Annotated in this window: 53 protein-coding genes and 1 pseudogene (2 of these 54 cut by a window edge); 29 read left to right on the top strand and 25 right to left on the bottom strand. The window is 59.8% G+C overall.

The features are described from left to right. Together PH558_RS23460 and PH558_RS23455 are read right to left on the bottom strand one after the other, a co-directional pair. A protein-coding gene (locus PH558_RS23460) for an aldehyde dehydrogenase (protein WP_285206889.1) crosses the window boundary here: on the bottom strand, positions 1-281 show its beginning. Its footprint begins 1,198 nt before the window's first position; 281 of the gene's 1,479 nt are visible here — the first part of the coding sequence; the start codon lies at positions 279-281; its stop codon lies beyond the left edge, outside the window. A gap of 55 nt (positions 282-336) precedes the next feature. Beyond that, a complete protein-coding gene (locus PH558_RS23455) occupies positions 337-1,791 on the bottom strand; it encodes an APC family permease (RefSeq protein WP_285206884.1) in 1,455 nt (484 codons plus the stop codon). 318 nt (positions 1,792-2,109) lie between these two features. Between PH558_RS23455 and PH558_RS23450 the strand changes: the two genes are divergently transcribed. From PH558_RS23450 to hpaI, 13 genes are all read left to right on the top strand, one after another. Continuing rightward, positions 2,110-2,895 (top strand): IclR family transcriptional regulator, encoded by a 786-nt coding sequence (locus PH558_RS23450; RefSeq protein ID WP_285206882.1) that lies wholly within the window; start codon positions 2,110-2,112, stop codon positions 2,893-2,895. Beyond that, the gene (locus PH558_RS23445; RefSeq protein ID WP_285206876.1) at positions 2,895-4,148 is read left to right on the top strand and encodes a Tm-1-like ATP-binding domain-containing protein; all 1,254 of its coding nucleotides are present in this window, start codon (positions 2,895-2,897) and stop codon (positions 4,146-4,148) included. Before PH558_RS23450 ends, PH558_RS23445 begins: the two co-directional genes overlap by 1 nt. Then, the gene (locus tag PH558_RS23440) at positions 4,145-4,795 is read left to right on the top strand and encodes an HAD family hydrolase (RefSeq protein WP_285206875.1); all 651 of its coding nucleotides are present in this window, start codon (positions 4,145-4,147) and stop codon (positions 4,793-4,795) included. Before PH558_RS23445 ends, PH558_RS23440 begins: the two co-directional genes overlap by 4 nt. A 16-nt stretch (positions 4,796-4,811) precedes the next feature. Beyond that, entirely contained in the window at positions 4,812-6,167 is a 1,356-nt protein-coding gene (locus PH558_RS23435; protein ID WP_285206873.1) for an aspartate aminotransferase family protein, read from the top strand. Positions 6,168-6,169: 2 nt separating this feature from the next. Beyond that, on the top strand, positions 6,170-7,453 hold the full coding sequence (locus PH558_RS23430; protein ID WP_285206868.1) for an aspartate aminotransferase family protein: 1,284 nt from the start codon (positions 6,170-6,172) through the stop codon (positions 7,451-7,453). A 6-nt stretch (positions 7,454-7,459) separates the two neighbouring features. Continuing rightward, on the top strand, positions 7,460-8,479 hold the full coding sequence (locus PH558_RS23425; protein ID WP_285206863.1) for a homoserine kinase: 1,020 nt from the start codon (positions 7,460-7,462) through the stop codon (positions 8,477-8,479). Between the two features lie 54 nt (positions 8,480-8,533). After that, entirely contained in the window at positions 8,534-8,920 is a 387-nt protein-coding gene (locus PH558_RS23420; RefSeq protein ID WP_285206859.1) for a 5-carboxymethyl-2-hydroxymuconate Delta-isomerase, read from the top strand. A 41-nt stretch (positions 8,921-8,961) separates the two neighbouring features. After that, a complete protein-coding gene (hpaE, locus tag PH558_RS23415; protein ID WP_285206857.1) occupies positions 8,962-10,479 on the top strand; it encodes a 5-carboxymethyl-2-hydroxymuconate semialdehyde dehydrogenase in 1,518 nt (505 codons plus the stop codon). 39 nt (positions 10,480-10,518) lie between these two features. Next, entirely contained in the window at positions 10,519-11,499 is a 981-nt protein-coding gene (hpaD, locus tag PH558_RS23410) for a 3,4-dihydroxyphenylacetate 2,3-dioxygenase (RefSeq protein ID WP_285206856.1), read from the top strand. A gap of 68 nt (positions 11,500-11,567) precedes the next feature. Beyond that, entirely contained in the window at positions 11,568-13,022 is a 1,455-nt protein-coding gene (gene gabD, locus PH558_RS23405) for an NADP-dependent succinate-semialdehyde dehydrogenase (protein ID WP_095437408.1), read from the top strand. A gap of 23 nt (positions 13,023-13,045) precedes the next feature. Continuing rightward, on the top strand, positions 13,046-13,918 hold the full coding sequence (locus tag PH558_RS23400; protein WP_285206851.1) for a fumarylacetoacetate hydrolase family protein: 873 nt from the start codon (positions 13,046-13,048) through the stop codon (positions 13,916-13,918). Continuing rightward, positions 13,918-14,721 (top strand): 2-oxo-hept-4-ene-1,7-dioate hydratase, encoded by an 804-nt coding sequence (gene hpaH, locus PH558_RS23395; protein ID WP_285206847.1) that lies wholly within the window; start codon positions 13,918-13,920, stop codon positions 14,719-14,721. The genes PH558_RS23400 and hpaH overlap by 1 nt, the downstream gene beginning before the upstream one ends. Before the next feature lie 11 nt (positions 14,722-14,732). Then, positions 14,733-15,539: a 4-hydroxy-2-oxoheptanedioate aldolase gene (hpaI, locus tag PH558_RS23390; RefSeq protein WP_285206844.1), complete on the top strand. Its 807-nt coding sequence runs from the start codon at positions 14,733-14,735 to the stop codon at positions 15,537-15,539. Positions 15,540-15,602: 63 nt separating this feature from the next. Here hpaI and hpaR read toward each other — a convergent pair whose 3' ends face one another. The 4 genes from hpaR to PH558_RS23370 form a co-directional block, all read right to left on the bottom strand. Next, the gene (gene hpaR / locus PH558_RS23385) at positions 15,603-16,124 is read right to left on the bottom strand and encodes a homoprotocatechuate degradation operon regulator HpaR (RefSeq protein ID WP_285206927.1); all 522 of its coding nucleotides are present in this window, start codon (positions 16,122-16,124) and stop codon (positions 15,603-15,605) included. Positions 16,125-16,256: 132 nt separating this feature from the next. Then, positions 16,257-16,964 carry a GIN domain-containing protein gene (locus tag PH558_RS23380; RefSeq protein WP_285206843.1) on the bottom strand — a complete coding sequence of 236 codons (708 nt, stop codon included), beginning with the start codon at positions 16,962-16,964 and terminating at the stop codon, positions 16,257-16,259. Between the two features lie 34 nt (positions 16,965-16,998). Beyond that, entirely contained in the window at positions 16,999-17,571 is a 573-nt protein-coding gene (locus tag PH558_RS23375) for a DUF1700 domain-containing protein (protein WP_285206832.1), read from the bottom strand. After that, positions 17,568-17,894 carry a PadR family transcriptional regulator gene (locus PH558_RS23370; protein ID WP_092707768.1) on the bottom strand — a complete coding sequence of 109 codons (327 nt, stop codon included), beginning with the start codon at positions 17,892-17,894 and terminating at the stop codon, positions 17,568-17,570. The genes PH558_RS23375 and PH558_RS23370 overlap by 4 nt, the downstream gene beginning before the upstream one ends. 177 nt (positions 17,895-18,071) lie before the next feature. On the opposite strand from PH558_RS23370, the gene PH558_RS23365 reads away from it, so the two are divergent. From PH558_RS23365 to PH558_RS23355, 3 genes are all read left to right on the top strand, one after another. Then, the gene (locus tag PH558_RS23365) at positions 18,072-19,052 is read left to right on the top strand and encodes an alpha/beta hydrolase family protein (RefSeq protein WP_285206830.1); all 981 of its coding nucleotides are present in this window, start codon (positions 18,072-18,074) and stop codon (positions 19,050-19,052) included. Positions 19,053-19,152: 100 nt separating this feature from the next. After that, positions 19,153-19,569, top strand: coding sequence for an NUDIX hydrolase (locus PH558_RS23360; RefSeq protein ID WP_285206827.1), 417 nt, complete (start codon positions 19,153-19,155; stop codon positions 19,567-19,569). A gap of 266 nt (positions 19,570-19,835) precedes the next feature. Beyond that, entirely contained in the window at positions 19,836-20,309 is a 474-nt protein-coding gene (locus tag PH558_RS23355) for a Ros/MucR family transcriptional regulator (RefSeq protein ID WP_285206822.1), read from the top strand. Positions 20,310-20,500: 191 nt separating this feature from the next. Here the strand turns inward: PH558_RS23355 and PH558_RS23350 are convergent, their stop codons facing one another. The 4 genes from PH558_RS23350 to PH558_RS23335 form a co-directional block, all read right to left on the bottom strand. Continuing rightward, the gene (locus tag PH558_RS23350; protein WP_285206819.1) at positions 20,501-21,772 is read right to left on the bottom strand and encodes a CynX/NimT family MFS transporter; all 1,272 of its coding nucleotides are present in this window, start codon (positions 21,770-21,772) and stop codon (positions 20,501-20,503) included. Further along, positions 21,769-22,446, bottom strand: a complete 678-nt coding sequence (locus PH558_RS23345) for a FadR/GntR family transcriptional regulator (RefSeq protein ID WP_095437701.1) — start codon at positions 22,444-22,446, stop codon at positions 21,769-21,771. The genes PH558_RS23350 and PH558_RS23345 overlap by 4 nt, the downstream gene beginning before the upstream one ends. Positions 22,447-22,708: 262 nt before the next feature. Further along, positions 22,709-23,932 (bottom strand): MFS transporter, encoded by a 1,224-nt coding sequence (locus PH558_RS23340; RefSeq protein ID WP_285206816.1) that lies wholly within the window; start codon positions 23,930-23,932, stop codon positions 22,709-22,711. Between the two features lie 236 nt (positions 23,933-24,168). Beyond that, complete coding sequence (locus tag PH558_RS23335; protein WP_285206814.1) at positions 24,169-24,861, bottom strand: GntR family transcriptional regulator; 693 nt, start codon at positions 24,859-24,861, stop codon at positions 24,169-24,171. A gap of 434 nt (positions 24,862-25,295) precedes the next feature. On the opposite strand from PH558_RS23335, the gene PH558_RS23330 reads away from it, so the two are divergent. The 5 genes from PH558_RS23330 to PH558_RS23310 all read left to right on the top strand — a co-directional run bounded on the left by PH558_RS23330 (position 25,296) and on the right by PH558_RS23310 (position 32,280). Beyond that, positions 25,296-27,122 carry an ABC transporter ATP-binding protein gene (locus PH558_RS23330; protein ID WP_285206812.1) on the top strand — a complete coding sequence of 609 codons (1,827 nt, stop codon included), beginning with the start codon at positions 25,296-25,298 and terminating at the stop codon, positions 27,120-27,122. A gap of 44 nt (positions 27,123-27,166) precedes the next feature. Then, complete coding sequence (locus tag PH558_RS23325; RefSeq protein ID WP_285206806.1) at positions 27,167-28,702, top strand: ABC transporter substrate-binding protein; 1,536 nt, start codon at positions 27,167-27,169, stop codon at positions 28,700-28,702. Positions 28,703-28,765: 63 nt separating this feature from the next. Beyond that, a complete protein-coding gene (locus tag PH558_RS23320) occupies positions 28,766-29,689 on the top strand; it encodes an ABC transporter permease (protein ID WP_285206804.1) in 924 nt (307 codons plus the stop codon). A 5-nt stretch (positions 29,690-29,694) separates the two neighbouring features. After that, the gene (locus PH558_RS23315) at positions 29,695-30,543 is read left to right on the top strand and encodes an ABC transporter permease (protein ID WP_285206802.1); all 849 of its coding nucleotides are present in this window, start codon (positions 29,695-29,697) and stop codon (positions 30,541-30,543) included. Positions 30,544-30,549: 6 nt separating this feature from the next. Then, positions 30,550-32,280 (top strand): M14 family metallopeptidase, encoded by a 1,731-nt coding sequence (locus tag PH558_RS23310; protein WP_285206801.1) that lies wholly within the window; start codon positions 30,550-30,552, stop codon positions 32,278-32,280. Here PH558_RS23310 and PH558_RS23305 read toward each other — a convergent pair. After that, positions 32,277-33,149: a LysR family transcriptional regulator gene (locus PH558_RS23305; protein ID WP_285206800.1), complete on the bottom strand. Its 873-nt coding sequence runs from the start codon at positions 33,147-33,149 to the stop codon at positions 32,277-32,279. The genes PH558_RS23310 and PH558_RS23305 overlap by 4 nt on opposite strands. 101 nt (positions 33,150-33,250) lie before the next feature. On the opposite strand from PH558_RS23305, the gene PH558_RS23300 reads away from it, so the two are divergent. The 3 genes from PH558_RS23300 (at position 33,251) to PH558_RS23290 (ending at position 36,331) form a co-directional block, all read left to right on the top strand. Further along, a complete protein-coding gene (locus tag PH558_RS23300; RefSeq protein WP_285206798.1) occupies positions 33,251-34,489 on the top strand; it encodes a YbfB/YjiJ family MFS transporter in 1,239 nt (412 codons plus the stop codon). A 17-nt stretch (positions 34,490-34,506) separates the two neighbouring features. Beyond that, positions 34,507-34,989 carry a YybH family protein gene (locus PH558_RS23295; RefSeq protein WP_285206796.1) on the top strand — a complete coding sequence of 161 codons (483 nt, stop codon included), beginning with the start codon at positions 34,507-34,509 and terminating at the stop codon, positions 34,987-34,989. A 76-nt stretch (positions 34,990-35,065) separates the two neighbouring features. Then, complete coding sequence (locus tag PH558_RS23290; RefSeq protein ID WP_113407170.1) at positions 35,066-36,331, top strand: glycoside hydrolase family 5 protein; 1,266 nt, start codon at positions 35,066-35,068, stop codon at positions 36,329-36,331. 48 nt (positions 36,332-36,379) lie between these two features. On the opposite strand, the gene PH558_RS23285 is transcribed toward PH558_RS23290, so the two are convergent. Both PH558_RS23285 and PH558_RS23280 read right to left on the bottom strand, forming a co-directional pair. After that, complete coding sequence (locus PH558_RS23285; protein WP_285206793.1) at positions 36,380-37,444, bottom strand: glycosyltransferase family 2 protein; 1,065 nt, start codon at positions 37,442-37,444, stop codon at positions 36,380-36,382. A gap of 238 nt (positions 37,445-37,682) precedes the next feature. Further along, the gene (locus tag PH558_RS23280; RefSeq protein WP_285206791.1) at positions 37,683-38,477 is read right to left on the bottom strand and encodes an SDR family NAD(P)-dependent oxidoreductase; all 795 of its coding nucleotides are present in this window, start codon (positions 38,475-38,477) and stop codon (positions 37,683-37,685) included. 193 nt (positions 38,478-38,670) lie between these two features. Between PH558_RS23280 and PH558_RS23275 the strand changes: the two genes are divergently transcribed. Next, complete coding sequence (locus PH558_RS23275) at positions 38,671-39,609, top strand: GlxA family transcriptional regulator (protein WP_095437387.1); 939 nt, start codon at positions 38,671-38,673, stop codon at positions 39,607-39,609. 511 nt (positions 39,610-40,120) lie between these two features. Here PH558_RS23275 and PH558_RS23270 read toward each other — a convergent pair. From PH558_RS23270 to aptA, 3 genes and pseudogenes are all read right to left on the bottom strand, one after another. Further along, a complete protein-coding gene (locus PH558_RS23270) occupies positions 40,121-40,726 on the bottom strand; it encodes a hypothetical protein (protein ID WP_285206789.1) in 606 nt (201 codons plus the stop codon). 474 nt (positions 40,727-41,200) lie between these two features. Then, positions 41,201-41,726, bottom strand: a pseudogene (locus PH558_RS23265) (MDR/zinc-dependent alcohol dehydrogenase-like family protein); the annotation flags it as partial. Positions 41,727-41,769: 43 nt separating this feature from the next. Next, a complete protein-coding gene (aptA, locus tag PH558_RS23260) occupies positions 41,770-43,104 on the bottom strand; it encodes an omega-aminotransferase AptA (RefSeq protein ID WP_095437700.1) in 1,335 nt (444 codons plus the stop codon). A 143-nt stretch (positions 43,105-43,247) separates the two neighbouring features. Here aptA and PH558_RS23255 point away from each other — a divergent pair, with 143 nt between their 5' ends. Next, entirely contained in the window at positions 43,248-43,796 is a 549-nt protein-coding gene (locus tag PH558_RS23255; RefSeq protein ID WP_075853051.1) for a cupin domain-containing protein, read from the top strand. A 100-nt stretch (positions 43,797-43,896) separates the two neighbouring features. On the opposite strand, the gene PH558_RS23250 is transcribed toward PH558_RS23255, so the two are convergent. From PH558_RS23250 to PH558_RS23235, 4 genes are all read right to left on the bottom strand, one after another. After that, positions 43,897-45,213, bottom strand: coding sequence for an LLM class flavin-dependent oxidoreductase (locus PH558_RS23250; protein ID WP_285206787.1), 1,317 nt, complete (start codon positions 45,211-45,213; stop codon positions 43,897-43,899). Positions 45,214-45,231: 18 nt separating this feature from the next. Next, positions 45,232-46,236, bottom strand: a complete 1,005-nt coding sequence (locus PH558_RS23245; protein WP_285206785.1) for an LLM class flavin-dependent oxidoreductase — start codon at positions 46,234-46,236, stop codon at positions 45,232-45,234. Positions 46,237-46,327: 91 nt separating this feature from the next. Continuing rightward, complete coding sequence (locus PH558_RS23240) at positions 46,328-46,954, bottom strand: GNAT family N-acetyltransferase (RefSeq protein ID WP_285206783.1); 627 nt, start codon at positions 46,952-46,954, stop codon at positions 46,328-46,330. A 442-nt stretch (positions 46,955-47,396) separates the two neighbouring features. Further along, entirely contained in the window at positions 47,397-49,118 is a 1,722-nt protein-coding gene (locus PH558_RS23235) for an IlvD/Edd family dehydratase (RefSeq protein WP_285206782.1), read from the bottom strand. A 125-nt stretch (positions 49,119-49,243) separates the two neighbouring features. On the opposite strand from PH558_RS23235, the gene PH558_RS23230 reads away from it, so the two are divergent. Continuing rightward, complete coding sequence (locus PH558_RS23230; RefSeq protein ID WP_285206781.1) at positions 49,244-49,990, top strand: FadR/GntR family transcriptional regulator; 747 nt, start codon at positions 49,244-49,246, stop codon at positions 49,988-49,990. A 13-nt stretch (positions 49,991-50,003) separates the two neighbouring features. Here PH558_RS23230 and PH558_RS23225 read toward each other — a convergent pair whose 3' ends face one another. After that, complete coding sequence (locus PH558_RS23225; RefSeq protein WP_285206780.1) at positions 50,004-50,900, bottom strand: dihydrodipicolinate synthase family protein; 897 nt, start codon at positions 50,898-50,900, stop codon at positions 50,004-50,006. Between the two features lie 11 nt (positions 50,901-50,911). Next, positions 50,912-52,207: an MFS transporter gene (locus PH558_RS23220; protein ID WP_285206779.1), complete on the bottom strand. Its 1,296-nt coding sequence runs from the start codon at positions 52,205-52,207 to the stop codon at positions 50,912-50,914. Between the two features lie 137 nt (positions 52,208-52,344). On the opposite strand from PH558_RS23220, the gene PH558_RS23215 reads away from it, so the two are divergent. Further along, positions 52,345-53,046 (top strand): FadR/GntR family transcriptional regulator, encoded by a 702-nt coding sequence (locus PH558_RS23215; protein WP_095437379.1) that lies wholly within the window; start codon positions 52,345-52,347, stop codon positions 53,044-53,046. 313 nt (positions 53,047-53,359) lie between these two features. Beyond that, positions 53,360-53,893: a GNAT family N-acetyltransferase gene (locus PH558_RS23210; protein WP_285206775.1), complete on the top strand. Its 534-nt coding sequence runs from the start codon at positions 53,360-53,362 to the stop codon at positions 53,891-53,893. Positions 53,894-53,933: 40 nt separating this feature from the next. Here PH558_RS23210 and PH558_RS23205 read toward each other — a convergent pair whose 3' ends face one another. The 3 genes from PH558_RS23205 to PH558_RS23195 all read right to left on the bottom strand — a co-directional run. Further along, complete coding sequence (locus tag PH558_RS23205) at positions 53,934-54,878, bottom strand: isoaspartyl peptidase/L-asparaginase family protein (RefSeq protein WP_095437377.1); 945 nt, start codon at positions 54,876-54,878, stop codon at positions 53,934-53,936. 88 nt (positions 54,879-54,966) lie between these two features. After that, the gene (locus tag PH558_RS23200) at positions 54,967-56,505 is read right to left on the bottom strand and encodes a hydantoinase/oxoprolinase family protein (RefSeq protein WP_285206771.1); all 1,539 of its coding nucleotides are present in this window, start codon (positions 56,503-56,505) and stop codon (positions 54,967-54,969) included. Continuing rightward, positions 56,502-56,986: the final stretch of an S-methyl thiohydantoin desulfurase family protein gene (locus PH558_RS23195; RefSeq protein WP_285206770.1), read on the bottom strand. The gene runs 592 nt beyond the window's last position; the window shows 485 of its 1,077 coding nt (coding positions 593-1,077); the start codon falls outside the window, past its right edge — the gene reads right to left on this strand; it ends in the stop codon at positions 56,502-56,504. The genes PH558_RS23200 and PH558_RS23195 overlap by 4 nt, the downstream gene beginning before the upstream one ends.

The following is a 56,986-nucleotide window of genomic DNA, read 5'->3' as shown; positions in this document are numbered from 1 at the left end:
GCATTCTTCTCGATCAGCTCGGCAATCTTCAGCAGCACCTTCTTGCGTTCGGCCGGTGCCGCCATCGACCAACTGCCCTTTTCAAAAGCCTGCCGCGCGGCCTTGACCGCGAGATCGACATCCTCCGTTCCGGCATCGGCAATCGTGGTCAGTTTTGTTCCGTCGATCGGCGAGACGACATCCATCGCAGCGCCGCTGATCGGCTGGCGCCAGGCGCCTGCAATGAACAACGCCTGCGGGGAAACGGATAATGTCCGGAGCTGATTGATCTTGTCCTGCATCTCATTTCTCACAAAGAGGGTGGCGGGTCTTCCCGCCACCGCGATTGGAACTGCTTCAGGCTTCCTGCCCGGCACCGAGGCGGGCATAGCCTGCCGCATCGGCCGACTTCAGGCGAGCCGCCGCGATGAACCCGATGATGCCGGCGATCAGTACGAGCCCTGGCAACAACACAGCCAGCACGCCGTTGGCGCCGGCAATCGCACCGAAATTCGCTGAGATATAATAGACGAGCGCCAAAAGGATGACCCCCGTGACGACTGGCAGCACCTTGATGGCAAGTGCATTGCGCTCAAGCCCCGGATTGCGGCTGAAGAACACCACGATCGAGAAGGCAGTGAAGGCCATCAGAAGGATGATCGCCAGCGTCGCGACATTGGTGAGCCAGGAGAAGAGCGCCAGCACCGGATCCTGATCCGTCACAGCAAAGAGCGCGACGACGAGCACGGCAATAACGGTCTGAATGATAGAGCCGACATGCGGGCTCTGGAAGACGGGATGCGTGACACCGACCGACTTCGGCAGCAGGCCTTCGCGACCGGCGACATACATGTAGCGCGCCACACCATTGTGGAAGGCAAGGATGCCGGCAAACAGGCTGGTGATGAAGAGTACGCTCATCACGACGGTAATCCAGTGGCCGACATAGCGCTCGGCAAGGCCGAAGAGAAAGGTCGTGGGATCGGCAAGGCCCTGCAACACCGGGACGAGCTTATCCACTCCAGCGCCGGTTACCATCAGCCAGGAGGTCAGCATATAGAAGAGGCCGATGATGAGAACGGAAATATAGGTCGCGCGCGGCACGGTCTTTTCCGGCTCGCGAGCTTCTTCACTGTAAATGGTCGTCGCTTCGAAGCCGATGAAGGCGGCAAAGCAGAACAGCAGACCGATAGCGGGGGTCCCGCTCCAGAAGGCGGTCGGCGTGAAAGGTACTGCGGAAAGGCCGGCATCGCCACCTTTGGCGAAGATCGCGGCGTCGATGACGAGCACGACGAGATATTCAAGAATGACGAGCACCGTCAGCACTTTGGCCGAAAGATCCACGCGGCGGTAGCCGAAAACGGCAACAAAGGCGATGCCGATGAAGCTCCAAACCCACCAGGGAAGATCGAGGCCGACCTGCTCGGCAAAGAAGCCCTTGGTTGCAGCCCCGAAAAGCCCGAGAACGCCGACCTGCATGGCATTATAGGCAAGGACCGCGATCAGTGCCGCGGCACCGCCCATGAGACCCCCAAGACCTTGGGCCGTATAGGCATAGAAGGCGCCCGCATTGCGGATATGACGGGCCATGGCGACGTAACCGACTGCAAACAGCAGCAGAATACCCGTCACCAGCAGGAAGGTGAGCGGAATGCCTGGTCCGTTGCCAAGCATCATCGAGAGCGGCACGCCGCCTGCAACGGCCGTCAGCGGCGCGGCAGCCGAAACGACGAGGAAGGTCACGGCACCGACGCCGAGACTGTTTTTGCGCAGCTGGTTTTCAGCGGCACCTTGCGAATTTTGCGTGTTCATCTGCGTTCGTTCCCCTTGTTTAAGAGCATCCGATCATCGCCGCGATTGCACGCGTGCGACCTCCACCAAAAACCGGACTGACGAGCGGGGCTTATGCTTTTGTTGATTTAGCCGCCGTCAGCGCTTATGATTCATTATTTGAACCACAGCTTCAAATATAGACTTGCAAACATTGCCGGCCTCTGTCAAGTTATTTCGCATGTTAAGTATCTTGGGTCGCTGCTATCGTGTCGCGGCGCAGGGTCAGCAAGCTGATTTGACGGGAAGCCGAGGCTGGACGCACGGAATCAGAACCTGACCAACCCAAGAGGAGGAATGATGAGCACGATCGGAAAGGCGCTGGCATTGCTGGATACCCTGTCACGGCTGGACAAGGAGGCGGGTCTGACCGATATCGCCCGCCTGTGCTCGCTGGACAAGGCGACGGCACGACGCTTTCTCGTGGAACTGGAAAAACACGGCTTCGTCGAGCAGGATCAGGACACGCGCCGTTACCGCATCGGTTCGGCGCCCGTTCGCCTCGCCCGTATCCGGGAAGCGCGCTTTCCTTTCCTCCGGATCGCAATTCCTTTCGTCAAGGCGCTTGCCGAATGCTCAACCGAGACTGTTCATCTCTCTGAGTTCTCAGGCGGACAGCTCTCGACCATTCACGTGGAGGATTCGCCACGCGCGCACCGCATCATCGTCGATGTCGGCAGCCTCCTTCCCTTCCATGCGACGGCATCAGGCCTAGCCTTTCTGGCCTTCTGTCCACCGGCAGAAATCGACGCAGCGCTTAAAAAGCCGATCGAGAAATTTACCGATCACACCGTCACCGATCCCCAATTGCTGCGTAAGATGCTCGCTGAAACCGCAGCAAGGGGTTTTTCCATCATTGACCAGGGATTGGAAGCCGGCGTCATCAGCACCGCCGCGCCGGTGCGCACGCCAGGCGGTCGACCGATTGGCTGTGTGGCGATCGCCGCTCCGCTCTCGCGCACCAACACGGCCGCCATTCACGAATTCGGCGCGCAGGCCGCCGCTGCAGCCAACGCGATCTCAGAAAAATATTACGGGTCGGAAAGACCCCCGGGAACCATTGCGAAACTCAGGAGGACGGATTGATGAGCCCGGAGGCTCCCTCACCACGGATACTCGTCATCGGAACCGGCGACACCAAATGCGACGAACTGCAATTCATGGCGTCCGTCATCTCTGAAGCCGGCGGCCAGCCGGTCATGATGGATGTGAGCATTCTCGGCGATCCACCTTACAGCCCTGATTATTCCAAGCATGACATTGCGAACGCTGCCGCAACAACAATCAAAGCCATCACCGAAAGCGGCGATGAAAATAGCGCGATGGCTGCTATGGCAAAGGGCGCATCGGCCCTGACCCTCCGCCTGTACGACGATGGACTGGTCGACGGCATCATCGTGCTCGGCGGCTCCATGGGCACGGATCTGGCGCTCGATGTCGCTGCCGTCCTGCCGCTCGGCGTCCCCAAATTCGTGGTTTCGACCATTGCCTACTCCCATCTCATTCCGCCCGAACGCATTGCGCCCGACCTGATGATGATCCTATGGGCCGGCGGTCTCTACGGCCTCAACAGCATCTGCCGCTCCGTGCTTTCACAGGCGTGCGGCGCGGTGGTCGGCGCTGCCAAGCACGGCAACAAGCCCGATCGGGAACGGCCCCTTATCGGCATGACTTCGCTCGGCTCGTCCTGTCTGAAATATATGAAGTATCTAAGGCCCGAATTGGAAAAGCGCGGCTATGATGTCGCAGTATTTCATTCCACCGGCATGGGCGGCCGCGCCTATGAAGCAATCGCCTCGAAGGGTGACTTTGCCGCCGTCTTCGACTTCTGCATCCAGGAAATCAGCAATCATCATTATAATAGCGTCGTCACCTCTGGACCCGATCGTTTGGAAAACGCAGGCCGCGCCGGCATTCCGCAGATCGTGGCGCCAGGTGCGATCGACATGGTCGATCTTCAGGCATGGCAAGTCGTGCCAGAGGTCTTCACGGATCGTCCCTACCACGCTCATAACCGGCTGATCGGATCGGTGACGACATCGCCGGACGGGCGGCGCTCAGTCGCCCGTGTGATCGGACAGAAATTGCAACGCGCTGAAGCAAAGGTCGCCTTCCTGCTGCCGACCGAAGGGCTGCAGGAATGGGACAAGCCGGAAGAGCCGCTGCATGATCCGGAAGGCCTCAATGCCTTCATCGATGAGATGCGCCGTGCCGTTCCGCCCTCTGTCGCTCTTCACGAGGTTGACGTTCATATCAATGCGCCGGCCTTCTCGGCCGCCGCCCTTGCCATCTTCGATCGATGGGTCGCCGAAGGCGTCATTCCGGAGGGACGGCCATGAAACGGGACCGCGCGCTTATCCTCGACTTCGGCGGTGTCGTTACCCGCACGCTGTTCGAAACGCATGATGTCACCGAGCGCACGCTTGGCCTTCCCAAGGGATCGCTGACCTGGCTCGGCCCGTTCGACACAGCGACGGATCCGCTTTGGGTCGCAATGCAGAATCGCGAGATCACCGAACGGGACTACTGGCTGACCCGAGCGGGCGAAGTCGGCAAGCTGGTTGGTGAAAACTGGACCGACATGCAGACCTTCGTGCGTCGGGCGCGCGGCGCCGAGCCGGAACTGGTTCTGCGTGCGGAAGCCCGCGACGCCATCCTGCGCGCCAAGGAGGCCGGTCTCAAATTGGCGATCCTGTCGAACGAACTCGACCTTTTCTATGGCGTCGAGTTCCGTCGGCGCTTTCCGCTGATCGAGCTTTTCGACGTCATCGTCGATGCGACCTACACGAAGATCCTGAAACCCGATCCCCGTGCCTATGAGCTCGTTCTTACCGAGCTCAACCTGCCGCGCGAGGCCTGCGTCTTCGTCGACGATCAGAAGAAGAACATCGAGGGCGCCAAAGCCGTGAACCTGCGTCACGTGCATTTCGACGTGACCCGCCCTGCCGAAAGCTATGCCCGCGCACTTGCGATGCTGGGGCTCTGAACAAGAGGAATTTGACATGCGTGAGACCAATTTCATCATCGAAAATAACGCACGCCACCTGTGGCATCCGATGGCCCATCCGGCCGAGATGCAGGCCAATCCCCCCCGCATCATCAATTCCGGCGAAGGCGTCGAAATCGTCGATATTCACGGCCAGAAGGTACTTGATGCCGTCGGCGGCCTCTGGAACGTCAATCTCGGCTATTCCTGCGAGCCGGTGAAGAAGGCCATCCGCGACCAGCTCGATGAGCTGCCCTATTATTCGACCTTCCGCGGCACGACGAACTCGCCGCTAATCGAGCTTTCCTACGAGCTTGCCGAATGGTTCAAGCCGGATGGGTTGAGCCGCTCCTTCTTCACCTCGGGTGGTTCGGATTCGGTCGAGACATGCCTGCGGCTGGCGCGCCAGTACCACAAGGTCAACGGCCAACCGGAGCGCACCAAGTTTGTCGCGCTGAAAAAGGGCTATCACGGCACGCATTTCGGCGGCGCCTCGGTCAACGGCAACCAGAATTTCCGCCGCAACTACGAGCCATTGCTACCGGGCGTCTTCCACCTGCCCGCTCCGTTCACCTACCGTAACCCATTCAACACCACCGATGGTGCCGAGATTGCGGCGGCGATCGGCAGGCTCTTCGAGGATGAAATCGCCTTCCAGGGCGCCGATACAATCGCCGCGCTGATCGTTGAGCCAGTGCTCGGCGCCGGCGGCGTCATCGTCCCGCACGAGACCTTCCTGCCGCTGATGCGCGAGATCTGCGAGCGGCACGGGATCCTGCTGATCGCCGATGAGGTGATCACCGCCTTCGGCCGCACGGGCGCTTGGACCGGATCGCGCCTCTGGGGCGTGCAGCCGGACATGATGTCGACGGCCAAGGCGATCACCAACGGCTATTTCCCCTTCGGCGCTGTCATGATCTCCGACAAGGTGGCGCAGGTCTTCGAAAGCAACAAGGGTTCGCTCGGCAGCATCGGCCACGGCTACACCTATTCCGGCCATCCCGTCGGTGCCGCAGCCGCCCTTGCCACCTTGAAGGAAACCAAGCGGCTCAATGTCGCCGACAATGCCGCGGCCCGTGGCGAAGAGCTGCTCGCCGGCCTGAAGAAATTGCAGGACAAGCATGAGCTGGTCGGCGACATCAGAGGCAAGGGCCTGATGTGCGCTCTAGAGCTCGTCAGCGACCGCGCAAAGAAGAGCGGCGCCGCCAAGGATGTCGTGCAAAAGGTACAGGACGCGACCTATGACGCCGGCGTTCTCGTCCGCACCTCTGGCACCAATGTCATCATGTCGCCGCCGCTGGTCGTGACGGCCGAGAATGTGCAGACCATGTTGACGGCGCTCGACGCTGGTCTCACTGCCGCGAGGGGCTGATCATGTCCGACAACGCAACCCTTATCGCGCGCCGCGAACGGCTTTTGGGCCGGAACATGTCGCTCTTCTACGACGACCCCGTGCATCTCGTGCGCGGGGAAGGCGTCTGGCTCTGGGATGCCGACGGCCGCAAATATCTCGATTGTTACAACAATGTGCCACATGTCGGCCATTGCCATCCACGCGTGGTGGAAGCGATCGCGCGGCAGGCCTCGACGCTGAACACGCATACGCGCTATCTGCATGAAGGCATTCTCGACTATGTCGAGCGGCTGACAGCAACCTTCGACAAAAGCCTGAATGCGGCGATCCTGACCTGCACCGGCAGCGAAGCGAACGACGTAGCCCTGCGCATGGCACAAGCCATGACCGGCAAGACCGGCGTCATCGCCACGAACCACACCTATCACGGCAACACGGCGGCAGTGTCGCAGCTGTCGACCCGCATGCCGCCCGTCGGCGGTTTCGGCGGTCATGTTCGCCATGTGCCCGCGCCGGACAGCTATCGTCCGCTCGGCGGCGAAGGCGGCAATGCCTTTGCCATTGCTTTCGCGGCAGAAGTCGAGAAGGCGATCGCCTCGCTTCAGGACAGCCCGCATGGCTTTTCAGCCATCATCATCGACCCGTTCTTCGCCAATGAGGGCTTTCCGGATCTGCCGCCAGGTTTTCTCGACAAGACGGTTGCCGCCGTGCGCAAGGCCGGCGGTCTCGTGATTACCGATGAGGTACAGCCCGGTTTCGGCCGCACCGGCTCGCATATGTGGGGGCATCAGCTTGCCGGTATCGTTCCCGATATCGTGACGCTCGGCAAGCCGATGGCCAACGGCCATCCGGTTGGCGGCGTCATTGCCAATGTCGATACGATTAACGCCTTTCGCAAGGCATTCCGCTACTTCAATACCTTCGGCGGCAATCCGGTTTCCTGCGCGGCGGCCATGGCTGTGCTCGATGTCATCGGGGACGAGAAACTTATCGAGAACGCCCGCAATGTTGGCGAATATACGCGCGACGCGTTCAAGCGGCTGGCCGAGAAGCACTCAATCATCGGCGACGTGCGCGGCAGCGGCCTCTTCATGGGCACTGAGTTTATGTTGGATCGGCAAACGAAGGAGCCGGCCACTGCCGAGGCGACCCGGATCATCAATGCCATGCGCGACCGCGGCGTGCTGATGGGCAAGATCGGCATTCATCAATGCGCCACGAAGATCCGCCCGCCCATGCCATTCACCCGGGATAATGCCGACTTCATGTTGTCGATCTTCGACGATGTCTTAACTGGCCTGTGAGGCAATATGGCTGACCAGTTGCCTCAGGCCATCCGTGACGCCCTGCAGCGACGTGCGCTGGAGGCACTCGACCATTGGCCTGCGCAGGCCCATAAACCTGTCCTGATAAAATATCGGGAGAATGCCGTTTTCCGCATCACGCTGGAAGATGGTCAGTTCGCCGCACTGCGGCTCCATCGACCGGGCTATCATGATGAGACGAGCCTGCGCTCCGAGCTGCACTTCATGGCGGCGCTCAAGCTCGGCGGCCTCGACGTGCCGAGCCCTGTTCCCACAAGCAGAAGGCAAAGCCTCGTCCGACTGCCAGCCAACAGGCATTTTGCCGAACAGCATGCCGACGTGGTGAGCTGGATCGACGGCGTGCCGCTTGGCCAAAGTGGCGTGCCGCTGTCGCATTCGGCAGAGATACAGGTCGACATCTTCTTTCGCGTCGGACAGAGCATGGCGACCATGCACGAACTTGCCGACGCGTGGCAGTCGCCCGAGCGTTTTCGACGCCCGGCATGGAACGTCGAAGGTCTGGTCGGCGAAAAGCCGCTATGGGGTCGCTTCTGGGATTGTCGGGGCCTTTCGTCCGAGAGCACCACTGCGCTCTCGGCATTACGCGATGAGTTACGCCGCGCCCTTGCGGATGCAGAAGCTCAAGACCTCGATTACGGGCTGATCCATGCCGATCTGGTGCGGGAAAACATCTTTCTGAGGGGAGCCGACGGCAACGTCGCCTTTATCGATTTCGACGATGCAGGCCAGGGTTTCCGCCTCTTCGATCTCGCCACGACCCTGCTCAAGAACCGCAACGAACCCACCTATCCGGCGATCGAGCAGGCGTTGATATCAGGCTATCGTAGCCGGCGCGCCCTCCCCGACGCCGCTTTAGCGAGCCTGCCTCTATTCATGCTGCTGCGGAGCCTTACATATATCGGGTGGCTTGCCGAGCGTCCGGAGATTCCCGACGCCGCCGAGCGGCTGTCGCGTTACGTCAATGAAAGCCTGGAGATGGCGAGAAAGCTTGACACTGCCGCTTGACATCTTCCGCAAAATTGTTAACGTGTTAAGTAAATAAGAGATCGGGAGGATTCAATGCCACATCTCGCCATCGAATATTCGGCCAATCTGGAGGGCCGCGCCGATATCGATGCGCTCTGCGAGCGGCTGCTGAAGACAGTCCTGGAGACCGGGCTTTTCGAGGTTGGAGCCGTGCGGGTGCGCGCCTTTCGCGCCGAGCATTACGCCATCGCCGACAGACTGCCCGAAAACGCCTTCGTCGATCTGAACTTCCGCATCGGCCAGGGCCGCACGGAGGGCGAAAAGAAACGCACCGGCGAGGCGATCTTCGCCGCGGCGATCGATGTTCTCGGCCCGCTTTTCGAGACGCCGCATTTCGCCCTTTCGCTTGAGATCCGCGAGATCGATGCCGAACTCAGCTGGAAGAAGAACGCCATGCACCCGCGGCTTCGCGGCAAGTGATATTCCCTTCGTGGGACGACATAACACCAAAGGAATAGACGATGTCCAAATTGCAGGAAAACATCGCAAAGGCTGAAGGCTTTCTCGCCCGTTTCAAGGATCGCGGCGTTCTCAACCGTATCAATGGAGAGGATGTTCCAGCCGATGACAGTTCGACCTTCGAGACCATCTCGCCTGTCGACCTGAAACCGCTTGCCACCATTGCCCGCGGCAAGGCAGCCGACATCGATCGTGCTGCGAAGGCTGCGAAAGCCGCCTTTGCCGAATGGGCCGCGATGCCTGGTGAAGCCCGCAAGAAGCTCCTGCATAAGATCGCCGACGCGATCGTCGCGCGCGCCGAAGAAATCGCCTTCGTCGAGTGCATGGATACCGGACAATCACTGAAATTCATGGCAAAGGCCGCTCTGCGCGGTGCGGAAAACTTCCGCTTCTTCGCCGATCGCGCCCCAGAAGCCCGCGACGGCAAGACATTGCGTGCCGAAGGCCAGGTGAACCTGACGACACGCGTGCCGATCGGCCCGGTCGGCATCATCACGCCCTGGAACACGCCCTTCATGCTGTCGACCTGGAAGATCGCGCCGGCTCTCGCTGCGGGCTGCACGATCGTCCACAAGCCGGCCGAATTCTCGCCGCTGACGGCGCGTTTGCTTGTCGAAATCGCCGAGGAAGCCGGCCTGCCGAAAGGTGTTTGGAACCTCGTCAACGGTCTCGGCGAGGACGCCGGCCGCGCGCTTACGGAACATCCCCTGATCAAGGCGATCGGCTTCGTCGGCGAAAGCCGCACTGGCTCGATGATCATGAAGCAGGGCGCCGATACGCTGAAGCGTGTGCATTTCGAGCTCGGCGGCAAGAACCCGGTCATCGTCTTTGCCGATGCCGATCTGGAACGCGCAGCCGATGCCGCCGTCTTCATGATCTACTCGCTGAATGGCGAACGCTGCACCTCGTCCTCGCGCCTGCTGGTCGAAGAAAGCGTCTACGACAAGTTCACCGCGATCGTCGCCGAGAAAGCCAAGCGCATCAAGGTCGGACATCCCCTTGATCCGGACACGGTCGTCGGTCCGCTCGTCCATCCCGTGCATGAAAAGAAGGTGCTGGAATATATTCAGATCGGCTGTTCGGAAGGTGCGACGCTTGCAGCCGGCGGCGAGAAGGTCAACGGCCCTGGCGGCGGTTGCTATGTCTCGCCCACCCTCTTCACTGGCGCCAACAACCAGATGCGCATTGCTCAGGAAGAAATCTTCGGGCCGGTTCTGACCGCCATTTCCTTCAAGGACGAAGCCGATGCGCTGGCGCTGGCCAATGACGTCCAGTACGGCCTGACCGGCTATCTCTGGACCTCCGACGTCACACGCGCCTTCCGTTTCACGGATTACCTCGAAGCCGGCATGATCTGGGTGAACTCGGAAAATGTGCGCCACCTGCCGACCCCCTTCGGCGGGGTCAAGAGCTCCGGCATTGGCCGCGACGGCGGCGACTGGTCCTTCGATTTCTACATGGAAACCAAGAACGTCGCCTTCGCCACCAAGCCGCACGCCATCCAGAAACTCGGCGGCTGAGCCGCTAATATCTATGAGTACGCATAAGAGGAGGAACAAATGCCCCTGCCGAAACCCAATCTCTATCCGCCCTTCAACATCGTGCGGCTCAGCCATGTCGAATTCGGCGTTACCGATCTTGTCAAATCCCGCGCCTTCTATGTCGACACGCTCGGCCTGCAGGTGACGGATGAAACGGCTGATACGATTTACCTCCGGGCAATGGAGGAGCGCGGTCACCACTGCATCGTGTTGAAGAAATCCGACAAGGCCGAAGCCCGCGATCTCGGCTTCAAGGTCTTCAGCGACGACGACTTGGACAAAGCGGCACATTTCTTCAAGGGCAAGGACCTGCCGGTCGAATGGATCGAGCGCCCCTATCAAGCGCGCACCTTCCGTACCCGCGACCCGCACGGCATTCCGCTTGAATTCTATTCGAAGATGGACCGCCTGCCGCCGATCCATCAGAAATATGCGCTCTACAAGGGTGTGAAGCCGCTGCGTATCGACCACTTCAACTGCTTCTCGACCAATGTCGATGAAAGCGTCGCCTTCTATAACGAACTCGGCTTCCGCGTGACCGAATATACCGAGGATGCGGAAACAGGCCGCCTCTGGGCCGCCTGGACGCATCGCAAGGGCGGCGTCCACGACATCGCCTTCACCAACGGCCGCGGTCCACGCCTGCACCACACCGCCTTCTGGGTGCCGACGCCGCTCAACATCATCGACCTGCTCGACCTGATGGCGACGACAGGCTGGGTCGCCAATATCGAGCGCGGCCCGGGACGCCACGGCATCTCCAACGCCTTCTTCCTCTATATTCTCGATCCGGATGGCCACCGCATCGAGATCTATTGCTCGGACTATCAAACCGTCGATCCCGATCTGGAGCCGATCAAGTGGGATCTCAAGGATCCGCAGCGCCAGACATTGTGGGGCGCACCCGCTCCCAAATCCTGGTTCGAACGTGGTAGCCTGTTTGCCGGTGCGGAAGTGGCCGAGCCCGACTTGAAGGCACAGCCGATTATCGCGCCTTAAGCGTTACCCTTGAGAGTGGGTGAAAACGCCCACTCCTCATCAACGTTCGAAAGCGCGAGGAGTCCGTCATGAATTTGAAAGACGCAACATTGTTCCGGCAGGCCGCATTGGTCGGCGGCGAGTGGATCGAGGCCGATCCCTCCAACGCGATCAAGGTCGACAACCCCGCAACGGGCGAGATCATCGGCCTCGTTCCCAATCTGGGCGCGGCCGAGACCAAAAAGGCGATTGCCGCAGCCGAAGCCGCGCAGAAGGAATGGGCCGCCCGCACCGCCAAGGAGCGCTCCAGCATCCTCAGGCGCTGGTTCGAGCTGATGATGGAAAACCAAGATGATCTCGGACGCATCCTGACGGCCGAACAGGGCAAACCGCTGCCTGAAGCGAAGGGCGAAATCGCCTATGGCGCAAGCTTCATCGAATGGTTTGCCGAGGAAGCCCGCCGCGTCTATGGCGACATCATTCCCGGTCACCAGAAGGACAAGCGTATTCTGGTCATGAAGCAGCCGATCGGCGTGGTCGCGGCGATCACACCGTGGAACTTCCCGAATGCGATGATCACCCGCAAGGCCGGCCCGGCCTTTGCGGCCGGCTGCGCCATGGTGCTGAAACCGGCATCGCAGACGCCGTTTTCGGCGATCGCGATTGCGATCCTCGCCGAACGCGCCGGTCTGCCCAAGGGTCTCTTCAGCGTCCTGACCGGCTCGGCCCGTGCCATCGGCGGCGAGATGACCGCGAGTCCCGTCGTGCGTAAGCTCACCTTCACCGGCTCGACGGAAGTCGGCGCAGAACTCTACAAGCAGAGCGCGCCGACCATCAAGAAGCTCGGCCTGGAGCTCGGCGGCAATGCGCCCTTTATCGTGTTCGACGATGCCGATCTCGATGCCGCCGTCGAAGGCGCGCTGATCGCCAAGTTCCGCAACAATGGCCAGACCTGCGTCTGCGCCAATCGTCTCTACGTGCAGGATGGCGTCTATGATGCTTTTGCCGAGAAGCTTTCCAAGGCCGTCGGCTCGCTGAAAACAGGCAATGGCTTCGACGAGGGCATCAATCTCGGCCCGTTGATCGACGAGGCCGCCCTGGCCAAGGTCGAAGAACATGTTGCCGATGCCCTTTCCAAGGGCGGCCGAGTCGTCGCTGGCGGGCATCGCCATCAGCTCGGCGGCCGCTTCTACGAGGCGACGGTGCTTGCCGATGTGACCCCTGCCATGGCTGTTGCCAGAGAAGAGACGTTCGGGCCGGTCGCTCCCCTCTTCCGCTTCAAGGACGAGGCCGATGTCATCGCCCAGGCTAACGACACCGAGTTCGGCCTTGCCTCCTACTTCTATGCCAAGGATCTCGCCCGCGTCTTCCGCGTCGCCGAAGCGCTCGAGTATGGCATGGTCGGTGTCAATACTGGCTTGATCTCGACGGCCGAAGCGCCGTTCGGCGGCGTCAAGCTCTCTGGCCTCGGCCGTGAGGGTTCGCGCTACGGCATCGAGGAATTCACCGAAATCAAATATGTATGCCTCGGCGGCGTCGTCTGAGGTCAAGAGAAGGCCGTGAAAGCATGACCCATCCCAGATTCCTGTCCTTTTCGAGAAACGGCCGTCATGGCTACGGGCTTGCGGTCGACGGCGGTGTCGTCGACCTCTCTGCCCGCCATGGCGCGACATGGCCGACGCTGCGCGAAGTGATCGAGGCCGGTCGCCTCGTTCAACTCGCCGAGGAAGCCAAGACGTTGAAGCCGGATTTCGCGCTTAACGAGATCCGCTTCGAAATTCCCATTCCGTCACCGGAAAAGATCATTTGCGTCGGGGTCAATTTCCCCGATCGCAATGAGGAGTACAAGGATGGGCAGGCTGCTCCCCCCAATCCCTCGCTTTTCGTCCGCTTTCCGCGGTCGTTCACCGGGCACGATCAGCCCCTGATCCGTCCACCGGAAAGCCCGCAGCTCGATTATGAAGGCGAGGTCGTCATCGTCATCGGCAAGGTTGGCCGCCGGATCACCGAGGCCGACGCCTTCTCCCATATCGCGGCCTTGTCGCTTTGCAACGAAGGCACGATCCGCGACTGGGTGCGTCACGCGAAATTCAACGTCACCCAGGGCAAGAACTTCGATAATACTGGCTCGATCGGCCCGTGGCTGATCCCCTTCACGGATGCGGCCCAGCTTGAAGACATAGTGCTCACGACCCGCGTCAATGGCGAAGTGCGCCAGAACGACCGCACCAGCCGAATGATCTTCTCCTTCCGCAAGATCATCAACTACATCTCCACCTTCACTACGCTCGTTCCCGGCGACGTCATCGTCACGGGCACGCCGACGGGGGCCGGTGCCCGCTTCGATCCGCCGATCTGGCTAGAGCCGGGCGATGTCGTCGAGGTCGAAGCCGATGGCCTCGGCATCCTGAAAAATACCATTGCCGACGAGGTGCGCTGATGCTGTCGCAAGATGAAATCCAGGCTGCGGCCGAAAGCCTAGATCAAGCAGAGCGGACGCGCGTCCAGACCGGACTCCTCTCCCTCAAGCATCCCCAGATGACGATGGACGACTCCTATGCCGTTCAAGACGCCTGGGTCAAAAAGAAGATCGCGAGCGGCCGCAAGCCGATCGGCTGGAAGATCGGGCTGACATCGAAGGCAATGCAATATGCCCTCAACATCAACATCCCGGATTCCGGCGTGCTCTTCGACGACATGGTCTTCGAAGACGGCGCGACCGTGCCGGCCGACCGCTTCATTCAGCCGCGCATCGAGGCCGAGATCGCCTTCGTCATGAAGGCGCCGCTCAAGGGCCCGAACGTTTCGATCTTCGATGTGCTGAATGCCACCGACTATGTGACACCGGCCCTTGAAATCCTCGACACGCGCATCCTTCGCGTCGATCCCGACACGAAAAAGGCGCGCACCATCGTCGATACCATCTCCGATAATGCCGCCAATGCCGGCATCGTCACCGGCGGCCGCGCCGTGCGGCCCGGTGAGATCGACATGCGCTGGATGGGTGCGATCGTCAGCCGCAATGCCGAAGTGGAAGAAACCGGGCTTGGCGCCGGCGTGCTCAACCAGCCCGCACGCGGGATCGCTTGGCTTGCCAATCGGCTGTCGCAATATGGCGATGGCATCGAAGCCGGTCAGATTGTGCTTGCCGGCTCGTTCATCCGCCCGATCGAGGCGCGGCATGGCGATACGATCAACGCCGATTTCGGTCCCTACGGATCAGTCAGCCTGTTCTTCGCATGAAGGAGTGAACCATGCCTGCGCCCAAAAACCTCTTCAAACAGGCCCTTAAGGAAAGGCGGGCGCAGATCGGCCTCTGGCAGGCCCTCGCCAATGCCTACACGGTCGAAATCTGCGCCGGTGCCGGCTACGACTGGCTGCTGCTCGATGCCGAGCACGCGCCGAACGATGTCCCGCTTCTCGTTTCGCAATTGCAGGCGATGAAGGGCACGACAAGCCATGCAATCATCCGTCCGCCGGTCGGCGAGACCTGGATCATCAAGCAGATGCTCGATATCGGCGCCCAGACCCTGCTGATCCCGATGGTCGACAGCAGGGAGATGGCCGAAGCCATGGTCAGGGCTGTCAGATACCCGCCGCATGGCGTGCGCGGCGTCGGCGCAGCCCTTGCCCGCGCCTCCGCATTCAACCGCATCCCCGACTATCTGCCGACGGCCAATGACGAGATCTGCCTGCTGCTGCAGGTGGAAAGCCGCGGTGGGCTTGCAGCGCTCGACGACATCGCCTCGACAGAAGGCGTCGATGGCGTCTTCATTGGACCATCCGATCTTGCCGCCGACATGGGCTATCTGGGCAAGCCGGGCGCCCCTGAAGTGCAGGCGGAAGTCGAAAAGGCGCTCACGAAAATCCAGTCACATGGCAAGGCCGCCGGCATCCTGATCGGCGATCTCTCGCTGGCCAAGCGCTATCTCGAACTTGGCGCCACTTTCGTCGCGATCGGCAACGACGTCACCCTGCTTGCCAATGCCACAATCAAGCTCCTTGGCGATTTCAAGAAGGCGGATGCTGCCAAGCCTCCTCAAGACGTCAAGGTCTATTAGTCGCTAAGGCGGCTGCGGTCATAACTCGCCAATTCAATGGATCAATAAAACCGAAGGGTTCCCTCATTCCTCGCCGGCCGGGCCGTTCTCCAATTTCAGCGAGGCAAGCTCCTCCAGCATATCGAGGAGCTTCTCCACCCGCTCCTCGCCGAAGCGGGCATCGATATCGGCATAGACTTTCTGGCTCTCCGGCATCACGTCCTCGACGATTGCCTGCCCTGCCGGGGTGATCTGCAGCAATACTCTGCGTCCATCGGCATCATCCTTGTGCTTGGTGATGAAGCCGCGCTCCTCGAGCGCGCGGATCATGCGTGTGAGGCTTGGCGCCAGAATGGATGCTTTGTCGGCCAATTCGGTCGCGTCAAGCTGGCCGCCTTCATAGAGGACGCGAATGACGCGCCACTGCTGCTCGGTCACGTCATGCGCCGCAAGGATCGGCCGGAAATGGCTCATGACCGCTTCACGGGCGCGCAAAAGTCCAATTGCAAGGGAACGGCGCCGATCGCGCAGCGGCCGCTTCGTTTGTTTTTCTGCGGTTTCAGGTTCGGGGCGCGGCCTTACGCCACTATTTGTTCTGTTTTGCATCTTTTGCATGTTCGCTTCAATTACGGCCCTCACTGATTAACATGAGAATCATTCAAAGCAAGGCGATCGCATGATATCAATCAAACCCGGCGGCAAGGATCGTCGCCGCGTGGCGCGCTTTCTCGCGATGGACTATGGTACCTGTACCAGGCGACCGCTGCCTCTGATCTCGGAACGCCGCAGCACCGGATGTCCGTAGAGTTCGATATTGCCGCTTCCGCTGATCGAGATGTCTGCATCCGCCGCGGCGGCGACTTCCGCATCGCCGCTGCCGTGAATTCTGATCTTCACGGATTGAGCGGCTAGGTCCTTGAGACGTGCAGTGCCCGAACCGGATACCTCCAGATCGACCGAGCGCGCGCTTCCCGTGGCCGTGACACTGCCGCTTCCGGATATCCTCAGGCGCAGATCTGCCTGATCGAGCTGCGATAGAGCGAGATCGCCGCTGCCCCGCACCCTCCAATCAGTGACGAGCGGTCCTGACAGGCTGACATCGAATTTGGAGTCGGACCAACGCGGATTGCAATCCATGCTCAGCCTTCCGCCCTCGAGCCGCACATGATCGAGAAGCGCGGGATCGCCGGTGATGACGGCCTCCGCCTTTCCGCCCGGCTGATAGTGAACAGAGGCCGGGATATCGATCGTCAGGCTGCCATTGGAGCTGAAAGGCAGGATAACCTGCTGTCCGCCGGATACCGCAGATCCGCAGCTGGATTGCATGCCACCCCACCAATGCGCTGCGCTTGCCCAATCCGGCCCGGAAAGTCCGATGCCGAGCGCAAGAAAGACGAATGCACAAATCAGTCCGGTCGTCGCGACAGTCGCCAGTTTCCCGTTCATTGTCCATTTCCTCCAACGATGTGCAGTCCGGCGCTCAAGCTCGACCTTCGTCCACTTGCGCCAGGCGGAAATGCAGGCGGGCATATTGCCCAAGCATGCGGATGCCCAAACTCAACCCCATCAGCAGCAAAGCACCGCCACCCACGAAGCAGCTCACAAGCCCGGCACCGACAAGCAGGCGGGCCAGCATGCCGACGGAGGGCAAGCCGATATGGAACAGCACGGTCGTGACGATGATCTTCAGGCCAAGGGCGCCGACGGCCACCAATGCGATCGCAAGGCCGAGCGTGACGAACATCGCCACAAACAGCAAAGGCAGCAGGAAGAAGATATCGACGATGGCAAGGCCGGCCAGCGCCATCATGGCAGCTACCAGGTTCGGCACGCTCCAATGCGCCTCGAAGCGGCGCAGTCCGACATCCGCGCGCAGCTCTCGCGCAATCCTGGCGGGATCGCCGAGAGCGGCGGAAACCTCCTCCTCGCTTCGGCCAGAAGCCTCGGATTCGGAAAAATGGGCGGCATAGTCGGCCACGATATCGTCGACCTCGTGAGGAGGTAGGCCTGCAAGTCCCAATCTCAGCGTGCGCAAAAAGGCTTCCCTGGTCATGGCAAATCCTCGAGTAGCTTGTCGACGGAGCCTGCTAGCGAGCGCCAGTCGCGGCGATGCGCTTCAAAAATCGAGCGACCCAGCGGCGTGAGCCGATAATATTTACGCGGCGGCCCGTTGCTCGACTCGACGATGCGGGTCGCAACCAGTCCGTCATTCTGCATCCTGCGCATCAGCGGGTAGATCGTTCCTTCGCCCATGCCGACCGCCGCAACCAGCGTACTCGCAATTTCATAGCCGTAGCTTTCGCCCCGCGAGAGCACGGCCAGGACGCAAAGATCGAGCACGCCCTTCCGCAATTGAACTTGGATCGAGTCAGTCATGAACGCCTCAGCTTTACAGAACGAATATAACAAGCTATCTGTTTATGCAAGATAGCTCGATGGCTTTCACAACCGGCATAAGCCGCTTTCGCGTCATCGCCTGGCCTATGGACCGACGCACCTTGCCATCGCAGCCCATCGCGCAGCGTACATCTCTGGTTAAATGGAGCCGTTGTCATGATCCGCTTCAGCCTTGCCCTCGCGGCCACGCTCTTTCTTGCCGCGCCATCGGGATATGCGGCAGGTTTGAAATTCATTCGCATCTCCGGTGATGCGGATAACCCGGCGATCGACGCCGCTATGTGGTCTCCTTGCGCAGCCCTTCCGACAGAGGTGAGTATCCGAGCCCTGGCAGTTCCGGCAACGCCGGATTGTCCGATTGCAGGCGAGGAGTTGCCACTCATCATCATCTCGCACGGCTATGGCGGCTGGTATCTCGGCCATCACGATACCGCAGAAGCGCTTGCCGACGCTGGCTTCATTGTCGTCGCCATCAATCATCCGCACGCCAATCATGCCGACATGAGCCGGGCAAACGGTCTTGGCGTATTGATCGAGCGCCCTGCCGACATCAAGCGCACCGTCGACTTCATGCTTGATGCGTCTCGCGACACCGGAAAAATCAATCCGCAGCGGATCGGCTTCTACGGATTTTCCCTAGGCGGATATACCGGTCTCGTCGTTGCCGGAGCCAATCCGGATTTCACCAAACTGCCGCCACGCTGTTCAGATCCGAAGGCGGCGGGCTGCCCCCCAGCGGGCCATGCTCAGCCTCCCCGACAACCGCCATCGCAATCACTGACCCACGATCCTCGCATCAGGGCAGTCGTTGTAGCCGACCCATTGAGCATCGTCTTCCCGAGCGCCGACAGCGTGAAAGATGTCAAAGTTCCGCTTCAGCTTTGGGGCTCAGAACTTGGAGGGGGTGGCGGAGCATCTCCCGAAAATGTCGCAACGCTTGCACGCCTATTGCCAGAGAAGCCTGATTTCCGGATCGTCCCCAATGCCGTACATCTGTCGTTTTTGACGCCTTGCCCGGAATTAAGGCCATCATCCGATGCCTGCATTGACGCTCCGGGGTTCGATCGCGTCGCATTTCATAAGCAATTCAATACGGCAGTCGTTGCATTTTTCCGCAAACACCTGACGAAGCCGTAACCAGCGAACATACCCGCGCGTAAGACGCCCTTATCGCGTGGAATTATGCGCAGACATTATCGGTGTTGAAACTCGCCCGCGAATCCGATCAGATCATGGCATGACGAAAACGATACGCATTGCGGCAGCTCTGGTGTTGCGCCCGGATGGGAAGACATTGCTCGTACGCAAGCGCGGCACGACTGCCTTCATGCAGCCCGGCGGCAAGCTGGAACCGCGGGAGACGCCAGAGATGGCGCTCATCAGGGAACTCTTCGAAGAGCTAGGCCTTACGGCGGAGACTAAGGATCTGACTTTCCTCGGCGGTTTCCAGGCAGCAGCGGCCAACGAACCGGACCATACCGTCGTTGCGGATATATTCCGCCTACAAGTAGGTAATATTGCAATCACGGCAGCGGCAGAGATCGAGGAAATCCGCTGGGTATCACCACAAGATCCGGGAAATATCACCATGGCGCCGCTGACCGAGCATCATGTCCTGCCATTCCACCGGCGACAGGGCACATCCGCGATGTGACTGACACCAACCCAGGCGAAGCGAAAGCCGGCAAGTCCCGCGCCGTCCTTGTCAAATGAATGTTCGAACGTCGGCGGCATGCATCTCCCACAGGCGCAATTCGAATATTGTGGTAAAATGAGAAAATAACAGTTTTAAACTTCCAGCGCGTAATGTTTACTACGAAAATAAACCAAGGACAAAGAATATCCAAAGTCACATCAATTTTCATTGAAAGCAAAAACAACATTGGATACATAAATAAAAAACATTGCGTGAGGCCGAAAATGAAAAAGGAAAATACTACCAGCCACGAAAGGTATATTGAGCTCACGAGCAAGATTGTGTCTGCCTACGTACTTCGCAATGCGACAACGCCGGAAGACTTAGTCAGGCTCATCACGGAGACTTATTCTGCACTGACAGGCTCTCAGCAGGCCGCCTCATCAACGACGACGGTGGAAAAGCTGTTGAAGCCGGCCGTGCCGATCAAGAAATCCATAACAGACGACTATCTGATCTGCCTAGAAGACGGCGGAAAATACAAGTCGCTCAAGCGGCACCTGAACAGCAAATACGGTCTGACGCCCGAAGAATATCGAAGGAAATGGGGCTTGCCCGCGGATTATCCGATGGTCTCGGCGTCCTATGCGGCCACACGATCGACGTTGGCAAAGCAGGCTCTCCTGGGCCATACGAAAAATCTGACCGACATTCCCCCGGCGGCCGAACCCCCACGACGCCAACGGAAGGCCGGCTAATCCGGATCGTTTCGCGACGCACCATGATCATGCCGCCCCTTCTTTGACCGGGCGGTTGTTTTTTGAATGAACGAAATTGATCACGGGCTTAGGGCATGAATTCAAGACCGCCCCTTGACGGTGGGCCGGCACCTCATGATTTCGCTCGCCGGCCCGGATGCGACCGACTTGGTGCAACCGGCTCGCGGCCGTTAGGACATTTCGATCGTCCTGGCATTGACCGTGATCGCACGACCGGCGAACCAACCGTTGATCGCGGCACCGAGACCAAGCAGCAAGAATAGGATGGAGCTCCAGGCAAAGCTTCCAGTCCAACCGTGGATCATGCCGACGACGAGCGGGCCGATCGCGGCAAGCAGGTAACCCACGAATTGCGCCATGCCGGAGAGATGCGCGGCAACATGCGCATCGGGCGAACGCAATACGATGACGGTCAGCGCCACCGCAATCAATCCGCCCTGACCGATGCCCTGGAGCACAGCCCAGAACCAGACAGTCCAGAGCGGAGCAAACAGCAGACCCAGCAAGGCAACGACGGCAATTATGCAGAGGATGACATTGATCGCGCGCTGATCCTTACCCTTGACGGCGATATGAGGTGCCACCAAGCAGGCGGCCGCCTGCACCATGACCGAGGCAGATACGATGACGCCAGCCGTCACGCCGTCGAGACCACGTTCACGCAGAATGGGTACCAGCCAACCAAAGACGCAATAGGCGAGCGCCGATTGCAGTCCCATGAAAAGCGTTACCTGCCAGGCGGTGCGGTCGCTCCACAAACCGGTAACGCGAAAACCGACGCGCCGCGCTTGGCTGCGCGCACCGATTACCTGCGGCAGCCAGAGAAGTCCGACGGCAAAGGCAGGCAAGGCCCAGACGGCCAGCGCGCCGCCAAGCGAACCGCCGAGAGCGTGCTCGACGGGAAGCGTGAAGCCGGCCGCGCTCGCAGCTCCCGCGCATAGCGCCATCGTATAGCAACCGGTCATGAGCGCTGCCTTATCGGGAAAATCGCGCTTGACCACGCCCGGCAACAGGACATTGCCGATAGCAATGCAGGCGCCGGCCAATGCGGTGCCCAAGAACAGCAGTGAAATCGAAGAAAGGCCTCGCAGCGCCGTGCCCAGCGCGAGCAGGAGAATGACACCGAGCAGGACCCGCTCGGTCCCCACGCGCTGAGCCAGCCTTGGCGCAAGCGGTGAAAACAGTCCCATGCAAATGACGGGCAAGGTCGTAAGAATACTGGTGCCGAAGGCGGAGAGGCCAAGTCCGGTCCGTATCTCCGGCAAGAGCGCCGATGCGCTCGAGAAAACCGGCCGCAGATTGAAGGCGATGAGCACAAGGCTCGCACCCAGCAGAAACCTGCCGATCGGCGACTTGCCTCCATGCGGGAGCGGTGCAGGAACTTCATCGGCCTCGGCATCGATCAATTCGACGGAGGCGAGATTTTGCGGGGACATGGTCATGACATAAGCAACCGATCAAGAGTAGCGACGATGGGGGCCATGAAGCGGCGCACAGCTTTATCGGCCGCTTCGGGATTGCCGGTTTCGATGGCATCGACGATGGCGATATGCGCCTGCATATCCGGCTCGGGAATGTCTTCACCCAGCGTCGCCTCGATTGTCTCGGCGATCGAGAGGGAGAAGAACTCGTAGATTTCGATCATGGCCCTGTTCTGCGAAGCCGTGACGACGGCCTTGTGGAAGGCAAGGTCGCGCTCGATGAACGCCGCCTTGTCGCCGCCGGCATAGTTGCCGCGAGCAACCAGCAAGGCGCGCAATTGCGAAACGGCTTCAGGTGAGTGACGCAGCGCTGCGAGCCTTGCGGCCTCGACCTCGAGCGCAAGCCGGGCCTCGAACTGATCCCTCAACCCTGCGCGGCGTACCATGTCCAGCGGCCGACCGACATCTGTGTTCGACCGAACATAGGTCCCGGACCCTTGCCGTGTCTCGAGATAACCCTGGGATACCAGGACCCTCACCGCCTCACGAACCGTGCCGCGGCTGATGGACAACATGGACGAGAGAGAGGCCTCGTTGGGCAGCTTTTCGCCAACGAGCCAGCGACGGCCGGTGATCTCGCTGCGAATTGCCTCCACGGCCGTATCCGCAAGCGTCGTTTTGGTCAGAGCGCGCATCATTGGATTTCATCAAGTCATCGGATGACCTGATCATTTAGTTAATCGATGATTTGCAGTCAATCATATTTTCAGCAAGTGAACGCCCGGCCAGTTACGGCGATGTGGCGGCATCTGTGAAACCGAAGGCGAAGATGCCGGGCCATTGCCGGATCCGGGATCTGGCAAATCACTCGAAATCAGGGTGAAGGGCTTGCAGCAGATTTGACGCTCTCTGGAGCTTGTCGGAATGAAATAATGCCTGTCCTATGGCATGAAATCCCTATCTGATGGCGCCCGAACGGGCCATGGCCGCCAGGCCGATCGCCGCGACCAGAGAGAATGCGGCCGGAAGATAGAAAACATTCGGAAGCCCGAGATAGGCAACGCCGACACCTCCTACACCGCCGCCAAGAGCGCTGGCGAGCGCCGAGGAGCTCATGAAGATCGCCGAAGCCGTCGCGACTGCATTCGGGAGCAATCTTTGAGCAACGATCAGTCCGAGGACCATGTAGAGGCCCCAGACTCCGCCCATCAGGATCTGGCCGGCAAACATGCCCATGGCCGTCGGCCAGGCCGCAAAACAGAGGTTGGCCATGACGCCGCAGATCGCGGCGACACACATCATCCATAAGATGCCGATCCGTCGCGCCAGCACGACGCTGAAGGGCATGAGGATGAGTTCGATGAATGGCTGCGTTCCGATCACCGAGCCCTGAATGGAGGGATCAAGCTTGAGCTGGTCCTGCATATAGGGCAGCAGGAATCCGTATTTAATCGGCTCGCCGGCATAGACGAGAACGTAGAGACCGGTGAAGGCCAGCAGCGGCAGCACATCGGACCAGCCGACGCGACCAACGGCATCGGTCTTCTTGTCGGCTCGCTGCCCGGGACCAACAAGCGCTTGTTGCGCTCCGAGCGGAATGATCTGCGCGAAGAAACAGATCGCCGTTCCCCACAGCATGGCGCGAAGCCCGATTTCGACAGCAAACCAGGCGCCCAGAAACGGCCCGATGACCCAGCCCGCGGTCAAAGCCATGCGGATGATGGCCACGACGCTGTCATTCGCGCTGGCACCCCTAACTTTGAGATCGTCATGGATGGCGGTGAAGAGCTGCGAGGTGGCAGATCCGGAAAAACCCAGAAGGACGGTGCCGATCACGAACGGCATCCATGGTTTCGTCGAAAGGGCGATCCCCGCCCAACCAACGGCGCCGGCAACGGCACAAAGCCGGAAAAGACCAAGACGCCTTCCAGTTCTGTCGGAATAGCTGCCAACGAGATAGCCGGCAATTGGTGCGGTGAGGCCGCTCAGATAATAGAGCCCCGCCACTGGCAAGGACGCCCCAAGTTCCTTGACGAGGAAAAGAACGATCTGCGGCAGCGAGGCGGATGTCGCAAGCCCGGAGAGAAACAGCGCAAGCGTCGCGCCGCGATACAGCGGCGAAGCCCATACCTGCTGAATGGCGGTGGCCCTGCTGGAGGTAGTCGGGGATTGCGCGTCCATAGCCCCATCATCCGTCTTAACCGGTTGTCGAAACGAGTTTTCCGGTTGATCGGCGGGACGCCCTGATCGATTGCAGCAAAAGCGAATTCTACTGTCCGATGGACCTCACGCCTACGTCCGGGGTGCTGCATATCCTTCGATCAAAGCGGATCGGGACGCAAACGGATACATCGAGCTTGAACCCATCCAGCAGGGATTGTCCACATCATTCATCATATCAATGGCGGTAACCGGACTCAGCCCGGCATTGCTCTCGAATAGGCTGCCAGAATGAAGCGTTCGGCCTGGAACAGATATTTCTCCAGCGCGTCGGCAGCACTTGCCGGCGCCCCCTCCTCCAGATGCGCAAGAATAGTCGCGTTCTGGCCGACATAGGGTGCGTGCAGATATTCGGGATCGCGGATCAGTCCGAAGACGAGACGCAGCTCAAGCGAGATCTGCGCATAGAAGGCCGAAAGCCTGGGACTGTCGGCGAGTTCGACGATCGCGGCATGAAAGGCGATATCGGCGCTACCGACCTCCAGCCATTCGCCACGGTAGCGATGCTGCACGGCAGCCTCGATGGCAGCCCGCATCTTGTCGACGCTCGGATGGCGGTGATGCGCATTGGCAAGCGCCGAACACTCGATCAGGCGGCGAATATGGAAGATATCCATGATCGTCGAGATGCTCGGTGTGGACACGAAGACGCCGCGATTGGCTTCGTGACGCAGCACGCCCTCTTTCGTCAGCAGCCGGAAAACTTCGCGCAGCGTGTTGCGAGAGACCTGCAGCTCCTCGCAAAGAGCCGCTTCGGACAGGTGGCAACCTGGCGATAGCATACCGCTGATCACGCGCTCGCGGATGCGAGCAGCCGTCAGTTCCGCCAGCGTCTGCCCCGCCTCAGCGACTGATGTGGGCTCGATGCTCGCAAGATTTGTCTGCTTCATTTGCCCTCCCGGTGCCTGCACTCAATCGTCTGCGATATCTGCCCATATCAGGCATTTGCTGGAAGCGAGCGATGTTCTTGCTTGCCTGCGGCAGTCGCACCGCCCTAACGGTGCGGTCAATTAGACGATAGGACGATTTTATGCAGGTTTGTCCCCATTTTTGATTGGCAACACGAAAATTGTTGAACAATATAGACCAGATTGTTGTTTGATGCTATCTCATGCCCTAACAAATATAATGGGAACGCGGATAAAGATGTTCATGAGACGCCTGTTTTGTAGAAAAACATCGCTAGCCCTTGCCGGGCCGCAACGGGTGTCCGCATGGGCCGTGGCGGCTATCTCGGCGAGCGCACCTGCATTGTCGACGCAAAGTATGACACGACAATCGTCTCCGATGCCATGAACGACCTGCCCAATACCGAGGTAAGCGCATGACGACTGCTACAGGCGTTAACAAACCGCTTCTGTCTGTAGCGGATCTGACTGTGCGGTTCGGCGAAAATCGCGTCGTCGAAGGACTTTCCTTTTCGGTCGAGCCGGGGCGAACGCTCGCAGTTGTTGGCGAATCCGGCTCCGGCAAATCCGTGACCTCGCTTTCGGTCATGCGTCTTGCCGATATGATGGGCGCGCGCTTCGAGACCGGTAGCATCCTCTTCAATGGCAAGGACCTGCTGAAGCTCTCGCAGAACGATATGCGCTCCGTTCGCGGCAAGGAGATCGCCATGATCTTCCAGGAGCCGATGACCTCCCTTAATCCCGTTTTCACCATCGGCGACCAGATCTGCGAAGTCCTTCTTCTTCATGAGAAGATCGGCAAGTCCGCCGCCATGGCCGAGGCACGGCGCCTGCTGGAAATGGTGCGCCTGCCGGATGCGGCGGCCCTCTTGAACCGCTATCCGCACCAGCTTTCCGGCGGCATGCGCCAGCGCGTCATGATCGCCATGGCGCTGGCCTGCCGCCCGAAACTGCTGATCGCCGACGAGCCGACGACTGCGCTCGATGTGACGATCCAGGCACAGATCCTCAACATCATGCGGGACCTGCAAAAGGATCTCGGCATGGGCATGATCTTCATTACCCATGACATGGGTGTGGTGGCCGAAATGGCAGATGACGTCGTGGTCATGTGGAAGGGCAAGAAGGTCGAGGAAGGCCCGGTTCGCGAGATATTCGCCAATCCCAAACACCCCTATACGAAGGCACTTCTCGCCGCAGTGCCGAAGCTTGGCAGCATGACCGGTCAGGATTTTCCAAAACGCATGCCGCTGACCGTGCTCGACGGCGGCGAGCCGAAAATCGTCGGTGAGGAACGGGTCCAGAATACTGCCCGCTACGACCAGCAGCCGCTCTTGTCCGTGCGCGATCTCTTCGTGCGCTTCGATATCAAGAAGAATATATTTGGCAAGGTCACGCACCGCTGCAGTGCCGTCCAGAAGGTCGCTTTCGATATTCATCCCGGGGAAACCCTGGCCCTCGTGGGCGAATCCGGCTCCGGCAAGTCGACGATCGGACGCACCATCCAGCAACTGCAAAAGGCGCGCTCCGGCGAAATCACCTTCAACGGCAAGAGCTTCGCCGCCATGTCGCAGTTCGAACGCTTTCGTCTGCGGCGCGACGTACAGTATATTTTCCAGGACCCCTTCGCCTCGCTCGATCCGCGCAAGACTGTGGGATTCTCGATTGCGGAGCCGATCAACACCCACGGCATCATCTCCGGATCGAAAGAGGTTCGCCGGAGGGTGGACGAACTTCTGGAGCGCGTCGGGCTGACATCTGCCCATGCCGATCGCTATCCGCATGAGTTTTCCGGCGGCCAGCGCCAGCGCGTCTGCATTGCCCGTGCCCTTGCTTCCGATCCCAAACTCATCATTGCCGACGAGGCGCTTTCCGCTCTCGACGTGTCGATCCAGGCCCAGATCATCAATCTCCTGATGGATCTCCAGGCCGAACGCGGGCTCGCCTACCTGTTCATCAGCCATGACATGGCCGTCGTCGAGAAGATCAGCCACCGCGTTGCCGTGCTCTATCTCGGCCAGATCATGGAGATTGGCAGCCGCCGCCAGGTCTTCGAAACACCGATGCACGCCTATACGCAGCGCCTGCTCTCGGCCGTGCCGATCGCCGATCCGACGCAGGAGCGCAGAACCACCTTGCTGGAAGGCGAGATCCCCAATCCCGTCCGCCGTGTCGGCGATGAGCCGCCGATCCTGGCTCACGAGGAAATCACCGCAGGCCACTTCATCGCCAAGAGCGCCTGAACGACCACCAACCATCGCATCGATCTGAAGAGGAAACAGGTTCAATGAAAAGAATGAAATGGGGATTGAAGACCGCTCTGACCGCACTCGTCATGTCGGGCGTCGCAATCAGCGCCGCTCCGGCCTTTGCGGCCGGCAAGCTGACGGTTTCGTCGTCACAGGATCCGGGCAGCTGGGACCCGATCGACACCTTCCTGGTGGCATGGGCTGCCGTTTCGACCAACATCTTCGATGGCCTCACCTATCGTGGCCCCGATCTCAAGCTGGTACCGGGCCTCGCCGAATCCTGGGAAGAACTGGACCAGGGCAAGCGCATCCGCTTCAAACTGCGTCATAACGTGAAGTTCCATGACGGCGAGCCCTTCAATGCCGAAGCGGTGAAATTCACCTTCGATCGCCTGCTCGGAGAACAAGGCGCCAAGGGACCGCAGCGCTCGAACTACACCGCGATCGAAAGCATCGATATCATCGACGACTACACGGTAGACATGAAGCTGAAGACGCCTGACCCTGTGCTGCTGACGAAGCTTGCCGGCTATGGCGCGATGATCGTTCCGCCGAAATACATCAAGGAAAAGGGCGAGGATTACTTCAACCTCAACCCGGTCGGCACCGGCGCCTTCAAGTTCGTTTCCTATACGCCGAAGGTGAACATCAAGCTTGAAGCCAATCCGGATTACTGGGGCGGCGCACCGAAACTCTCCGAACTGGAATATCGCTTCATCAGCGAGCCGGCGACCGCCGTTGCCGAGCTTCAGGCCGGCCGCGTCGATATCGTCATCCCGCCGACCATTCCGATCGGCATGCTGCCGGTCATCCAGGGCGATTCCAAACTGGAAATCGCCAGCGTTCCCGGCCCGACGGTCGATGCACTGCGCTTCAACACCCGCGACGGCATTACCGCCGATCCGCGCGTGCGCAAGGCGATCATCATGGCTGTCGACCGCGACACGATCGTCAAGTCGATCCTCGCGGGCCAGGGCACCGAGATCGTCAGCTTCCAGAATTCGCTTTCCTTCGGCTACGATGCCGATCTGAAGCCGCTTCCCTATGATCCGGCAGGCGCCAAGAAGCTGCTCGCCGAAGCCGGCGTGAAGCCAGGCGCAGCATTGCAGATAGACATTCGGGGCAACGACGCGACCATGAACGAGGTGGCGCAGGTCGTGGCAAGCTATCTGCAGATGGTCGGCCTGACGGCAACCATCAAGCCGTACGAAACCAACGTTCTGCTGAACGACATCATTCCGCAGGGCAAGACCGGCGCGATGTTCCAGCAGAAATGGGGCGGCTGGACCTTCGACTACGACAACACCGCCTATTCGATGTATCACTCCGGCGAAAAGTGGAACCCTTATGAAAAGGATGCCGCTCTGGACAAGCTATTGGAATCGCAGCGCCCACTCACCGATCGCGCCGAGCGCGAAAAGGTGCTGAAGGACATCGGCAAATACGTCGCCGACAAGGCGCTCGAACTGCCGCTCTACAACAGCAACGCGATCTACGGCGTCAGCAAGCGGGTCAAGGGCTTCGTGCCCGCTCCCGATACCCGCATCAAGCTGAACGAAGTCACCGTCGACTAGTCATCAAGCAAGACGCCGCCGGCTCGGTCGGCGGCGTCACTAGAAAGCTCTCGGGGTAAGAACGTGGCCGGTTTTCTCATCAAGCGATTGCTGCAGGCGATTTTCGTCGTGATCGCCATCACTCTTCTCGTCTCATTCGCCATCCGCCTCACCGGCGACCCTGCCGTGATGATGTTTCAGGGCGGCGGCAGCATGACTGAAGACGACCTGGCCCGCATCCGCACAGCCCTTGGCACGGATCAACCTTTTCTCGTGCAGTATTTTAGCTTCCTGAAAGGACTGCTGACGCTTAATTTCGGTCGCAGCTTCACCGGCGGCACGCCGGTCTCGCAGCTGATCGCCAATGCCTTGCCCGCCACGCTGCTGCTCGCCTTCATCTCCATGGTTGTGTCGATCGCGATCTCCATCCCGCTCGGCATCAAGGCGGCGACGGCACGCGGCAAAGCGGCGGATCAGATCATCCGCGTTCTCTCACTGCTAGGCCTCTCGTTTCCGAATTTCTGGCTGGCGCTGATGATGGTGCTCCTGTTTTCCATCACGCTCGGCTGGCTGCCGCCGAGCGGCATGGTCGGAATTTCGAGCTACGTCATGCCGGCGGTGACGATGGGCGTCATCCTGACGGCGACGAATGTGCGCCTGGTGCGCACCGCCATGCTGGAAACGCTGCAGTCGCAATACATTATGGTCGCGCGCGCCAAGGGGCTCAGCGAAAGCAAGGTGCTCTACAAGCATGCGCTGCGCAATTGCGCGATACCACTCATAACCTATTTCGGCATCCAGTTCGGCGGGCTGCTCGGCGGCATCGTCGTCATCGAGCGCGTCTTCAACTGGCCCGGCCTCGGCACGCTGGCATTCGATGCCGTGGGCGCCCGCGACTACCCGGTTTTGCAGGGCGTGATCACCGTGCTGGCGCTGTTCATCGTCGGCGTCAACCTTCTCGTCGACATCGCCTACGGCCTTGTCGATCCCCGTATCCGCACGGAGTAACGCTGATGGCCGCCACGATCTCACGCCGCTCGCGCTTCCTCAATTTCGAATTTATCTTCGGCGCATTGCTCACCGCTGTCATTTGCCTTGCTGTGCTGCTCTCCGACATTCTTTTTCCAGGCGGCGCGGAAAAGATCGATCTGATGGCAAGGCTTGCAAGGCCCTTCGCCAGCCTCGCCCATCCTTTCGGAACCGATCCGCTCGGGCGCGATGTACTGGCCCGCGTCGTCGCAGGCGGCAAGATATCCCTGACCGTCGGCCTCACCTCCGTGATCGGCGGCGTGGTTCTCGGCGTACTGGTGGGGCTTGCCGCTGGCTACTACCGCGGCATCTGGGACATGCTGCTGATGCGCTTTGCCGACGTCCAGCTCGCCATGCCCTTCATTCTTCTGGCGATCACCTTCATCGCCATCGTCGGCGGCAGTCTCACCAATACGATCATCCTCTTGATCGTCTCGCAATGGGTGCAATATGCACGCCTCGTGCGCGGTTCGGTGCTGAGCCTGCGCGAGCGCGAGTTCATCCTGTCGGCGCGCGCGATCGGCGTCAAAGACTGGCGCATCATCTTCCAGCATCTGCTGCCGAACCTCATCGGCCCGGTAATCGTGCTGATGACGCTGAACATCGCCACCAACATTCTCCTGGAAAGCAGCCTCACCTTCCTTGGCATGGGTGTCGATCCCACCATTCCGAGCTGGGGCGGCATGCTGGCCGACGGGCGCACCTATCTGCAGACAGCGTGGTGGGTCAGCCTCTTTCCGGGCGTTGCAATCCTTTTGACCGTACTTGGCCTCAATCTTCTTGGCGACTGGCTGCGCGACAGCCTCGACCCGACCGGCAGAACGACAAGGTAAGACATCATGACCGTGATTTTCGAGAGACGTTTTGAGCGCACGCTGTCGCGCCTTGTTGCCGGCGCCAAGCCCGACCAGAACTTCGAAGCCTGGACTTTCGATGATAGAGAAAGCCGCCAGCAGGCTGAACGTAAGCTCGCGGAAAAAGGCATAAAGGCGCGCATCCGCGGCGCCTACAAGCCGCTGGTCAATGCCTTCATCGAGGAAATCGACCTGCATGATGTGAATGCGATCGAGATCCGCTATCCGGTTCATCCCAACGCACCGGAAAACCGCTTTCGCCTGGAAGCCTATCCGCTCGCGGCAATGGTGGGAAATCGCAAGATCACCTTTATCGCAAGAGCCGACAGCGACTTTCATTATGACGTTCTGCTGAAAGGCAATGCCGGCCAGGAACGCCGATTGAAGGTGCTGGCGCCCAATCGCGTCCATATCGATGCCGCCGGGGAAACAAGCGTTTCCCCAACCGGCTGGCTCGTGCCGGACGGCAATGCGACGGGCAACCGGCTCGCCACCGATTATGAACAACTCTTCGAGGAGACCGTTGCCGCGGTCACGCACTTCGACTGGGGTACAAGCGAACCCTACTTCGAAGAGCTGAACATTCGCGTTGCCCTGCCGGCGTTGGATGAGGTCTTGCCGGTCGGCGACGAAGTCATGAGCCTTTGCGAGGCGCTGCATGAGGATTTCTATTTTTCGCTGCTCGAATTCTTCCAGAAAAAGTCGGGCCGCCCGCTTGGTGACCGCGGCTTGAAGCCGGGGCAGATCGTTCCGCAGATCCTGCAGTCCTCTGGCGAGATTTCCGTCCGAGTGGAAACGCAGCCACTGACGTCTCGCTACTGGGATGGACCCGAACAGCAGATCGAGACGGCAACGGAACCTCTGGCTGTCCAGCAGATGGAGGCCGAGCTTGACAAGATTGGCGGCGAAACATTTGAGGCCCTTACTCGCTCCGGCCGCGCCGTCAGAGCCCGCTATATCAAGGGCCGCGACGCTGCCGTGATGATCAGCGGCGGACAGCACGCCAACGAGACGACCGGCGGTACGGGAGCCCTGCGTGCGGCGCGTCGGCTTGCCAAGCTCGAAGGCGCGCATTTCACTATCTCGCCGCTCGAAAATCCCGACGGTTACGCGCTGCATCAACGCCTGCGCAAGGACAGCCCGCGGCACATGTATCATGCCGCTCGCTATACCGCGCTCGGCGACGATCTCGAATATCGGACCGAAGAGACTGCCGGCCCTCATCTTCTCGAGAAGAAAATCCGCTTCCAGGCGGAAAAGCTGAGCGGCGCACGGCTGCACATCAACCTGCATGGCTATCCCGCGCATGAGTGGACACGCCCACTCTCCGGTTATGTCCCGCGCAATTTCGCCATGTGGACGCTGCCGAAGGGCTTTTTTCTGATTGCCCGCTATCATTCCGGCTGGGCGGCTCAGGCCGAGCAGCTTCTCGACAAGGTGACCAGGCACCTCGGCGCCATCCCCGGTCTGCTGGATTATAACGACCGCCAGATCGCGCTCTATGAAACCCATGCTGGCGAAACAGGCTTCCGCATCGTCAATGGCTTCCCCTGTCTCGCCAATATCGACGACCGCCATACGGTGCCCATCACCTTGATCACCGAATATCCGGATGAGACCATTTACGGCGACGCATTCATCGCCGGCCATACCGCGCAGATGGAAACAGTGCTTTCCGCCTATGGCGCCTGGCAGGAAATCATGGCTTCGAGCTAGGCCGTACGCGTCGAACGGAGCATGTCGAGAAGCGCGGTCATGGCGCTCGTCGTATAGGCGTCCGATCGGCGTACGAAGAGCGTATCCACCATCGACCGCTCCGGCGGGAGCTCGTGGATCGCAACCCTGCCCTCTTGGGCGGCGGCAGCGACGACGCCTCTCGGCAGAAGAGTGATACCGACGCCCGCCGACACGCAGCTGACGATCGTATCCAGAGAGCCGAATTCCAGCGGCTTCGAAGTGACGATACCCATATCGGCAAGAAGCGACTCCAGCCGCTGACGGTAAGAACATCCGATCTGGAAGACGATGATCTTCAGATCGGCAATGCCGGCCAGATCTTCCATTCCGCCAATGGCAGGCGTTGTAACGAGAACAAGCTCCTCCTGAAAGATCACCTTGTGATCGAGATCGGGATGGCTGACGGGACCCGCCACGAAGGCGCCCTCGACCCGGCAAGAAACGACATCGTCGATCAATCGGCGGGTCGTGCCTGTTGTCACCACAAGACGCACCTGTGGATAGGTCTTGGCAAATTGGCCTAGAAGAGGCGACAATCGCAGCGCCGTCGTCGTTTCCAGGCTGCCGAGGGAAAGCGTCCCGCCCGGCTCACCATCATCCTTGGCGGCGGTGCAAGCATCGGCCAGAAGCTTGGTAATGCGACTGACAAACGGCAGAATGCGTTGGCCCGCCGGTGTGGTCGACACGCCCCTTGCATGCCGCTGGAACAGGCTCACACCCAACTCTTCTTCCAGTGCCCGGATCCGCGCCGTTACATTCGATTGAACGGTGTGCAGTTCCTGCGCCGCCCGGTTCATGCTGCCGTGCCGCGATACCGCCTCGAAAACTTTGAGATCCGATACATCCATCTTCTTATCTCCAATAGAGATAACTGCTCTCATAATAATTCATTTTTTATGATATAACGCGCGGCGTATTCTCTCAAGCACAGATAGTTGAGAGAGTTCCCATGACCGAAACCGCCACGCACGAAACCGACCGGAACCATCATGATGCCCATATGGCATGGCGTGCCATCCTGTCGGCATTCTGCGCTTGCCTCATCGGTATCGGCCTTGCCCGTTTCGCCTATACGCCACTCCTGCCCGCCATCGTCGATAACAATTGGTTCGAAGCCTCGGCGGCTGCCTATCTCGGTGCCGCAAATCTCTCCGGCTATCTGGTCGGCGCATTGCTCGGGCGGACGATCGCCGCCCGTGCCTCTACCGTTCTGACGCTCAGGATCATGATGCTTGCCGCGACGGCAGCCTTCTTTGCATGCGCCTTTCCTGTCAACTTTCCATGGTTCTTTGCGTGGCGTTTTGCAGCCGGCCTTGCGGGCGGCGCCCTGATGGTACTCGCGGCGCCGACCGTCCTGCCGCTGATCGCACCGTCTCGCCGAGGGCTTGCCAGCGGTATAATCTTCGTGGGCATCGGCGCCGGCGTTGCACTGTCGGGCACATTGGTCCCGCTGCTGCTGCAACAGGGCTTGCGTGAGACGTGGCTCGGCCTCGGCGCCTTATCACTGCTGCTCACGATCATCGCCTGGGCCGGATGGCCGCGCGAAATCGCCAGCCACACCGCCACAAGCCATCATGCCACGCATGTCCCGAAACGGTGGACGCTGCACGCACTCTACATCGAATATGCGCTGAATGCCGCCGGCTGGGTTCCGCATATGATCTTCCTCGTGGATTTCGTTGCCCGCGGCTTGGGCGAGGGCTTGCAGGTCGGCGCGGAATATTGGGTGCTGTTTGGCCTCGGCGCGACCATCGGCCCCATCCTCGCCGGCCATCTCGCCGATCGCACCGGTTTTGCCGCAGCGCTGCGGTTCGCCTTCCTTCTTGAGGCTGCCGCAGTCGCCATTCCCACCTTTGGCCTCGGGCAGGCTTGGCTCATCGCTTCGAGCCTGATCGTCGGCGCCTTCGTAACCGGCACGGTTCCCCTGATGCTCGGCAGGATCGCAGAACTGCTGCCGCATCATCCGGCGCAACAGAAAATCGCCTGGAGCCTGGCAACCGTATTCTTTGCCCTGTTCCAGGCGGCAGCGGCATACGGGCTTTCCTTCGTCTTCGTCCGAACCGGCGGAAACTACGGCGTGCTCTTCTTGATCGGAGCCGGCGCAATGGTTCTCGCTTTGGCGATAGACCTCTTTGTCGCGGTATTTATCCGCAGTCCGCGAGAGCACACCGACGGTCATCAATCATAACATCAGGAGAATTGGACATGGCAGAACTTTTGACCGAGATTACCGGCAGCGAAAACATGGTAGGAGACGGCGGCGCCCTCGATGCGCTCATCGGCTTCTATCGCGCCTTCAATGCCGGAGACCTGGACGCACTCGCCGCCAACTGGGCCGATGGCGACAGGCCAAGCATGGACAATCCGATCGGAGGCATCCGGCGTGGATGGCCATCGATCCGTGAAGGCTATGCGAAGCTGTTTGGTGGAAAGGCGAAAGTCCGGGTCGCATTCCATGATTTTACCAGCCAGGGCGGCGATGACTGGCATCTGTTCGTCGGGCGTGAGAGGGGAAGCTGCGTCACGGCCGACAGGAGTATCGAGCTTCGCATCCGCACGACGCGCTGGTTCACCCGGATCGGCGGTGTCTGGCGTCAGCTTCACCATCACGGCTCCATCGAGGAGCCTGCTCTGCTTGCTGCGTATCAGGAGATCATCTTCGGCGCGCCATTGGAGCGCCCGGCGTAGATGTTGTCACGAGATTTTGGCCCTCTGCGCGCTACCTTGCCCACATGGCGCCAAAGTTTCACGCGAGTTGGGATTCATGAGGCATTTTCTGCTGCTGTTCGCCAGCCTGTCCATTATCTGCCTGGGGTCATTTGCACCGCCGGCATATGCGGAGGGATTCGTTCGTGCCGATCATCGGCAGATCGTCGACGGCAAGGGCAATCCCCTCATCCTGCGCGGTCTCGGGCTCGGCGGCTGGATGGTGCAGGAAGGCTACATGATGGGCCTTGCCAATCTCAAGGCGCAGCACATCATTCGCCGCCGCATTTCCGAAGTCATCGGCGAGAAAAGGACCGAGCAATTCTATCGATCCTGGCGCGAGAATGCGGTAACGAAAGCCGATATCGACGCGATGGCCAAATGGGGTTTCAACAGCGTGCGCCTGCCGATGCACTGGAACCTGTTCATCAAGGACAGGCACGGCAAGAACACGTCCAAGAACATTGTCTGGAACGAAGAGGGCTTTCGCCGGATCGACCTTTTGATCCGCTGGCTGAAAGCCCATGACATGTACTTGATCCTCGACCTGCATGCGGCACCTGGCGGTCAGGGTCACGACATCGCCATTTCCGATCGCAATCCGAACAAGCCGTCGCTCTGGCACAGCGATGAGAACCAGGCAATGATGATCGCGCTCTGGAGCGAGATCGCCCGTCGCTACAAGGACGAACCGACGATCGCGGGTTATGACCTCCTCAACGAACCGAATTGGGGCTTTCAGGACAAGAAAGACAAAGGCGGCTGCCGCGAGACCGAAAACCGGCCGCTGCGCGACATCTATCAGCGCACCATCCGCGCCATCCGCGCGATCGATACCCACCACATGCTTATTATCGAGGGCAATTGCTGGGGCAACAATTATGCCGGCGTCCTGCCGATCGATGACCGCAACACGGCGCTCAGCTTTCACAAATACTGGACACCGACGACGCAGGAATCGATCGAACCCTTTCTGAAGCTGCGCGAACAATATGACATGCCGCTATGGAACGGTGAATCCGGCGAAAACAATAATGATTGGTATGCCCACGCCGTGGCGCTGCAGGAGAAAAACGGCATCGGCTGGTCGTGGTGGCCATTGAAGAAGATGGGCGCCGGCAATCCGCTGGAGATCAAGACGAATGCAAACTATCGCCGCCTGATTGCCTATCTCCGCGGCGAGGGCAAGAAACCTTCCGCCAAGAGCGCCTTTGCCGGATTGATGCAGCTTGCAACCGACAGCCGCTATGACGGGAATATCCATCATCAAGCCGTGGTCGACGCCTTGATGGGACCTTCGCGCAAATCAGGCACGGCCGAATAGATCACGGTCAATCATTGGCGCTAGTGCTCCATATCTCCCGGAATCCAGCTATCCCATTGCATGCCGGATGGTCTTCGAGAGACGCAGCAGAAACGGAGGCCGAGACGAAGCCACAAGCTTCCACGAGAGGATGGTCTTTGCCATATCCCGAGGCAGGACGCCGATCGAAAGAAACCATCCGGCCAGCATCAGGCGACGCTTTCGCGATGCGTTCATCTTGAGACTGGCAACCGCGCCGGCCGCGGCAAGGGCAAGCCTGGAATCATTCGCGACAGGATGCTTGTCCCTGTCGATACAAAGCGATGCCAGACGCTCCTCCAGATGGACGGGATCGCGCAGGCCGGCATCATCAGGCATATCCAATCCGATCTCCGTTGCCCGATCCGACAGGGCCTCCAGCCGACGGAAATCATGGGCTATGCGCCAGCGCGCGCGCTGACCGAGCCTTTCGGCGAAGACGGAGTGATTGGCGCCATGTATGCGATAAGCGCCGAGGCAATCTTCGATTGACGTCACTTCGCCATGGAGCGGCGCAACCGTGGCAAGATATCCATCGGCGCCCTGGCGAAACTCCGGTTCCGGGACCGGCATGACCTTATCCAGCACTGAACGCTTGAATGCCAGACCGCTGGTAACCGTCGTCTGATAGCGGCCTTTCCGCAGCAATTCCGGCGTGACGTCGCCGGAATCGAAGGGTAGTTCTACGGGTGGAAATACATCCTTTACATGCATCTGTTCATCAACGATATGCAGCCTGAACTGCACCTGGGCTGTCTTCTCTTCCCAGGCTTCGACAACCTCTGATACCGCATTCGGATAGAGATAATCATCCGCATCGAGAAACAGCACGATCTCGCCGTGGCTGGATGCGAAGCCCGTGTTGAATGCCGCAGCATGTCCACCGTTCACCTCACGCAGACATGTCTTTATTCGAGGGCCATAGGAGGCAATGACATCAGCTGTCGCATCGGTCGATGCATCATCGACGACGATGACCTCGGCATCGTCGTAATCCTGCTCCAAGGCGCTATCGATACTGCGCCTTAGAAAATGCGCGTAGTTATAATTCGCGATGACGATGGAAACGGGAATGCGGTCTTGGATGGAATACATCGCATTGAACCTCGCAGATCTGCTTTGGTCGCGGCGAACCTTCTCATTCAGGTCCTGATGGATGATGTCGATACTGGCTGGGATATATCCTGACGCATAAGTAGTATTAAGTTATATGCCATGCAGCCGATGCTTGGATCATGTCGATCCGTCTTTCCGAACCTCACCAGTTTTATGGCTTTTGAATGACCGGCCGGCATGATGTGAATGCCGGCCACCCTATTCATTCGATAGATTCTTACTTCACTTGATAACGTCGAGCTGCGGTAGACCTTGAAAGATTGGGCTTCAGGGCCTGGCGTGCATCTTCATAGGCCTTCTGCAGATCAACATCTTCGAGAGCCGGGATCGTCGCCAGTTCGCCCCGATCAAAGCCAACCAGCGCGGCATCGACCATCTCCTCGGTCGACATGACGATCTCCGATGGCAGATGTTCGACGGGGACGCCGGCGATCGCCCAGAATTCCGTTGCGGTCGCGCCGGGCAGAACTGCCTGTACGCGAATGTTCTTGTCTGCCAGCTCATGCTTCAGGGACTGGCTGAAGGCAAGGACGAAGGCTTTGGTGCCGCCATAAACGCCATTCAGCAATTCCGGTGCGATTGCGACGATCGACGCGATATTGATGAGGGAACCGCCGCCACGCTGAACAAAGCCTGGCACCGCTGCATAGGTCAGCCGCATGAGTGCAGTGACATTCAGATCGATCATCTGCTGCATCTTGTCGACATCGGCCTCCAACAAGGGTGCCGCCCCGCCAAAGCCGGCATTATTGACGAGAAGCGTGATCGCTTCATCCGTCTTCAGCACATGCTCCACACGACGCAACCCGTTCGGCGAGCCGAGATCTACGGCGATCACTTCGACCTTGCGTCCCGTCTCCGTACGCAGCCGATCCGCAACCACCGAAAGCCGGTCTTCATTGCGCGCCACCAGAATGAGGTCGTAGCCCCGATGGGCGAGCCGGTGCGCATAGACGGCGCCAATGCCCGAAGAAGCGCCCGTTACCAATGCCTTGCCCGATGAATTTGTCATTGTTTCCACTCCTTGTCCTGCGGCGTCACTATTCCGCTGCAATAACAATAGGCGCGAATGTCTATGGCTTAAATGTCATATTCACCACGTTTTCAGACATCGAAACGGTAAACACTGGTTGGAATCGTCGAAAATTGATGCCGTCTGCGACCGATAAATGCTATAAACGCCTTTTCCAGCCGTGAGCTTTGCCATGCATTCCATCGGATTTCTCGTCTTCCCCGGCTTTCAGGTCATGGGATTTACTGCAGTGACCGCCTTCGAGGTTGCAAATCTGACGAGCGGGAGGGAGCTATATCATGTAACGCTGCTATCGGAAGCAGGAGGGTATGTACGCTCATCGGCGGGGTTCAGTGTCGAAACGGAAGCATTTGACGACGCTGCTTTCGATTCTCTTTTCATCGGTGCGGCGACGGAAGTTTCATCCACATCTCCCGCGATCCTCGACTATATCCGTCAGGCCGCAAAATCCGCCCGGCGCGTCGCGGCTCCGTGTACCGGCGCCTTTGCTCTGGCTGAAGCTGGCCTGCTCGATGGTCGCCGCGCAACGACACATTGGGTCTTTGCGCGAGAGCTGCGGGATCGCTTCCCCGCGCTGAAGGTCGATGAAGACAAGATTTTCATCATCGATGGGTCCATCTGGACATCGGCGGGTATGACCGCCACCATCGACCTCGCCCTTGCGATGATCGAGAAGGATCACGGCGAAGAGCTGGCACGAACGGTAGCCCGAAAGCTCGTCGTCTATCACCGCCGCGCCGGCGGGCAGTCGCAATTTTCTACGCTTCTCGAGCTGGAGCCGAAATCCGACCGTGTTCAACGCGCGCTCGACTTTGCCGGACGAAACCTGCGCAAGATCGTATCGGTCGAGGAGCTCGCGGAGGCGGCAAGCCTCAGCCCACGCCAGTTCAATCGCGTCTTCCGTAGCGAAACCGGCCAATCCCCCGCCAAGGCGATCGAGAACATGCGAGTGGAGGCTGCGCGACTGATGATCGAAGACGGCCGCCATTCGATGGACGAAATCGCCACCGAAGTCGGCTTTGCCGATCGCGAGCGCATGCGTCGCGCTTTCCTACGCGTGCTCGGCCAGCCGCCGCAGACGATCCGCCGCAATGTTCGCGCATTCGGGTAGATGTAGCCGGCGAAGAACGAAGTCGCGGCCGCCATCAAGGCCTTTAGCGGGAAGAAGTGAGATCGACCGAAAGGAGCGGCCTGTACCCGCTCTTTTCGAATTGCTGCATGGCATGGAATGAGCCTTCTCCGAGCGGAACGTCATTGCGCCCACACCGCGATCGCTCAGCTCAAGGAGAAGTCTCGCTCAGCACGTTTGCCTGTGGCAGTCTCATACCGCTGCCACGAAGCACTCACTACAACGATTGCCGCGTGGTCTGCCGGCTGCATCAATCAACTATCTGCAGGTTTGATCCGATGCAGTGGGAGCTCCAACCAATATGTCAGCACCAGTAGCCGCATGGTCACCTTATTGGGCTCGTATCCATCTTCCGGTTCAGTTCAATTCCTGGCGCCGGCAATGTCGAGGATACATGCGCCATGATGCTTGTTCGATGGCGCAGCTACACATCTTCGATGACATAAGCATGTCTCAAGCAAAGAAAAGCCCGCGCGAAGCGGGCTTCTTAGTCTTATTCTGCTGCGCCTGCGGCCTTCGTCTTGCGCGTGCGCTTCGGCTTTGCTGCCTCTGCAGCAGCCGGTGCGGGAGCAGCAACGGAAGCAGCCTTTGTCCGGGTAGCTTTGGGTGCCGAAGCTTTTGGTGCTGCCTTGGTAGCAGCAGGCTTGGCGGCGGCCGACTTTACCGCTGCCGCGGGCTTGGCAGCCTTCGCCTTCGTCTTCGAAGCGGTTGCCTTGCCTCCAGTCTTTGCCGCGTTCAGGAGTGCGACGCGACGTTGGCGGTTCTGCTCGAGAGCCTGCTGGAAGCCGACATCATTCTCGGCATGAAAGGCCAGATCATCGAGAAACTCAGCCACGTCCTTGACCGTGTCGACAACGACGTAGCTCAATCCACGACCGGCATTGACGGAGTCACGACCGACCGTCACACCAAAGCCACCGGGAACACGCTGAAACCAAGTGGAACGCCACTTCTTGAAGCCTGCCGCGTCTCGCTCGTACTCCTCCAGATATGCCTTCTGTTCCGCTACTCGAGCACGAAATGTATCGACAACATTGCGTGCGCCAGCCTTCGGCTTATCAGCCTTTTTTGAAGTCCATTTCTCAAGAAAGTTTGCCATTGATCCGATCTCTTCAGGTTAGCGTTCTTTGTCAAGCCGCCGTTGCTTAGGAAGCGATGACGAAGCTCCTCCGCATGGATGCCCGCATATATGTAAAGGATAGATGTATAATGGCAACATAATACGTCATTATTGCCGATAATCGGGCTTTGCAGCCGCCTTTGGAGAGCAAAGACGCTCAATTTTCGCCAATTTTTCGACCCGATTGGCAATTTCCGGACATGATCGGAAAACTTCGGCAAGGCGTGCTGCGGCGCATACTTGCTTGGAAATGCTCTATGGCGGCGCACAAACCTGCGGGCGTGTCGATGGGTAGTTGATGCCGTCTCTGGCTCTTCCCGTCACTTTGTTGTCCGGCAAACTCTTATGCATTCACCTCTACGAGACCGAGGGTGGAGATAGCAACCTCCGCCCTTGGTCTGTATTCACCTCGGGATCACTCCATGATCCTGTGAGTTCTTCCTCTCTACGACGCGCCTTCGCCAGCTCGCCATACGGATTCAGCACAAGCTTCGTTGCAACACCTTGATCGAAACTCTCATGTCCCTGTTCAGCATCTTCGAGCGAAATGATCCCGGAGTTGGCAATATCTGCAATCGGCAGCCTCTCCTGCAGGATCGCCTGCTTGAGCTGGCGATTGTATTTCAACGCCGGCGTCTGTCCCGTATGGAAGGATTGTGCCTTTGCCCTGCCGAGACCGAAGCGTAGAGACAGGCTGCCCTGTTTCGCGGCACTGTCTACGGCACCGGGATCTTCCGTTACATACAGTCGGGGAATACAGATCGAACCGGCGGCTCGTGTCGTCTCCATCATTTGATTGAGCACGATCACCGGCTGCTCGCTGCTGAATGACCACGCGTCTCGAAGCCGACTGCATCGATCGCACTATCCACTTCATGGATGCCGACGACTTCGGCGATCATATCGCCCAGACGATCGCTCCTGGAAAGATCGATAGTTCGAAGCCAACCTTGGCTGCATGTGCAGAGCGATCCTTATCGAGCCCGACCGACGCTGTCCGCGCCGGTCAGGTCCAGAAATTATCAGACCGCCCGCTTCAACGCATCGCCAAGCATGGAGACGATCGTTTCGATCTCTGCGCGCTCGATGATGAGCGGCGGAGAAAGAGCGATAATATCGCCGGTTACGCGGATCAACAGGCCCTTCTGGAAGCAATCGACGAAGACATCATAGGCGCGCGTGCCCGGCGCGCCATCACGCGGCGCGAGTTCTACGGCGCCGACGAGACCGAGATTGCGGATATCGACCACATGCGGCAGGCCCTTCAACGAATGCAGAGCATTCTGCCAGTCCTCGGCCAGTTCGGCCGCACGCGTCAGCAGGCCTTCCTCCTCGTAGATTTCCATGGTCGCAAGACCGGCGGCGCAGGCGACGGGATGGCCGGAATAGGTATAGCCGTGGAAGAGCTCGATCTGGTTTTCCGGACCGCTCATCAGGCCATCATAGATCTTGCGGCTGGCAAAGACGGCGCCCATCGGTATCGTGCCGTTGGTGATGCCTTTTGCCGTCGTGACAAGATCGGGAACAACGCCGAAATATTCGGTTGCAAACGGGGTGCCCAAGCGGCCGAAGCCGGTGATCACTTCATCGAAAATCAGCAGGATGCCATATTTGTCGGCGATGGCGCGCAGCCGCTCCAGATAGCCCTTCGGCGGCAGAACGACGCCGGCAGAACCGGACATCGGCTCGACAATGACGGCGGCGATCGTTTCAGCCCCGTGCAACGCGACCAGCCGCTCGAGGTCTTCCGCAAGCTCGATGCCATGGGCCGGCGGACCCTTGCTGAAGGCATTGCGCTCGATATCGAGAGTGTGACGCATGTGATCGGCAGGGATCTGCGGGAAGACGCGGCGATTATTAACGAGGCCGCCGACGGAAATTCCACCGAAGCCGACGCCGTGATAGCCCTTTTCCCGGCCGATGATGCGGGTACGCGTGCCCTGGCCAATGGCGCGCTGATAAGCGATGGCGATCTTCAGCGCAGTATCGACCGACTCGGAGCCGGAGCCTGTGAAGAACACGCGGTCGAGCCCGGCCTCAGGCCCACCAGGTGCATGCGCGGCCAGCTTTGCAGCAAAGTCGAAGGCAATGGGATGGCCCATCTGGAAGGTCGGAGCAAAATCCATCGTTGCCAACTGACGTTCCACCGCTTGCGCGATCTTCTTACGGCCATGGCCGGCATTTACGCACCAGAGGCCTGCCGTCCCATCGAGCACCTTCTTGCCGTCGACATCGGTGTAATACATGCCGTCGGCGGCTGCGAGCAGGCGCGGAGCCGCCTTGAACTGCCGGTTTGCCGTGAACGGCATCCAGAAATTATCGAGAACAGGGGTGTTGGAATGCGTGATCTTGTCCATGGTCGCCTCCATTGCGTTATCCCTGACATCAGCGATTTTCCTGTTCCGAACAAGACCTTTTCTTGCTGAATTTAACTCATTGATTTTGCTTATACCGCATGAGATATTTTCCATATTTCGAACATCTGAAACCTGAGACCGTCATGTCCGTCGATATCGGCAATCGCCTACGTCATCTGCGCCTGGCGCACAATCTTTCTCAACGCGAACTCGCCAAGCGCGCGGGCGTTACGAATTCGACGATCTCGCTGATCGAATCCAATTCGGCCAATCCATCGGTCGGTGCGCTGAAACGCATCCTCGACGGCATCCCGATCGGCCTTGCTGAATTCTTCGCCTTCGAACCGGAAGCACCGAAAAAGGCTTTCTATGCGGCCGAGGAGTTGGTCGAAATCGGCAAAGGCCCGATTTCCTATCGGCAGATCGGCGAAAACCTCTTCGGCCGCAGCCTTCAGATTTTGAAGGAGTGCTATCAACCGGGCGCCGACACCGGCAAGGTGCCACTGGTGCATGAGGGAGAGGAAGGCGGCATCGTGCTTACCGGCCGCCTGGAGGTGACAGTGGATGACGAACGCCGCATTCTCGGCCCGGGCGATGCCTACTACTTCGAAAGTCGCCGCCCGCATCGCTTCCGCTGTGTCGGGCCATATCCCTGCGAAGTCATCAGCGCATGCACGCCGCCGAGCTTCTAGTGGACGGGGGAGGCCGAATGACCTGTGCATACGATCGGCATCATGCCATGCCCCTCAGCCATCATGAGTTAATCTTGATATATCCGACCAATAACCTCCATCATGCCGTATGGGAAAGATGCCGCAGCGGCGGGCTTTCTTCCTTCGGATCCGGCAGACCCAGATTGGAGCGCAGGGTTGCAGCGGCATATTCCCTGCGATAGACGCCTCGCTCCTGCAAGACCGGCACGACCTTTTCGACGAATTCGTCGAAGCCGCCTGGAGTGAGGTGCGGCGCGAAGACGAAACCGTCCGCAGCGTCAGCCTGCACATAGCGATTGATCTCGTCGGCGATGCTTTCCGGCGTTCCGACGAACTGCTTTCGAGCGGTAACGCGAATGGCAAGTTCGCGGATGCTGAGGCGATCCCGCTCGGCAATCTCGCGCCACGACCGCGCCGTCTCCAGTCGCCGTTTGATATCCTGATTGCTGGCGCGGCCTTGAACCAGGCTCTCTCCGGAAACATCCGGTTCGATATCCGGTAGCGGTCCATCTGGATCATAGCTCGAAAGATCCCTGTTCCAAACCTGCTCTAGAAACACGATCGCGCTCTTTGGACTGACTTGTTGCAGACGTATCGCTTTCTGCTTCTCGCTGGCATCTTCCTGTGTGTCACCTATGACGAAATTGGCGCCAGGCAGGATTTTCAAAGCGTCAGGGCTGCGATCATATCTCGCTAAGCGCTTCTTCACGTCTGCATAGAAGACCTGTCCCGCTTCAAGCGAGCCATGGCGAGAGTAGATCAAGTCGGCGTGGCGAGCCGCAAATTCCCTTCCCTCGTCGGAATCTCCGGCCTGGGCTATGACAGGGGCGCCCTGTGGCGACCGCTCAAGCGCGGACCGTCCGGCAATCTCGAAATATTTGGACCGGATCGAAAACTCGCCGCTGCGCCATATGCTTTGTGCGGCTTCGATGAACGCGCGGGCGCGCTCGTAACGCTGCTCATGGGGAAGATGGTCAGCACGGCGAAAATTCGCGCCGGTAAAGGCGTCGGGCGAAGTGACGACATTCCAGCCGGCACGTCCGGCAGACAGGATATCCAGCGTCGCCAATTGCCGGGCCAATACATACGGCTCGTTAAAGGTGGTCGTCAGTGTGCCGATCAGGCCGACATGTTCGGTAATCGCGGCAAGTGCCGTCAGAATGGCAAGCGTGTTCGGCCGGCCGGCAACATCCAGCTCGTGAAAACGCCCCTTCTGCTCACGAATGCGCAAGCCTTCCGCCAGAAATATGAAGTCGAATTTTCCTCGCTCCACCGTTTCGGCAAAATGGCGAAAGGATGAAAACTCGATCTGACTTCCTGCAGCCGGATCGCTCCAGACCGTGAAATTATTGACACCCGGAAATTGGGCTCCAAGAATGACCTGCTTCTTCCTCATGAGGCTCTCCCTGGAAATTCACGCTGCATCGGCGTAGCGATTGCCGGCTGCCGGCAGGCCAAATCGACCTCTCAGCGGCCCCGTAGCGACCGGGCCAACAGACGACCGGGCCCTCAGCGCCGGAATAAGCTCGTCGATCACATATGCCGCCTGCGCCGCGGGATCGCTGAGAGCGAGGCGAATGCCGGCGATACCCGACCTGGCGAGCTCGCCAATCTGCGCCACATAATCGTCAACCGATTTCGGCGCGGTATCGATTATGACGTCGGCAACGAACGCCCGCACCCTGTTCTTGTCCGCAGTACCGATAGTCCTGATGACATCGGCGATGTCCAGGCGATCCGGATGAAGGAAGACGATATCGGCGGCCGAGGCTACTGATGAGTCCTCACCATGACGATACGCTGCCGCGACAACCGGCTGGCCCTGTGGCGGGCGCGGCGTGATGGAAGGGCCGAGAACCTGAAAGCCACTGCCCTTGAAATTGATGTAATGCAGCTTCGAGCCATCCAGGAAGCGCTGGCTTTCCTTATCTCGAATGACCGCTCCATCTTCCCAGCTGTCCCACAACCCCCGCACGACATCGACGACATCAAGCACGTCCTGACGCAAGGCGGCGCTTTCCGCTGCAGGAAAGCCATTGAGGGCACCAATGGCTTGCCGGGCATGAACGGCTCTCGATCCATCATAATGCTGAGCCAGGAAACCCGCCCTGCCCTCGCTGACGAAATCCAGCGTGGCGACGGCGGTCGAAAGATGAAACGGCTCGAGGAAATTGACTGCCGCGCCGGGGATGATTCCGATATTGCCGCTGCTCGCCGCAAGCCAGTTTGCAAGCAGCACGGCATCCAGCCCATCGCCGTCAGGACGGGCAAAACCATCTTCCAGCGTCACAAAATCGACCACCGTGTCGAAACGCGCAACAAGCGCCCGCCAGAATTTTTTCTGAGCGTCGCGCGGATTGCGGGATTGCGCAGCAACATCTAATCCGATGCCGACCCTGAGACCATTTGGATGCGTCATGTGAAGTCCTGTTTCGCGATATTGTGAAGCTCGAAGGCAGATCCGATTTCTTGCCGGGATCTGCCGATAGCCATCGGAGCCACCATGCCCGTCACGCAGCAGAGGTTTCGTGAGCCGCCAGGCGGGCGATGATCAGCTGCTCCTGCCCGGCCTTCAGCGCAGTCACGCGCGCCGTAGCCTCCTCAAAGGAGGCGGCAGGCGGATAGATCGGCGTCTGACCGGGTAGCCCCGCCTTTTTGCCGATATGCTTTTCGAAAGGCAGGGAGCGATAGAGGCTCGGGTCGACGGTCGGGTCGAAAAGGGGGCGATAGCCGAGCGACAGATAGAAGGCCACGGCCTCCGGTTGGCGAAAGCCGGTGCTAAGGTAGGCCCTGTTATAGCCGAGTTGCCCGGCACTCTCCTCGAGCGCGATCATGATGCGGCGCGCCAGTCCCTGACGCCGGAGATCCGGATGCGCCCATATCCGCTTGAACTCAGCGGTTTCGTCGTCGTGGCTCATGAAGGCACCGCCGGCAATGGTCTGACCGTCGCGCTGCAGCAGGAGAAAATCGCCAAGCGGCGGCGCGAACAGGGCACTCGGATAGCGCATGATTTCCGCGCGCGCGCCGCCAGGACGGCTTGCGGCGCCGTATCTGCCATCATACTCGCTGGCAAGGCCATCGATCAGCGGTTCCGCCGCCGGGTCCAGCAATGACGACCGGACAATGATATCGTTCATGCATATGCCTCCAAACAATGTTCTGAAGGCTGCCCGGGGACGGTCGTCAGGATCGCCGATCTTGCCGACCACTCCGCAAACTCCGCTCAGCGCTTCGCAGGCAGAGCATGCATGATCGATGGTGCGCTTCGCACGGCACGATCTTTCATTGTGCGGTCGATGATTGAAACATCGTTGCCCGATTTGTTTATCTATTAAAATTATAGATTATATCATCAAATCTATGTAACCAAGCGTGCGTCACAATTGGACCAACTCGCCGCCCTGTTTCGAGGGATACAAGAGCATCGGGAGATCGACGCACAAATGCCTGGATATGCGCGACCTGTTTATTCGCACCAAACCTAGTCGGCAGAAGATTGCACCCACCTCGAAATGAAGTCACCGATGAAGAATAGCGATGCCTCCAGCATGTAGGCATATTCGCTCTGAATATAATGAATTAGTGGCTCTCGCGCGGAACCTTGGCGCCGCGTCCGCCGACCAGGAAATCGAGGTCGGCGCCGGTATTGGCCTGCATGACCGTTCGAACGTAAAGGCCTTGGTATCCTGAGGTCATTTCCGGCACCGGTTCCTTCCAGGCCGCTCGCCGCCGCTCAAGCTCATCGTCCGGAACGTCGAGAACCAATGTGCGGGCCTCGACGTCGAGTGCGATGAAATCCCCGTGCTCGACGAGTGCCAGCGGACCGCCGGCGGCGGCTTCCGGCGATACATGCAGCACCACGGTTCCGTAGGCCGTGCCGCTCATGCGGCCATCGGAAACGCGCACCATGTCGCGTACGCCCTTTTCCAGCAGCTTGCTTGGCAAAGCCATGTTGCCGACCTCGGCCATGCCGGGATAGCCGCGTGGGCCGGCCCCCTTCAGAACGAGAACGGAAGTCTCATCGACATCGAGGTTCGGATCGTCGATCCTGGCATGGAAATCCTCGATAGTCTCGAAGACGACGGCGCGGCCGCGATGACGCATTAGATGCGGCGATGCGGCCGATGGTTTGAGCACCGCTCCATCAGGCGCAAGATTGCCCTTGAGGACCGCAATTCCCCCACTGTCGACGAGCGGATTTGACCGGCTGCGGATGACGTCCGGATTGTGGTTGACAACATCGGCAATATTATCTCCGACACTCCCTCCCGATACGGTGAGTGCGTCGAGATGGAGGAGGTCGGAAATTTCCTTCATCACTGCCGGAATACCGCCGGCATAACAGAAATCCTCCATGAGGTATTTTCCCGACGGCATGAGGTCGGCGATCGTCGGCACGTCACGCCCGAGCCTGTCCCAATCCTCCAGCGACAGGTCGACACCGATACGCCCGGCGATGGCGAGCAGATGAACGACGGCATTGGTCGATCCGCCGATCGCGCCATTGATCTTGATGGCGTTTTCGAAGGCCTGCCTCGTGAGAACCTTCGAAAGCCGCATATCTTCCTTGACCATCGCGACGGCACGGCGCCCGGTCATCCGGGCAAGCCGCGCACGCCGGGCATCGACGGCGGGCCATGCCGCATTGGTCGGCAGGGCGACGCCGAGGGCTTCGACCATCGACGCCATGGTCGAGGCCGTTCCCATTGTCATGCAGTGGCCGGGCGAGCGTGACATGGCACTTTCCGCATCCATGAACTCCTGCCGGCTCATGGTGCCTGCCCTCACCTCCTCGGAAAATTTCCAGACATCCGTGCCGGAGCCGATCGGCTTGCCGCGAAAATTACCATTCAACATCGGCCCGCCTGAAATGACGATCGTCGGCAGATCGCAGCTTGCCGCGCCCATCAGCAGCGATGGCGTGGTCTTGTCACAGCCGGCCATCAGGATGACGCCGTCCATGGGATTGCCGCGGATTGCCTCTTCGACATCCATGGAAGCAAGGTTCCTGAAGAGCATCGCAGTCGGCCGCAAATTGGACTCGCCGCAGGAGAAGACCGGAAATTCAAGCGGCAATCCGCCGGCCTCCAGGACACCGGCCTTTATATGCGTGACCAGTTCGCGGAAATGCGCGTTGCACGGCGTAAATTCCGAAAACGTATTGCAGATGCCGATGACGGGGCGGCCGTCGAACACATCATCGGGCAGGCCACCATTCTTCATCCACGAGCGATGGATGAAGCCATCCTTGTCCACTCCGCCGAACCACGCCTGTGACCGCCGCTTTGAATCCTTGGTCATGATTGCCTCTTTTGTATTATAAATCATTTTTTTGTTATACAAATAGGCAATGACGGTCAAGCGCGGCAGCGCTTGTGACCACCGGCTGAAGACGCTAGACATGTCTCGATTTTTGGGAAAGGCAGATGGCCGGAATGACTTCGGACGCCGATGATGCGAGCCTCGGCACCAACAAGAGATACCACGACGCGATCGTGCAGGCGCTAGGCGAGCGGATCGTCGGCGGGGCGCTTGCGGCGGGAGCTTCTGTGGGAACGGAGCAGGAGCTCTGCGACCATTTCGGGACGTCGCGTACCGTCATCCGGGAAGCCATCAAGATCCTGTCGGCCAAGGGCCTTCTCGAAAGCCGCCCGAGAAGCGGCACCAGAGTGACCGATCACTCGGAATGGCTTCTGCTTGATCCGCAGGTCCTCGCATGGAGGCTCGGCGCGGAAAATGGCAGCGAGCGGGCGCGTATCGACCTCTATGAACTCAGGCAATCCTTCGAGCCGGCCGCAGCGGAGCTTGCCGCCACCCGCGCGACGCCGCAGATGCTGCAGAAAATGAAACATGCCCTGCTCGGTATGACCCTCGCCTCGACCGCGGACGAAAAGATCGAGCACGATCTCGCATTTCACACCGCCATTTTGGCAGCGACCGGCAATGCCTTCTATCTGGCATTGGGGTCGCTGATCTCCGTGGGGCTGAAACATGTGTTCAAGGCGGGACTGCAACGGACTGCAAAGGAAGACGAACGCTGGATACGCCGTCACCAGAACGTCTATGAAGCCATTGCTGGCGCCGATGGTCCGGGTGCTGCCGAGCAGATGAAGAACCTCCTGCGCGAGGCGCTGGAGGTCCAGAAGCTGAAATTGCCGCAATCCGGAAATTAGGAGCAGATCGGCTTCAGAAAGATCCGAGCCTCTTCGCATGCAAGGCGACGAGCTCCTCGCCGAACGGTGTCGGACGCATGGCAGGCGCGCGATCGTGAACCGTAAGCCCCGCCCGCGCAGCAAACAGCCGCTTGCCGTAGCACATCAGATGCTCGATCCCCTGCATGACGGCAACGGCGGATGGGAGCATGGCACGATAGATTTCCTCGGCATGGACCTCATTCCCGTCGCGAAAGGCGGTGTATGCGTCGACCGCATAGTCGATGAGATCGGGAGCGAGAATATAGCCGGCGCAGCCTGCCCGCAGCCCGTCAAGCAATTCCAGCCCACCTCGACCGTTGAAAACGGGCACGCCCTCGCCGATCGCCTCCATCAACGCCTCGACCTCGATGGCCGAGCCCTCCGCCTTCAACACCCTTACATTGGGATGGGCAGCGCGCAATGCCGCGAGATCCGGTCCCGTCAGGCCGCGGCGGAGAAAGGCAGGAGCATTCTGAATCGCCACCGGCAGGTTCGTCGCATCCGCGACACGGCCGAAGAAACCAATATATTCGCCTGCGCCGAAAGTGCCGACCGGTGGCGGCTGGAGGATCACCCAGTCAGCGCCAACGGCTTCGGCCTGCCGCACCTGCTCGACCTGCTCGGCAACCGAAGTGCCGAAGATGGTGAAGGCGAGCGGCAGACGGCCGGCATTGTCCTCGGCAAGCCATCCCATCACGGTCCGGCGCTCGGCGGCCGTCAATTTGGAGACCTCGGTAGCAAGGCCGAGCGCTGCAAGCCCATGCACGCCTGCCGCCACGCAAATCTCGGTCTGCCGCTTCATCGCCGACCTGTCGAGCTTTTCCTCCTTATCGAAGAGTGCGTAGAGGATCGCATGGATACCGTGCAGTTTCTCAGGTTCGAATGCCATCGCGTTTCGCCTTATTGTTTAGAAAGCCGAAGGGCCGGCACGCCTTTGCGGACGATTACGATGCCGAGGAGGCCACCCACGATCAACGCGGCAGCCACCAGCGTCAGCGCCACATCATAGCTTCCGGTCGAATCCTTGATCCAGCCGATCGCCGGCGGCAGGGCAAGGCCTGCGACATTCGCCAGCGCATTGATGAGCGCGATCGATACGGCTGCCGCAATTCCCGAGACGAACTCGGTGGTGACAGCCCAGAAGATCGGAATAACCGCCCAGTTGAGTGCCACCGAAAGGACGAGCAGTATGTAGGCCAGGTGTGGATCGCCGGCATGGGTCGCACCGAGAAGACAGACACCGGCCAGGGTGAGCGGAAGCCCGAGATGAAACGCGCGCTCGCCGGTTCGATCGGAATGCCTGCCATTGAAGAACATGAAGATACAGGCAGCCAGAAACGGCACCGCCGAAAGCAGACTTACCGCCAGATTGCCGCCGCCGGACAGGTTCTTGACGATCAGCGGCATGAAAAGCGTGATGCCGATCGTCCCGAAGGCCTGAAGCAGCCAAAAGATGGCAAGCATCCAGACGCGAGTGTTGGAAAAGGCGGCACTCCAGGATGCATGATGCGAGACAGGCGCCCTCTCCTCCTCAGCGGCGACGGTTCGCTCGAGGCCGTCCTGCTGCTTGGTAGTGAGCCAGGCCGCGTCTCGCGGGCGATCGGGCAGAAACTTCAACACGACGAAGCCCAAGACGATGGCGGGTATGCCTTCGATCAGAAACACCCAGCGCCATCCCGATAGGCCGAGAATGCCGTGCGCATTGAGCAGCAGGCCGGAAAGCGGCAAGCCGATGACCGATGCAAGCGCTGCGCCGATATAGAAGAAGGACATGGCGTTCGCCCTGTCGCGCGACGGATACCATTTCGCGAGATAGAAGATGATGCCCGGCGTGAAGCCCGCCTCAGCCGCGCCGAGAAGGAGGCGCATTCCATAGAGCTGATGGGCGCTGGAAATGAACGCCATGCCGGCAGCAATGACGCCCCAGCTGATCATGATGCGGGCGATCCAGCGGCGTGCGCCGAACCGGGCCAGCAGCATATTGCTCGGTATTTCGAAGACGATATAGGTCGCGAAGAAGATGCCGGCCGCCAGCCCGTACATCTGGCTCGTCAGGCCTAGTTCCTCATTCATTCCGAGCGCGGCGACCGAGATGTTGGACCGGTCGATATAGGCGACCAGGTAGAGCAGCATCAGGAAAGGCAAAATGCGCAGATTGATGCGGCGAACCGCCTCCCTATTGGTTTTGAAGTTCATTTCCCCCTCCGCGGCGCTCATTGGCGCCCAACAAACATCATACCTTTAACATATGATGTTTGTTGGGCAAGAAGCTATTTGCTTTTGTCACCGCATTCTGATTGGTCTCGTTGGCGATGGAGGTGAAGGATCGACGAATGACGAAGACAAAGCCGAACAGGACGACTGCCCTCGTGGAGGCTCTCGGCATCCGCATCGCATCCGGGCAGATACTGCCCGGCGCCTATCTTCCCTCCGAAGGCGAATTGGAGCAGGAATTCGGCGTCAGCCGCACGGTCGTGCGCGAAGCGGCGAAGATATTGTCGGCCAAGGGTCTCGTGACCGTCAGACAACGCACGGGCACGCGAGTGGAGCCGCGAGAGCGATGGCAGTGGCTCGATGGCGAACTGATTGCGTGGCTGTCGCGCGGACGGATCTCGCACGATGAGCTCATGGCTTTTGCCGAAGCCCGCCAGATCATCGAGCCCGGAGCCGCCGCACTGGCGGCATTGCGGGCAACCGATCTGGAACGTCAGGCGATCCTCGACACCTACCGCCGCATGGAGCGGGACCAGAAGAACCCCACCGCAGCCGTCGCCGCCGACAAGGCCTTTCACATGTCGATCCTTGCGGCAACGCACAATCCGGTGCTGCAAAGCCTGCGCCAGGCGATCGAATCCATTCTCGATGCTGTTTTCCCACATACGGTCGGGGCATTCGCGGCCAATCTTGAAAACCATGCCGCAGTCGCCGAGGCGATCGCCGCTGGTGACAGTATCGCTGCCAGACACGCCATGGAGGCCGTTCTCGACCGGACGTCAGGCTTCCTTGGACATGCGCGGGAGCAGGCGACATCATAGCATCAGGATTTGCTCGCCAAAGCGAGGGCTATGAGGACATGGATTGACGGGGAAGGACCGGACCGCGAAAGGGGGTTCGCCCCTCGTAAACGGAACGCTCTCACGGCCGGTCCCCTATTCCTGCAGGCCAGGCCCGCAAGAGGCGGCGCTTTTGCGCGCCCATTGCGGCAATATATTGTCTAACGCTAAAAAATAGGCAGCAAATAAAATCGCGAGATACTAGCTTTTCATTGCTGCCTCGCGCCAGGATAGTGGTGTCGAATATACTCCCTCACCACTTCTATCGGCATTTTCAATCCGCAGGCGCTCTATAATGACCTCAAGATCGATCCATCGCTCCTCCATCGAAACAGCGCGTCTCCGCCTGCGCCCGACGTCAGCAGCCGACGCAAAACGCGCATTCGAAATTCAGAGTGATTGGACAGTGACGCGGATGCTGAGCAACGCCACCTATCCGCCTCACCAGGAGGATGTCGAGAACTGGTTTTCCAGCCATCGGCGCGAATGGGCCGAAGGCTCCGCCTATCGCTTCGCCATCGAACAAGCCGAAAGAATGATCGGTGTCGTCGATGTCGATGGCATTGTCGGCAGCACGGGCAGTCTTGGATATTGGCTGGAAAGGCAAGCCTGGGGAAAGGGCTATGCCTTCGAGGCGGCGCAGGCGCTGATCGGCTTCGTCTTCCACGAAGTCGGCCTCTCCAGCCTCGAATCCGGTCACGCATCCGACAACCCGGCCTCTGGACGGGTGCTGACCAAACTGAGCTTCCGCCAAGTGGGCAGCAGGGAGCTTTTCTCGCGGGCGCGCAGCGAAACCATCGTTCAATGCTGCTATGTGCTCGAGCGATAAATGCCGTGAACCCACAGCGCGGTGCTAAGCCGCAGCGTCCTCAAAGCTCGATTTCGTAGACCCGCTCATGCGTCGCGACGAAACCCTTGCCTTCCGGCGTCACCCAGCCACGAAACATTCCCGGCGTATTGTAAGGCGCAACGGCAATACCTTGAGCATCTATAGCCACCAGCCCGGCGCCGATCTGATGCGGCGCCAGATCGTGATTGATCAACCCCTCGGTCGCGGTCGCGATATTCTGCTTCAGATAGGCCATGCGGGAGGCAATCTCGTGTCCAACGACATAGCGGATGAAGAACTCGCCCTTACCCGTTCCAGACACCGCGCAGATACCATCGCGTGCATAGGTGCCCGCACCGATGACCGGGCTGTCGCCGACGCGTCCGTCAGGCTTGTTGTTGTAGCCACCCGTCGAGGTGGCGGCGGCAAGATGGCCGGCGGCATCGAGCGCCACCGCCCCGACCGTGCCATGCTTTTCGTTCTCGGTTCCTTCGGTGCCGGCAGCGGCATGGCGCTTCATCGCCTCCAGCGCCTCGACTCGCTTCGGTGTGGTAAAATAGGATTGCGGCTCGATCTGCAGCCCCTTGGCTTCGGCAAAGCGATCCGCAGCCGGACCGGTCAGATAGACGGCACGGCCATCCTCCATCAATGCGCGGGCAGCCTTGATCGGATTGCGGATCGCGCGAGAGGCGCTGATGGCGCCCGCCTCCAGCGTCGTCCCGTCCATGATCGAGGCATCGAGTTCGTGCACGCTGTTTTCGTTGAGCGCTGCGCCATGGCCGGCGTTGAAATACGGGCTGTCCTCCATGATCACGACAGCTGCCTCGACGGCATCGACCGCGCTGTCACCGGCCTGCAACCGTGCATAGCCTGCACGCAAAGCGGCAGCCAGGTCGCGGCGCGCGCCCTCCCATTCCTCTGGCGTCATGCTGTCTTCGGGCATGACACCGCAGCCACCGTGAATTGCCAGCGCAATCTTCGTCATTTTCCACTCCGATCCGGCGCCGGTGCAACCTTTATGCCCAACACCGCTCTCCTCACCAACGCCCGATCAGCCTGATCGGAACGCCATTTCAGTTGAAGGCGATATCGCCGATGACCCTTACTCTTATGCGGCGCGCTCCGCCGGGAAGATAGGCGATCGGAATATCCTCGACTTCGAGCGTCTTCACGCTTTCGCGGCTCGCACCGGAAGCAACGGCTGCATCCTGCGCCTCCACTTCCGCCTTGGCGATGGCGTCGTCGCGGCTCAATCCCGAAAACACCTGGTCGACTTCACCCGACACCTGCGCCATCGCCGCACCGAGCGCATTGGCAACGCCGGCATTTTCAACGCGAAGAACTTCGGAAGCTCCCGCGATCTTTTCCGGGATCAGGAAGGCGCCGCCGCCGACGGCGATCAAGGGCACGTCCTCTGCCGACGTCTTCATCTGGTCGAAGCTGTCCGTCACCATATCGTGGATTCGTTCGAGGCTTGCCTTAACGAAGGCCGGATCGAGATCGCGAACGCGATCCCTGTCTCCCATCTCGATCAGACCGGCGGCGACGGCGACGTCCGAAGTCGTCAGCGTGTTGCCGCCAAAGACGCGCGCCTCCGTCAGGATGCGGTAGCCGACCGAACGCGGCCCGATCCTGCCGGTTTCCGGATCGATGATCGTTCCGCCGCCAAGGGCGATCGGCAGGAGGTCGGGCATGCGGAACAGGGTGCGCACGCCGCCGATGTGGACGATATTGTTGGCCTCGCGCGGAAAACCGCCGACGAGGCAACCGATATCCGAAGTGGTGCCGCCGACATCGACCACCATGGCGTCGCTCAAGCCGGTCAGGAAGGCGGCACCCCGCATCGAATTCGTCGGACCGGAGGCAAAGCTGTGAACCGGATTGGCGGCCGCGACATCCGCCAGCGCCACCGTACCGTCGTTCTGCGTGAGGTAGAAAGGTGCGGTCACGCCTGCTTCGCGCAGCGCATCCGAGAACGCCTGTACCGTGGTCCTGCCGAGCGACTGCAGCGCCGCATTGAGAAGTGCGACGTTCTCGCGCTCCAGCAGACCGATCCGCCCAAGCGTATGTGACAGCGTGATTCTCGCATCCCGGATCACCGAGCGGACGATCTCAGCCGCCTTGACCTCGCATTCGGTGGTCAGCGGCGAGAAGGTCGCTGATATTGCGATCGACGTGATGCCGGCATCGCGGATCTGCATCGCGGCTTCGCGGATCTCGTCGGGGATCATCGGCACGAGCGGGCTGCCGTCATATTCATGACCGCCATGAACCATGAAGATGAGCGGATCGACCGCCGCGTGCAAATCACTAGGCCAGTCGCACATGGGCGGCAAAGAAGCACCGGTCGGCAGCGCAATGCGGATCGCAGCCACCCTTTCCAGTCGCGCCCGTTCGACAACGGCGTTGGTAAAATGCGTGGTGCCGATCATCACGGCGTCGATCGGCCGGCCGGATGCGCCGGCATGGCCGGCCACATGGCTGAGAGCCGCCTTCACGCCCGACATCACGTCCTGTGTCGTGGAAACCTTGATGGAAGCGATGATCGTCTCACCGTCGATCAGAACGGCATCCGTATTGGTGCCGCCAACGTCAATGCCGATGCGTTTCATGCGAATACCGATCTGAAATCAATGTCGTAACCGAAGGCACGAGGACCGACCGCAACGATCCCCGCAGGCGAGGTCAGGAGTTCGGGTGCGGGCAGCGCAATAACGGTTACACGCTGGCCGTAACGCACGGATTCCGTGCCGATGGCGCTACCGGAAATCGTATCGAGCAGGCAAAGGAGGTCCGGCGTCATCGCCACCGGCTCGCCATCGCGGAAGGCGACGGCCCACTCATTCTGGAAGGCCAGTTCCATCCGCGAACCCTTGTCGGCATCGATACCTTCGATCACGGACCGCCCGCGAAGGAAGCCGCCGGTGGTTTCGCGCGCCACATCGATCACCTTGCCGCGAAACAATTGTTTGCCGCCCTCGTGATCGAGAACCGCCTTTACCGGATCGTCATGACGGGCACGCGCCTCGATGACGGCGCGACCAAGTTCCGTAGCCTTCGTTATGGTGTAATGGATGCCCCATTCCTTCACCT

Origin of the sequence: Rhizobium pantanalense, from assembly GCF_030182525.1 — a bacterium.
GTDB lineage: Bacteria > Pseudomonadota > Alphaproteobacteria > Rhizobiales > Rhizobiaceae > Rhizobium.
Note: the sequence above shows the minus strand (reverse complement) of the source record. Positions and strands in the feature narration are given on the sequence as shown.

Excerpts from the sequence above, each read along its gene's own strand:
- PH558_RS23315 (WP_285206802.1), top strand. The coding sequence starts at position 29,695 with ATGGCCGCCACGATCTCACGCCGCTCGCGCTTCCTCAATTTCGAATTT.
- PH558_RS23250 (WP_285206787.1), bottom strand. The coding sequence starts at position 45,213 with ATGAGGAAGAAGCAGGTCATTCTTGGAGCCCAATTTCCGGGTGTCAAT.
- PH558_RS23215 (WP_095437379.1), top strand. The coding sequence starts at position 52,345 with ATGACGAAGACAAAGCCGAACAGGACGACTGCCCTCGTGGAGGCTCTC.
- hpaE (WP_285206857.1), top strand. The coding sequence starts at position 8,962 with ATGTCCAAATTGCAGGAAAACATCGCAAAGGCTGAAGGCTTTCTCGCC.
- PH558_RS23440 (WP_285206875.1), top strand. The coding sequence starts at position 4,145 with ATGAAACGGGACCGCGCGCTTATCCTCGACTTCGGCGGTGTCGTTACC.
- gabD (WP_095437408.1), top strand. The coding sequence starts at position 11,568 with ATGAATTTGAAAGACGCAACATTGTTCCGGCAGGCCGCATTGGTCGGC.
- PH558_RS23280 (WP_285206791.1), bottom strand. The coding sequence starts at position 38,477 with ATGACAAATTCATCGGGCAAGGCATTGGTAACGGGCGCTTCTTCGGGC.
- PH558_RS23290 (WP_113407170.1), top strand. The coding sequence starts at position 35,066 with ATGAGGCATTTTCTGCTGCTGTTCGCCAGCCTGTCCATTATCTGCCTG.
- PH558_RS23205 (WP_095437377.1), bottom strand. The coding sequence starts at position 54,878 with ATGACGAAGATTGCGCTGGCAATTCACGGTGGCTGCGGTGTCATGCCC.
- PH558_RS23350 (WP_285206819.1), bottom strand. The coding sequence starts at position 21,772 with ATGACCATGTCCCCGCAAAATCTCGCCTCCGTCGAATTGATCGATGCC.
- PH558_RS23380 (WP_285206843.1), bottom strand. The coding sequence starts at position 16,964 with ATGAACGGGAAACTGGCGACTGTCGCGACGACCGGACTGATTTGTGCA.
- PH558_RS23330 (WP_285206812.1), top strand. The coding sequence starts at position 25,296 with ATGACGACTGCTACAGGCGTTAACAAACCGCTTCTGTCTGTAGCGGAT.
- PH558_RS23340 (WP_285206816.1), bottom strand. The coding sequence starts at position 23,932 with ATGGACGCGCAATCCCCGACTACCTCCAGCAGGGCCACCGCCATTCAG.
- PH558_RS23230 (WP_285206781.1), top strand. The coding sequence starts at position 49,244 with ATGGCCGGAATGACTTCGGACGCCGATGATGCGAGCCTCGGCACCAAC.
- aptA (WP_095437700.1), bottom strand. The coding sequence starts at position 43,104 with ATGGACAAGATCACGCATTCCAACACCCCTGTTCTCGATAATTTCTGG.
- PH558_RS23335 (WP_285206814.1), bottom strand. The coding sequence starts at position 24,861 with ATGAAGCAGACAAATCTTGCGAGCATCGAGCCCACATCAGTCGCTGAG.
- PH558_RS23430 (WP_285206868.1), top strand. The coding sequence starts at position 6,170 with ATGTCCGACAACGCAACCCTTATCGCGCGCCGCGAACGGCTTTTGGGC.
- PH558_RS23200 (WP_285206771.1), bottom strand. The coding sequence starts at position 56,505 with ATGAAACGCATCGGCATTGACGTTGGCGGCACCAATACGGATGCCGTT.
- PH558_RS23245 (WP_285206785.1), bottom strand. The coding sequence starts at position 46,236 with ATGACGCATCCAAATGGTCTCAGGGTCGGCATCGGATTAGATGTTGCT.
- hpaH (WP_285206847.1), top strand. The coding sequence starts at position 13,918 with ATGCTGTCGCAAGATGAAATCCAGGCTGCGGCCGAAAGCCTAGATCAA.
- PH558_RS23275 (WP_095437387.1), top strand. The coding sequence starts at position 38,671 with ATGCATTCCATCGGATTTCTCGTCTTCCCCGGCTTTCAGGTCATGGGA.
- PH558_RS23295 (WP_285206796.1), top strand. The coding sequence starts at position 34,507 with ATGGCAGAACTTTTGACCGAGATTACCGGCAGCGAAAACATGGTAGGA.
- hpaI (WP_285206844.1), top strand. The coding sequence starts at position 14,733 with ATGCCTGCGCCCAAAAACCTCTTCAAACAGGCCCTTAAGGAAAGGCGG.
- hpaD (WP_285206856.1), top strand. The coding sequence starts at position 10,519 with ATGCCCCTGCCGAAACCCAATCTCTATCCGCCCTTCAACATCGTGCGG.
- PH558_RS23425 (WP_285206863.1), top strand. The coding sequence starts at position 7,460 with ATGGCTGACCAGTTGCCTCAGGCCATCCGTGACGCCCTGCAGCGACGT.
- PH558_RS23360 (WP_285206827.1), top strand. The coding sequence starts at position 19,153 with ATGACGAAAACGATACGCATTGCGGCAGCTCTGGTGTTGCGCCCGGAT.
- PH558_RS23235 (WP_285206782.1), bottom strand. The coding sequence starts at position 49,118 with ATGACCAAGGATTCAAAGCGGCGGTCACAGGCGTGGTTCGGCGGAGTG.
- PH558_RS23240 (WP_285206783.1), bottom strand. The coding sequence starts at position 46,954 with ATGAACGATATCATTGTCCGGTCGTCATTGCTGGACCCGGCGGCGGAA.
- PH558_RS23445 (WP_285206876.1), top strand. The coding sequence starts at position 2,895 with ATGAGCCCGGAGGCTCCCTCACCACGGATACTCGTCATCGGAACCGGC.
- PH558_RS23435 (WP_285206873.1), top strand. The coding sequence starts at position 4,812 with ATGCGTGAGACCAATTTCATCATCGAAAATAACGCACGCCACCTGTGG.
- PH558_RS23355 (WP_285206822.1), top strand. The coding sequence starts at position 19,836 with ATGAAAAAGGAAAATACTACCAGCCACGAAAGGTATATTGAGCTCACG.
- PH558_RS23325 (WP_285206806.1), top strand. The coding sequence starts at position 27,167 with ATGAAAAGAATGAAATGGGGATTGAAGACCGCTCTGACCGCACTCGTC.
- PH558_RS23370 (WP_092707768.1), bottom strand. The coding sequence starts at position 17,894 with ATGACTGACTCGATCCAAGTTCAATTGCGGAAGGGCGTGCTCGATCTT.
- PH558_RS23220 (WP_285206779.1), bottom strand. The coding sequence starts at position 52,207 with ATGAACTTCAAAACCAATAGGGAGGCGGTTCGCCGCATCAATCTGCGC.
- PH558_RS23225 (WP_285206780.1), bottom strand. The coding sequence starts at position 50,900 with ATGGCATTCGAACCTGAGAAACTGCACGGTATCCATGCGATCCTCTAC.
- PH558_RS23310 (WP_285206801.1), top strand. The coding sequence starts at position 30,550 with ATGACCGTGATTTTCGAGAGACGTTTTGAGCGCACGCTGTCGCGCCTT.
- PH558_RS23375 (WP_285206832.1), bottom strand. The coding sequence starts at position 17,571 with ATGACCAGGGAAGCCTTTTTGCGCACGCTGAGATTGGGACTTGCAGGC.
- PH558_RS23270 (WP_285206789.1), bottom strand. The coding sequence starts at position 40,726 with ATGGCAAACTTTCTTGAGAAATGGACTTCAAAAAAGGCTGATAAGCCG.
- PH558_RS23255 (WP_075853051.1), top strand. The coding sequence starts at position 43,248 with ATGTCCGTCGATATCGGCAATCGCCTACGTCATCTGCGCCTGGCGCAC.
- PH558_RS23365 (WP_285206830.1), top strand. The coding sequence starts at position 18,072 with ATGATCCGCTTCAGCCTTGCCCTCGCGGCCACGCTCTTTCTTGCCGCG.
- PH558_RS23420 (WP_285206859.1), top strand. The coding sequence starts at position 8,534 with ATGCCACATCTCGCCATCGAATATTCGGCCAATCTGGAGGGCCGCGCC.
- PH558_RS23285 (WP_285206793.1), bottom strand. The coding sequence starts at position 37,444 with ATGTATTCCATCCAAGACCGCATTCCCGTTTCCATCGTCATCGCGAAT.
- PH558_RS23305 (WP_285206800.1), bottom strand. The coding sequence starts at position 33,149 with ATGGATGTATCGGATCTCAAAGTTTTCGAGGCGGTATCGCGGCACGGC.
- PH558_RS23300 (WP_285206798.1), top strand. The coding sequence starts at position 33,251 with ATGACCGAAACCGCCACGCACGAAACCGACCGGAACCATCATGATGCC.
- PH558_RS23455 (WP_285206884.1), bottom strand. The coding sequence starts at position 1,791 with ATGAACACGCAAAATTCGCAAGGTGCCGCTGAAAACCAGCTGCGCAAA.
- PH558_RS23400 (WP_285206851.1), top strand. The coding sequence starts at position 13,046 with ATGACCCATCCCAGATTCCTGTCCTTTTCGAGAAACGGCCGTCATGGC.
- hpaR (WP_285206927.1), bottom strand. The coding sequence starts at position 16,124 with ATGCAAAACAGAACAAATAGTGGCGTAAGGCCGCGCCCCGAACCTGAA.
- PH558_RS23450 (WP_285206882.1), top strand. The coding sequence starts at position 2,110 with ATGAGCACGATCGGAAAGGCGCTGGCATTGCTGGATACCCTGTCACGG.
- PH558_RS23345 (WP_095437701.1), bottom strand. The coding sequence starts at position 22,446 with ATGCGCGCTCTGACCAAAACGACGCTTGCGGATACGGCCGTGGAGGCA.
- PH558_RS23210 (WP_285206775.1), top strand. The coding sequence starts at position 53,360 with ATGACCTCAAGATCGATCCATCGCTCCTCCATCGAAACAGCGCGTCTC.